Origin of the sequence: Micromonospora sp. NPDC000121 (genome assembly GCF_042899165.1) — a bacterium.
Taxonomy (GTDB): Bacteria; Actinomycetota; Actinomycetes; order Mycobacteriales; family Micromonosporaceae; genus Micromonospora.
The window spans coordinates 1-54,520 of sequence record NZ_JBIAZP010000010.1; the positions used below are offsets into that span (position 1 = coordinate 1).

A 54,520-nucleotide genomic window follows, 5' to 3' on the forward strand; every position below is an offset into this window, starting at 1 on the left:
GCCCGCCCCGCGGCCCCCCGGCCCCCCGGGGGGGGAGCGACGCAACCCCGCCTTTTGCGCCCCCCCGCGCCCCCGGGGGGGGGGGGGGCCGGGGGGCGCGCCCCCCCCGCCCCCGGGGCGCCGATCGGCGCTGCAACCCAGGCTGCCCGCCGTCCGGCAGGCATACGACTCTGTCCTTGGCCCATCTGGAGTGCCATCGGTCACCCGATCACCAACGCCTACGCCATGCGCGTTGCCCGGTAGCGGAACGATGATCTCGGGCGTAGCGTCCCTGGTCCCGGCTGGGAAGGATGCAGGAAAGCCGCACTTCCGTCCGGTCCGTGGCGGCCGTTTCGGCGAGTCGCCGTCATGAGTGAGCGTCCACGTCCACGTCAGCGGCCTCGAGCGGCTGCCCACGCTCGGCAGCCGGTGGCGGCTGTCCTCGTTCCGATTGCTGTCAACGTTGCTGTCAGCGCTGCTGCCGCACACGGTTTAGCGTGACCGCGTGAGCGAGCTTCGGCTGGCGGCAAGCGAGGAAATCCAGGAGATGCTTGGCCTCTCACGAACGCGCGCATGCCAGATCACCAACTCGAAGTCCTTCCCCGATCCCACAGCAGTCCTGTCCGTCGGGCGTATCTGGCGCGCGGACGATGCGGAACGGTGGGTCAAGGCTCATTGGCGAGACCTGCAGGACACGGAGGAGTAGCAACGTCGTCTCCGAGCACGCCGGTCCTCAGAGACGCTCACTTGAGCCGGGATCGAATGGCTTCGTGAACTCCGCAGCTGTTGCCGTGACGGGCAGATCGTCACCGGTATTCGCGTACGCCTCGGTGAGTTCCTCGTACGCCTGCAGCAGCGCGAGGGTGTGATTCGCCAACTCGTCCGCCATGCCTAGCCTGCCGCCATTCGCTGAAGTGCCCGCGTCGGCAAGCCTCTCCTGCGCGCGTCGGGTTACCTGACGGTTCTTCTGCTCCCGGATGAACTCGTCACCGGCGTCCGCCAGCGCCTCTAGCCTGGTGCGTAGTTCGTCAAGCTGTGATTCGATCTCCCCTCGTAGTGCCATGGTCCGCTCGCGCTCGGCCGACTGCTGGCGAAGCTCCACGCTGCCTGGCGGCAGCCTTGTGGTGTTCTGTCTGCTTAGCTCGACGATTGCCGCTCGGACGTTCTGGTGCCAGGCCACCAACCGAGCCCCTTCCCACAGCGCGTGCACCAACGTGTAGTTGGCGTCCTCCCGAGGAATGATCCGCTGCAGCAGCGGGGTGTTCCTGTCGATCCGCCGGCCCAGATCCTCGATCATGTTGAATCTGGCCCGACCATGTCGATCATGGAGGATGACGTGCTCGTCCGGAAAACGTTCCAGCCGCTTCAAGGTCACGCCGCTCGAGGTGGAGGTCCCCAGCATGACGAGGCAGACGATCGCGAGCACGAGAAGCCCGATCCAGACCGGCCAGGCCGCCCCACCGAGGCAGGAGACGAATGCTCCGGTGATGGCAAGCAGCAGCAGGGCCGCCATGGCCGTCCCTCTGCCTGTCGCGAGCTTGGTGTCGGCGGGAATCACCTTTCGGAAAGGTCCGCCGGGCTTGCTCGGCTCGCCATTTCTGCTGCCAGGCACGATCATGGGGCGTAGCGCCACCACCGTCTGCGCTTCCAGCCGTCCGATCCACAACGCAAACGGCTGTTCCGTCCGAGACAAGCCCTTCCCTCTCACATCCATCTTGGCCCGGCGTGGCAAGTGCTCCCACGCCGGTAGCTTTCTTTCTCTCAGGCGATCTACTTACGGTGGCGGAACATCCCCCGTCCGCCTCGGCTCCGAACCGGCTGCTGCTGCGGCAACCTGTAAGGCTCCACATCATCGTCGGGCACCGCTCACAGGGATTCGCCAAGCATGCGCGCGACGGATGCCAAGGCATTGCCGCGGAGGGGGGCCTTGACTAGTCCGTCCTTGTCCCACCTCTCCAGCGACCAGCCTCCCTTGTCGCGACGCACCGTGACCTCCACTCGCTCGCCCGCGCCGTGCCACACGGTGCCCCGCATCGACACGCCGAACTTCCCCCGCTCAAACAACCCGACCTTTCGTAGCTGGGCACACGTCGGGCACCGACCGTCGGGGCTGGCGACACAGCTGCCGCACAGCCGCCCTCCGCACAGGGCACAGGGCCGCACCGCGTCGGGGCACACGGCACACGTTGCGCCCATGCAGGTGCTGCACAACTCCAGGGAGCTGACCAGGTGATACCGCCGGCAGGTGGCCGCCTGCGAAAGTGGATGGCCAGTGGCGACATCGGTGAGGTAGCCGTTGGTCTGTCCCGCCGGCACCTCGTACTTGACACCCAGCATCTCCCCGTTGGGCAGGCGCCACTGCTCCTCCACCCGCAAGCCAACGGTGACATCGACCTGGGCGACACGGTGAGCCGCCACCCGGGCAAGCAGTTCCCGCACCATGAGGTCGGGCAAGCCGGCGACAGGTGCGGGCGCGGCCGGCGCGGTATTCGGTACGGTCGTGGCGACGGCGACGGCGGGTGAGAGCGCCTTGCGTCGTGGCTGCCCGAAGGGCAGCCGCGCCACGAGCGGAGAGGTACGACGCTCCATCAGCCGAGCGCGCGTGATCACTGGTCCATTGAGCTTTTCGATGGGCGTGTGGTCGACAACCGTCACCAGTGCGTGCTCACCGAGCAGTGCCGCGCCGAGCAGCGCCCGGTACAGGTCCTGTTCGGTGTCCTCGCTGAGCCGGTACCAGATCGGCTTTTCGCTGCGGTGGCGTAGCGCGAGCAGAGCGTGCTTGCCGACAGCCGCAATCACCGCCGTCCAACCGTCCAGTGCGGCGGTGGAGACGGTTTGTGGCGTGGGACACCAACCCTCGCCCGTCCACGCCGGCGCGTCGAGAGACGCTTGCCAGTCCGCCCGCTCCTCGAGGATCTTGCTGCCGACAGCTCGGCGTCGCACCAAGCCGCCTGGCGTGAGCGTCAGGCTGGTCTCGACGTGCTGCCGGCAGGCGCTGGCGACCGTGCGGGTCTTGGCGGCCGGGAGAGCAGCGGTCCGCCGGCTGATCGCCTGCCGGCGGGCGGGTGGCGCTGGGGTCGGCACAGGCACGTTCACGGCTGCATGGTGCAGCGCCGTGTCGAAAGCGCGGGTGAGTTCCGCGTCCAGGTCCCCCGCACTTGCCATGCCCGCAAGACCGGAGCCATTGCCGGCATGCCGAACGTCATCCGTCTGCACAATCCATTGGAACGTCGTGTCGTGACTGCTCTGCAGGACCAGCACGTCGGTGGGCCTGGGCGGGGCCTCAGCGGGGACGGCGCGGACGATGACGTCGCCGTGCCCAGCCAGCCGAGCCGCGCCCAGCCGCACCCGAAGGAGCATCTCGTCGTCGCTGGTGACGGTTTCCCAACGTTGCATGCCGGACGACGAAAAGACGGCCACCTCCGAGCGCGTGGCACCATGCAGTACCGCCACTGTGCCGCCGTCGTCCTCACCGATAAGCACGGCCAAGCCGTCCGCGCACAGCTCGGCGGGCAGGCTAGCGATCTGGTTGGCAGCGGCCGGGGCGAGGTGTTCGCAGGTGAGGCAGGCCGGGCCAGGGCTGCAGGTCGGGCATACATCGCGACCGCACAGCTGACAGCTGTGCACGGGCAGGTGACGCGAGCACTCGCCGCAGGAGTGGTCACCGCACCGGCCACACCGGGCCGCCGTCACGATGGACGGGTCGTTCGACCGGCAACTGCCACAAGCGGGCCGCTGGCAGGACGGGCAGTCTGTGATGACTCCGCCGTCACCACAGCACGGCCCGTAGGCGTGCGCGCAGACTGGGCAGTCGCCCACCTCTTGGTTATCGACCAGATGCCCACCGCTGTCCACGTACACCGGTCCGTGGGCCGGGCTGCCGTCTGTGAGGGTCGCCGTGATCGTCCGGCCGGGTGGGACTAGGGTCCGTCCGGCGAGCAACCGCGGGTTCAAGGGGGCGGCGGGAGCGATGAGGTAGTGGCGGGTCGCCGTGCCGTGCGAGGAGTGCCACTGTTCATCGATGGTCAAGCAGTCGGCGACGGAGACTGGCGTCACCGGATGCGCCAGCTGATCGAGAACACCCCGCAGTACGGCGTCATCGGCGAGGACGGCCCTGGCGAACTCCCCTGCGGTGACGTCCGGGCCGAGCAAGCCGATCTCCGGATCGCCGATCTCCTGCTCGACCAAGGTCAAGTGGGTCTGCACCGTGCGCGTCACAGCAACGTCCGCGGCCGCCGTGCTGTAGCGCAGGTCGTCGGCTGGCGGCGCGGTCCAGGGGTGTCGGACGACCACCCGGTTTGCGGGCAGACCCGCGGCCATGACGGTGCGCGCCAGATGTTCCTCTGCCTGCACCGTCGCATCAGGGAGTCCCGGGACGAAAAGGGTGCTGCTGCGGGAGCCGTCGGTGAGCAGGCAGAGGTAGGAGCGGTGCAGCCGATCGACCTCCACGCTGACCGGCCCCACCACGGTCTCCGCGACCGGCCGGCAGAACGGTGCCACGTCGTGGCGGCTGACCTGCAGCGGCTCGCGGTTCTCACGGACAACCTGGGGTTCCCGACCACCGTCGTGCCAGATTTCTCGATAGGAAAACTGCCCATCTTGGATGTCGACCCGCTGCACCACGGCGAACGGCGTCACCGCTAGGGCCGGGGCGGCTGGGATTGCGTGGCGAGCACGCAGATCTGCCAGCAGTACGCTGAATCCGGCCTCGTCCTCGGCGGTCACCGGCGGACCGGCAAGCTCGGGCACCAGTTCGGCAACGTCGCGGTCGACGCCAGCCCCGCTACCGGGCTGCCAGGTCCACCACGCCGACAGGGACACATCCGCCCACGCACTGCCTGCCGTCAGATCGGCCGGCGCGACCCTCGGGGCTGCCGCGATTAGGCCAGCGCCGACGGGTAGCCGCAGCCGGTGGGCCAGACCCCGCATGCGCGCCCGAACCGGGTCTTGGGCGTCCACTGCGGGTACCAGCGTCTGCCGGTCACCGCGTCCGTCGACGAGCACGGCGTGGCGCTCCCCGACCAGCAGGTAGGCCGCGCCACCCAGGCGCCACCCGGTCTCCCACTCGCTGTCCAGCTCCGCTGCGCGCTGTGGCCGGGCGCAGCCAGCGCAGAGCGGGCCACCGGTGCGGCAGGTGGCACAGGATACTCTTTTGCAGCCTTGGCAGGCCTGCACCGCTCGCGTGGGTCCGCAGGCCCCGCACCAGTCGGTCTCGCAGGTCTGGCAGGCCGACAACGCTGACCGGTCGACGGCGTGACCGCCGCCGCACAGGGTCAGGGTCGCGAGTGGCTCGCCGGTCGCCTCGCAGGTCAAACCGTGCTGGGCAAGGTTGCCCGTCCACGGGTACCGCAGTTCGCGAGCGGTGCCGTTGGTGTGTTCCCAGCGTTCCACCACCACCAGCCGGTCCGAGCCGTGCATCTCGAGGGTGAGCAGCTCGGCGCGTAGTTCGGTGTCCACCTTGGTGGGTGTGGGTCGGCGGGCCGCCTCGATCGCGCGGGTCAGCTGGCGTTCCCGCTCCTGCATCTCGTTGTGCGCCTCGTAGGCACCTCGTTTGTGCCAGCTTTCCTGCGCCTTTTGCCAGGCCTTTTCCGCCGCCCTGAGCTGCTTCTCCAGGTTCGCGACGAGCGCCTCCTGCGCCTCCCGCTGCCGGCGCTGCTCGGCTTCACGCGCCTCCCGCAGGGTCTGGCGCAGCTTCACAGCGGCCTGACCGTCGACGCTATCGAGGACGGCCTTCTCCGCCAGTACTGTGGGCATCGGGGCCCCGTCGGACAGCGGTACCCGACGTCGGCCGATGTCGATGGCCGGTCCGACGGCAACACTCACCAGCTGCTGGTTGCCGCTCGTGGCACCCTCCTGCACCCGGTACGTGGCTCGCGCGGCCCACTCCTCCACCGGCTCGATGTAACGTTTGACCAGCTGTATGTCCAGGCTGTGGGCGATCACAGGCCGCTGGTGCAGGTCGGGCAGCTGGGCCACGGACCCGGCGAGGTCGCCGCGCTCGCGCAGCACCTCCAACAGCTCGTCGAAGAGCTCGGATCCGACGACGCAGAGCTGCGCCTCGGGGTGGTGGTCCAGCGCGGCGTTGGTGAAGGCGAGGACGAGCTCCCGACGGCCTCCCAGCGCCTCGGCGAGGTCGTCAGGCAGGGTGGCGACGGTGAGCCCTTCCGAGGGTTGGGTCAATGTCGCTCCGGCCGACGTCAGGAAACGAGCGACAAACCGCTCAAGGTCCTTCTGTCGGCGACGCGGACGCTTCGAGGCCTGCGGCAGCAGTTCTCGGGCCTCTGGTTGCGCGGCGCGCTTGCGCCGCTCTTCCTGCCGCTGGGCGAGCCAGTCGCTTAGGCCGGCGTCGGCGGTCATCATGGTCATGGCCCGACTGCGGGCCTGCTCCAGCTGGTTCCCCAGTTCGTTCAGCCGGCGCTGCATGGTGGCGTCGCTCTTGGCGTAGAGGGCCTCCAACACTCGGTTCTCCATGCTGGAGTCCTGCGTGCCCTCCAGCTCACCGAGGACCGTCACCACCTGACCGAACAGCAGCTCGAACATGGCGAGCTTGTCGTGCAGCAGGCGGTATACGGCCTCGTCGAGGGTGTCCCGGGCGAACAGGTTCGCGATGTGCACGTCTCGGGTCTGAGTTAGTCGGTGCACCCGGCCGATGCGTTGTTCCACCCGCATCGGGTTCCACGGCAGGTCGTAGTTGAGTACGCAGTTGCTCACCTGCAGGTTCTGACCCTCGGCGCCCGCGTCGGTGGAGACCAACACGCGGGCTCGGCCGGAGCGGAAGTCGGCGACCGAGGCGCTGCGGGCGGCATGGGTCATTCCGCCGTGGAACGGCGCGGCGCTGATTCCGGCGCCGTCCAGCAGCGCAAGAATCCCGGTCAGAGTGTCGGTGTGCTGGGTGAACATCAGCACTCGACCGTGTTCGTCGAGCCAGCGCTGGACGACCTTCAGCGCGGTCTGTTCGCGGGACGTGTGTCGGATGTCTCCCGCGAGGTGACCGATTTCGGCGAGAACCTGCCGCAACTGCCGGTCCGGTTCCCGCTCGGCCATCCGCAGGGCACTTCGGGACACCGCCTGCGGGGACGCGGTCAGCCGCAGCGCGAGTTGCCGGCGCCTCATGGTGTCGGCAGGACCGGTCATCCGATGCCGCAGCGTGTGCAGGAGGAGGTCGTAGAGCTGGCGCTCCGGCTGGGTCAACACGACGCCGTGGTCCTGTGGAGGCATCCGGTGGACTCGGTCGACCCCGGCCTGCTGCCGGGTGGTTCGCACCACCACGCTGCTGATCAACTTACGCAGCTCTACGGCGTTCACCGGCCGCCGCGGGTCCGCCCGATCGACGAAGCGGCGTGAGAAGTCGTACTCGGAGTCGAAGGTGCCGGGGCGCAGGAGCTCGACCAGCCGGTACAGCTCCAGCAGGTTGTTCTGGACCGGGGTAGCCGACAGGAACAGTGCGCGGGGTGCCTCCGCGATGAGTCCGCCGACGATCTCACGGGTACGTTTCGCGCCGGCGCCGGACAAGCGGTGGGCTTCGTCGACGATGACCAGGTCGAACCGCTGACGGAACCGCTCCGCGTTGCGGAGCACAAGCTGCAGGGTCATGATGACCCGGTCCTGCTCGAACGCCCTGGCGTCCTGGCCGCTGGCCACGACCGTGAAGTCCTCGTCGAACTTGTCGCGCAGCTCGTCGCGCCACTGGTCGCGCAGAGGCGCCGGGCAGATAACCAGAACCCGTTGAGCGAGCCCGCGCAGCATCAGCTCCTTCAGGACCAGGCCCGCCTCGACGGTCTTACCGAGGCCGACCTCATCGGCGAGGATGCCCCGCCCGCCCATCCTGGTCAGCACGGTCCGGGCCGCCGCCTCCTGATGCGGCATGTGCTCGATGTGCGCCGCGTCGATGGCCAGCAGCTCGTCGAATTGGTCCAGGGTCGCCAGGCGCTCGCCCTCCAGGCGCATCTCGACCGCCTCGGCCGGGTCCCAGCCGCGGTTCTTCAGCGCGCTGACGGCGTGCGAGCGGGCGCTTCTGAGGAAGCCGATTTCCCCCTGCCAGGCGTACTCCTCGCGCTTGCGGAGGCGGTAGCGGCCGCCGGTGCTGGCGCGGCGCTGGGGGCGGGCGGTGGCTCGCGCGGCGGCAGCTCCGCTGGCGACGGGGCTTCCCGGTGTGGAGAGCACCGCGCCGGGAAGCGGGACGGTGGGGGACAGCCGGGCCCCCGGGGCGGAGACGACGAGTCGCAGAGCGGCACCGCCGCGGCGCTCCAGCCGCAGCAGGCCCCCCACCCGGGCGGTGTCCTGCAGATACTCGGCCAGCGCCTCGCCGTGCAGGCGTCGTCGACCGGCAACCCACGCCACCGGCAGCGACTCGTCGTCCACCACGACGGTCAGATCGGCGGAGTGGCTGGGCAATCCGAGGCGGGTCTGTTCCGCCGGCCCCAGGGGGACCTCCCCGTTCTCCAGCATCTCTGCCGTGATGACCCGCTCGACACTGACCAACTCACCCACGCCGGCCCCCTAACCGTTCCCGCCCGGCATCGGTGATCGCCAGACTCATGTAGCTCCTGCTGTCCCTGCTGACCTCGTCACGTACGAGCAGTCCCTCGGCGACTAGGCGAGTTGCGGCCTCGTCCCAGCGCCGGTCGGCCCCCCGGACGTACCGCAGGGCACCGAACTGGGGGCAGCGACGCAGGCCCGCGCCGATCGGTTGGCCCCCGGCCAGCACTTCTGATCCCAGTACTGCCGCCTTCAACCCCACCGCGCCGTAGCGGCCCGTACGTAGCGTCGACGCCCACCCCACTGCCTGCAGCACGGTCAGCTCCACGTTGACCAACTGCTCCGGGTCGGGCACCGCCGAAGCGGGGAGATCGTGCCATGCCGGCTTTCCTCCGCAGGCGTCGCACGACTCATGCGGGCCGCCGCACGCGTAGGCGGGGAACCCGAAGTACCGGACGATGGCGGCCCGCCGGCATCCAGTGCCCCCGACGTAGGAGATGACCGCGTCGAGCTGCTCGCGCTGCCAGGCGTTCCACCGTCGGATCTCCCGCGTTAGCACGGCCGTGTCGACCTGTTGTGCGCGCAGCCGCAGGCGACGGTAGCGCTGGGAGGAGGAGAACGTGATGAGCCGGTCCAGGGACCAGGCGACAAGGTCGCGCTCCAGCTCGTCGGGATCGATGCCGTGTTCCTGTTCGAGGCGGTCGAAGTCGATCCGGCTGCCGACCTGTGGCCGCATCCGCAGCAGCACCGACACGTGTCGGAACCGGCGTCGTTCCTGCTGGTCCTCCGGTTCCCTGACCCCGACGTGCACAGTGCCACGCGCGGAGCAGTCCGGAAGTTGCTCCACCGCTCCGGCGCGTTCCAACCAGCCCAGCAGCACGTTGAGCTCGTCCGTCTCGACGCCCGCCGCCTCGGCCAGCTCCTCCTGGTGAAACACCACGTCTCCGCCGCGCCTGCGCTGGCCGCCGAGCAGGGTCAACACCCGCTGCGTCTGGGCCCGCCGGTCGGCGTCCGTCGCGTCGGCCACCTGGGCGCGCCGGCGGGCGATGTCGCCGCCGCCGTACAGCAGGACGCACTCGCCGCGCAGGTGGACGGCGCGTGCCGCCCGTCCGGCCTCCTGCACGTACGCGTCCAGCGATTCCGGCAGATCGTAGTGCACCACCCAGCCCACGTCTGGTTTGTTGACGCCCATGCCGAACGCCTTGGTCGCCACGATGATCTGCGTGGTTCCGGCGAGGAAGTCGTCCTGGACGGCTTCGCGCTGCTCGGGCACCATGCCGGCGTGGTAGTGGCGGGCCGCGAGCCCGGCACGTCGCAGCAGCGCGGCGATCTCCTCGGTGACCGCCCGCCGCGACGCGTACACGATGCCCGGTGCGGAGCCCATGGCGGTGGCGATGCGCAGCAGTTCCCGGGCGCGTTCCCGTTCGTCGGCCACCTTGGTGACCTGGAATCGGAGGTTCGGACGGTCGGAGGGCCGGGTGACCGTCACCGGGTCGCGCATCTCCAGGGTGGCGACGATGTCGCGCACCACCGGCGCGGTTGCGGTGGCGGTCAACGCCATGCGTGGCGCGCGGTCGAGGTGGGCTACGGCCCGAGAGACCTGGCGGAACTCTGGCCGGAAGTCATGGCCCCAGTCGCTGACGCAGTGCGCCTCGTCGACCACGAGGCCGGCCAGGTCCTGCCGTTCCAGTGCCACCCGGAGCACCGGATCCCGCACCAGCCGTTCCGGCGACACGTACAGCAACCGCACCTTTCCTGCGGCGAGGTCCCGCAGGATCTCATTGCGGACGCTCGCCGGGGTGCTACCGGTGATGCCTTGCACACCGCGCAGGCCCCGGCGGCCCCGGAGGTCGTCGAGCTGGTCCTTGATGAGCGCGACGAGGGGGCTGACGACTACCGTCGCGCGGTCCTGGGGACGCAGCAGGGCCGGTAGCTGGAAACACAGGGATTTTCCGGTGCCCGTGGGCAGGACGCCGACCGTGTCCGCGCCGGCGAGGTGAGCCAGCATCAGCTGCACCTGTGGCTCCCGCAGCTCCTCTACCCCGAACAGCAGGCGCGCACCTTCACGAAGCTTGGGCTCCGGGTCCTCCCCCGGCTCCAGCCGCAGCCGCTGCACGATCGCGTCGACCTCGTTACCCGCCAACGCCAACGCGGCGCTCAGGTCCGGTTCCTCGCCGGTGACGAAGCGCAGCGCGTAGCGCCACGCGTCGTCGCGGTCGGCGGCGTGGTAGAGGCCCGGGCCGGGAAGCGTGGACAGCAGCAGCCGGTTGGCGCTGCTCGGCGACTGCATCCGTCGATCGCAGATCAGCGCCACGCCCCGGTCGGTTTCGCTGCGGATCAGCCGTCCGAATCCCTGCGCCAGCAGCACGGCGGTCTTGGGCACCACATAGTCGAGGAACGGGTCCCCGCCGCGGTCGGCGATGGCACGGACCCGGGCGCTGACCACGGCGTCGTCGGGATGGGGGTAGGGCGGTTTCTCGATGATCAGGTAGCTGAGGGTGTCGCCGGGGGCGTCGAAACCCTGCCAGTACGACCGCAACCCGTACACCACGGTGCCGGGCTCGGCCCGGAACCGGTCAGAAATTTCGGTTCGGCCGGCCTCGCCCTGTACGAGCAGTCGCACCCCCCGGTCGACGAGGGCGTCGTTCTGCTGCCGCACGAGGTGCGCGACGGCCTCCATGCGCCGGCGGGCCGCGAACAACGTCATGGACCGGCCGCCGGTGAGGGACAGCAGCCCCACCTGGTCCCGGGCGAACTCTTCGACGAACTCCCGTTCCTGGCTCGGAACGGGGACCGGCAGGTGGTTGGTGAGCACCACCGCGGACTGTGCGGCGTAATCGAAGGGGCTGCCCAGCTGACGGCCGTCGAACACCCCGGGTTCGCTGCTGCCTCGCTGGACGCGGATGCCGAGCCGGGAGGCGACGTAGTCGAACGTGTCGCCGGTGGTGAGGGTGGCGCTGGTCAGGGTGACGCTTCGGGCGGGCCGCACGACGGCGTCCGAGAAGGCGGGACCGATGTCGATGGGGATGCATTCAAACGTCCAGTCCGGCTGCGCGTCGGTGTCTTCAGCGTCGGACGGCGTGTCGGCGGACAGGCGGTACGCCCACAGGTGTTCGTCAGGGAGGTCCCGCAGCCGCCCGAGCACCTGCCCGGCGTCGGTGACGGTGTGGATCAGCCCGGCGAGGCGGGACACCACACTTCGCAGCAGCGGGTGGATGTTGTCGGCCTCCGCCGTGCGCGCCCGTGCGGCGGTCTCCACCGCAGTCAGTTCGCTCCGCAGCTCCCGCAGCCCGCGGCCGGTCTGACGGACGGCTTCGACGAGCTGACGGTATTCCGGGCGGGAGAGCACGACGCCACTGCGGGGAACCGCGGAACGGCTCGGCCCACCGTATTCGTGTAGGTAGCGGAGCACGGCGGAGGTAAGGCTGTCGCAGTCGCGGCGCAACTGCCGGGCCATGGTCGGCAGGGCACGGCCCGTGCGCAGGTCGGTGCCGGCGGCAGCCAGGCGGCGCAGCTGCCGGTCGAGCCCGCTTCGCCCGTCCAGCCGCGCGGCGAGGCCCAGCAGTTCGCGGCGGCCGATGGTTTGCGTCCATGCGCCCGTTAGCGAATCCTCGAGGTCGTGGGCTTCGTCGAACACCAGGTCGCCGGCGCCGTCGGCAAGCACGTCGCCCGGGCTTCGCAGTCCCTGCTGCGCGAGCTGGGCCCAAGCGGCGATCAGGGCGTGGTTGACGACCAGTACGCCGGGACGCTCCCGTATGCCGGCAAGCCGCTGGAACAGCGGGCAGGTCGCCACCCACGCACACTGTTGCCGTTCGCAGGAGCGGGCGTCGGTTCGTAGCGTGTCACGCGCCGTCCGGTAGGCCGGTCGGTGGTGGAGGTCGGTGTCGGCGATGTCGTCCCACACCCCGGTCTCGCTGACGGCGAGGCCACGGATCGCGACCGCCAGCGCTAGCCACTGATCGGGATCCACGTCCTCGTCCGTGCCGTCGAGCGCTGCACCGATTTCTCGAGGGCAGATGTAGTTTTGCACGCCGAAGAGTTGGCGGAGCGGGGCCGTGAAGAGCCCCTCGTCGCGCAGCCGTGTCACATCGCGGCGAAGCTGTTGCTGCAGGACCTTCGTGGCGGTGGCGACCACGACGGGGCTGCGCTCGCCGCTGGCGCGTCCGGCGGCCGGCGTGAGGTAGGCCAGGGACTTGCCGGTGCCCGTGGGTGCCTCGACGGCGAGCAGCCCGCCGTGGTCGAGCACCTCGGCGACCGCCGTGGACATCTCATGCTGCGACGGTCGCGCGGCATAGCCGCGGTCGGTGAGGCGACCGAACACCTGACGGACCGCCTCGGAGGCCGACCGGTACCCGTCGCCCACCGGCTTGAGCAACGGATCCTGCGCGCAGGTCACGGCGTCGCGGGCATGCTCGGGCAGCGAGCCGTGCGGTAGCAGGCGGGCCACCGGTAACTGTGCCGCCGCCAGGCACGCGCGAGTGAGCTGCCAGGACGGCTCCGATCCGTCGATGCGGCCGATCAGGTCACGTAGACAGTCCGCCGTCGCCCGGGCCTCGCCCGCCAAGTCGCCACCAGTAGGGGTAACGCCGAGTGCCGCGCACAGCTCTCTAAGTCGTACGCCGGGTCGCGTGGGTTCCTGCAGCAACGCCAACAGCCTCAGGTCGATACGCACGTCGGGCAACTGTTCGACGACGTCCTGCGGCACCTGCGACCAGTCGACGTCGTGGGCGACGACGCATGCCGCCCCGGCGACGAACGTGCCCAGCTCAGCGGCACCATCCGCCGTCCTGGGAAAGACCCGGCATTGCCCGTCGCCCATCCGCACCGCGGCCACGTCAGCCTTAGCCACGGTGTCTGACGCATACGCAACGGCGATGACGACGCAGTCAGCGAGTCGGATTGTCGTCGGGGACGTCGCACACCGCCACGCCGGCGCCGGGGCCTGGCGCCTCGGCTCCGGCCGCTCGTCGGAGGCGGGAGCGGCCTGGGCCGGGACACCGAGACGGCCCTGGTCGTCGAGGACGAACGCGTCGGGAAACCGTTGCGGCAGCTTCGCCAACCGGGCGGCGGCGACCACGATCCCGTCGGCTCGGAGAAGGGTGGCAACCTCCTCCGGCGGCAGTGGACCCCGCTGCATCAGCAGATCGCTCGCCGCCGTGAGATTCGGCGGCATCACCGGCGACACCATGTGCTTCCCCAGACCCCGTACTGCCCTGCGCTCGGCAGCTGAGGGTCGAAACGTCGGCTGGCACGCCGGAGCAGGCCTCACCGTAACGTTTCGGCCCTTGTCCGAACCCACCATCTGCTCTGGACTCTGCCTGTTTCGCGAGACAGGGGCCGCGAGCAGCCTCAACTTAGCCAAACGGCCGCCTGGCCCAAAACCCTCCGGACGGCCCTTGTTCACGTCCTCCGTCCTTCCAGCGTCACACGTGGGCAGGTCGAGAGCCGAGGGCTCCCAGGCCGCCGGTCTATCCGGCTGGTGATCGGCGGAACCGGGCAGGCAGCAGTGGACGAAACGCCGGTGTCCTGTGCCGCAGTGGCGCCAGTCAGTTGGGCCAGTCGTGGACGGAATCGCCGCAGCTGATACCGCGGCGTGCACAGGATGCTTAACGCTCCGGCTCGGTCATTCGTCCGAATCGGCGCCAGCCAGCATGCCGCGCACGGGGGCAGTTGCTTCGGCTGCCCGCCGCTCACGCCGCACCAATACCCAGGTTCATGAACCGGCACAACGCTTCACCTGGGCTGGCCCAGGGAGGCGAACGACAGAAACGGGCTGGGCGTCCCGCTCCACGACACGTACAGCTCCTCCCGTGCCCGCGTGCTCGCCACGAAGAGCAGGCAGCGTTCCCGAAGCATGTCGCTCTCGTGCTGCAACTGGTCCACCTCTGGTGGTGTGATCTCTTTCGCGAACGGAACCGCTTTGGCCGTGGTCCCCACCATCGCGACGCAGCGAAACTCCAGGCCCTTCATCGCATGCATGGTGGCGAGCCGCACCCCGTCGATGTCCGCACCCGGCTGATCCCGTACCCACACGGCGGGGGTTCCAGCCGTGGTCAGCTTGTCGTGCACGCTGCTGAGAACCGTGTTGAACCGCGCGCAGATGGCTATCTCGCTCGGTTGGACGCCATGCGCGAGCCACTCCCCCACCCGCTCGACCAGCGCCGCCACCTCGGCCTGGGGCGTCGGATACCCCTGCGCGTGCGGTCGCTTGCCGTGCAGCAGCGACCGGTAGCCCGTGAGGCTATCCTCGCCCTCACCGCCGAGGTCCTCGACTTGCGACCCGACGAGCACGCCGGCAGACCAGGAGAGGATTTCTTCGGTGCTGCGGTAGTTGATACGCAGCCGGCTGCTACGCCCCGTGACGGAGATACCGAGCGAGCTGAGAGAGACGCGAGAGTCGTAGATCCGCTGATGTGGATCTCCGGTGATGAAGAGGTCGTCAGGGCCGGGAGCCACGGCGGCGCGCAGGACCCGCCACTGCGCCGGGTGCAGGTCTTGCGCCTCGTCCACCACCACGTGGTCGAAGCCGTGGATGCTGAGGTCGGCCTGCCCGAGCAGTTGGGCAGCGCGGGCGCAGACCTGGAGGTGGGTGATGGCGCCGGCCGCCGCCAGTTCGGCGGTGAACATCTCCACTGCCTCCCACACCCGGTCGCGCTGTCGCGGGCCGAGCGCCGTACCTCTTCCCCGCCGGTTCACCTCCCGGTACGCCTCGCGGCTGCGTACGTCTTGGGCGAGAACGACGTGCCGGTACTCCTGGGCGAGGAACTGCTCGGTCCAGGGCAGCGTCAGCCGCCGGCACACCCGCCGCCAGACCTGTCGCTCGTCGGTGTCCCCGATCGGGGCGGGCATCCGCCCGGCGACGGCTCGGACGGTGCGGTTGGCGAAGGAGTTGACCGTGGTGACCTCCACACGCGCCAACTGCTTCTCGTTGAGGAGCAGCGCCAGGTTCTCCCGCAGGGCGGCGGCCAGGGCATTCGTGTACGTGGTGAGCAGTACCCGGCTGTCGGCCGAGCGGGACAGCAGATGCTTGACCCGATGCAGGGCGACCACCGTCTTGCCGGTGCCTGGTCCGCCGCTCACCTGTGCCGGTCCCTTGTACGACACCCGGTACGCGACCCGCCGCTGCGACGGATGTAGGAATACCCGCCAGGCCGCGAACGGCTTGTCTAGGATCTCGGCCAGTTCGTCGGGCCGGGTCACCAGCATGATGCGGCTGGTGGTGTTGACGATCGCCGCTGCCAGACTCTCGCTCGGCTCCGGCGTCGCGGCAGCCGGCCGGCGTTCAGCGACGAGGTCGCGGTAGACCTCGTCTGGAGAGAAGCCCTCGGCGAGGTACTGCAGAACTTCGAACTGGTCCTCGGGCAGGAGCGTGCCGAATGCCTCGAGCTGTGGCTTGTCGATGATTGTCCGGACGGCCCGCAGCACCTGGTCGTCGACGCCGAGATCACGCAGCACTGTGTCCGAATGACGAGCGAAGAGCAGCGTCGGTGCATGCGCCGCCGCTTTCTCCAACGCCGGCGTGAGCTGTTCGATGGCGACGACGTTGCGGACCTCCAGGGCTCTCGTCGCCGTGTTGATCGTGTAGAGGCGTTTCGCCGCCCAGGTGTACGCGCTGTCGTGCGGCACGACGCTGATCAGGAGGAAGGTGTCGCTGCCGTCGTCCGGCGCCAGCACAACTCCGCGCCAGAAGTCGTTGATGCGGATGGTCCTCATCCTCGGGTCGCGGGCGTTGTTCACCGACTCCAGGTGCAGGCCCTTGTCGGCGTGCAACTCGGCGATGCTGAGCTGCTGGAACTTCGCCATCGCCTTGCGTACGCCGGCCTTGACCGGCTTTTCCAGGACGTCAAAGCTCTCCCAGAAGGTGTTGGCGAAGGCAAGCTGGGGCACGGGCGGACCTCCGATGGGAAAGGGTCGACGACAGCGGAGCGCCACTACCGACCACGGCAGGGTGGGTGGCCCCCGCAGCGCCCGGCTCTGGGCGCTGCGGGAAGGCAGGGCGTCGGACTCGGAACCTAGAACATGACCAGTTCGTCCGAGGTGGGCAGCTGCGCTTGGTCGTAGAACCAGCGGAGATGGTCGAGTAGAGCCTCGCGGGCGTCTGCGTCGACGAGGACCGCTAGCGGGAATCCGGGACGAAGAGCGATCTTGGCCACGGCGATGTCGACGCCCGGCAACTGGTTAAACCGTTGTCGGAGCTCCTCCCGCAGGGTGACGTCGTCGAACGGTGCCCGGACGCTCAGGTGCTGGAAGACGACCTCGAACTTCCCGCTCGGATAGATCGCCGCTGGCCAAATGTTGCCGAGTTCGTGCGCCTTTCCGCGCGCCATGAGAAAACAGGAGGTCTCGCCGCCACTGCCGTAAAGAACGGTGCCGCCCATCGTGGTCCAGGCGTCGAGAACGACGTGCGTCGCGGTAGCGACCTGGGGGCCTTGCAGGGTGGTGAGCTGCTCCATGAACCGTGCAGCGAGGTCGGTCTCGTGACCCGGTCGAGGTCGGGGCAGGCGGTCGGGCAGGTCCTCCGGCGTCACCCCGGCCAGTTGTGCCAGCTCTTCGATGCCGATGCGCTGGGCCTTGTCGGCCCGTCCGTACTCGTCAAACGTCACGCCCTCGGCGCGCAGCAGGTCACGTGGGTCGTCGGTCCGGTGGGGGTCGAGCCAGCGAAAGCCGGGCGAGGGCGTGCCCTCGGCCTGCAACACCCGGTGCGCGTTCGGGGTTGGATGGTTGGCGAGGCGGGCACCGACCGGCACCGGAGCGGTGCCGATGAGGGCGGCCAGGTCGCCGTAGGTGGTCCAGGAGCCGGCAGGCAGCTCGGCGAGGGCCTTGTTCATGACGTCCCAGGGCACCTCCGACTGCTCACCCGCCTGCTCGGTGGGGCCCGGCCAGATGGAGACGATGCGGTCGGCGAGGGCATCGGCGCGAGCGTGGATTTCGGGACGTCCCCAGCGGTCCTGCTCGGCGATTTCCTGGTTTAGCAGGATCCCACTCTTGGCAAGCTGGACACGCTTGACTGGGAAGGAGCTGTTACTCAGTTCGGAGTTGTAGCCGGTGAGGGTGAGGTTCCCCAGGGTGTGAACCAGGGCCTCGTGCGCCTCGCCGAGTTTCTCCTCGGGCCCAAGGTCCGCGGCCAGCACTTGCCGCCATTCGGCCGTGGGGGTCTGCGGCAGCACGTGCTCGATGGTCAGGGAGTCCAGCGCCACCGGCTCCTTGCTGCCGTACGACTCCTCGAGCCAGCGGAGCACCAGGTTGCGCTGGTGCGGACGACCGTTGAGGTAATACGGGATCGACCGGACGGCGGCTCGCACGCTAGCGTCGGTGGCGTAGTACTTGCGGCCGACCGACAGGTAGGCCCGCATCGCCTCATCCACCGGCAGGTCCCGATCCATCTCGGTGACGACGGAGAGCAGAATCCGGTTGATGTTGGCGGTGGCCCGGCCGATGAGCAGGCGACGGACGAAGAAGCTCTCCACGTACAGCATTGCCGACGCGACCTGCTCGGAGGTCGCCGTACCGTGCTCCCGGCGGTCGAGCAGGTGCAGCAACAGCGGGTAGACGGTGGTCGTGCCCCAGGCGCTGAGCCGCTCCAGCCGCCGCCGTACCCCCGGGTCCTGCTCCTCCTCGGGGTGCAGAATGACCCGGAGCAGGGCACCGAGCTGGCTGAACCGCTGCACCTCCGTTTCGATGTCCTGCTCCGACCGGAACCGTTCGAGCCGGTTCTGCTGAGCCGCGTAGATGTCGGTCTGCTTGACCCGCGGGTCGCGGTGCACCAGGTCGAGCCAGAAAAGCAACTCCAACTGAGCCGCGGTCAGCCGCTCCTGCAGTGGCAGCCAGAGAGACTGATAGACCGCCTCACCCCTGGTCGGCAGCCGCATGAACAGGTAGTTGCGCAGCAGGTCGGCCTGGGTCAGCCGGAGGCCGGTGTTGTTCAGCGATTCGAAGATTCGATAGACGTTGTCCCCTGGCTGCGCGGTGACCGACACCAGTGCCAGTCCTGTGATGACGGCGCTCTCGATACGTTCGATGTCCAGCGGGTCGTCCGGGTCGTCGGCCGCGGCAAGCTGGGAGGCGAAGAACTGGTACGCCACACCGACCGGATCAGTGCCACCAGCCTGAGGCGTCGAGTCCAGGCAGGCCAGGTAGGCGGTGCGGTCGGCCTGCGTGGGTACCAGCTTCAATCGGCGCTGCCCCAGCTCCCAGGGATTGGTCAGATACTGCTGGTTGAGCCGGTCGCGATGCTTGGGGTCCTCATGCGCCGCCCGGTGGTCCCGAATGGCGCAGAGCAGGATGGTGAGGCTGGTGAGCCGCTGCTGGCCGTCCACCACCAGGTATTCGGCGACGCCTGCCGGGCCGTTGGTGGGACTGGGCGCGAGCACCACCGAACCGATGAAGTGCGTAGCGCTCGGATTGTCCACCCGGTCGTCGGCGAGCTTGCGGACGTCCTCCCAGAGCCGCGCCAACTGGGACTTGGTCCACGAATAGGTGCGCTGGTAGAGCGGTACCTGATACTGCTTCGACCCCTCCAACAGACCTTGCAGTGTGGTTTCGGCCGCCGCGACCATCCCGACTCCCCTATTTCGGGCCTGCCTCTGAACCCGGCAAGACAAACAGACCAACCATGTCCGGAGCAACCGACGTGAAGCCCCAGAACGCCCTCGAACGGCTCAATACCTTGTCGGATTTCTGACATGTCACGGCTTGCTCCGCCGCTCCGGGTTCGGCGGGCGGCGGCTGAGCCCACCTGTCCGTAGCGCCGTCGGGCGGCCCTCGCAGGAAGCGCACGGCGGTGCCCGGCCTGTAGTTGCGGCCGGGCACCGCAGCCCGCCATGTCAAAGTCCGAAGATCTTCTGGGCAAGATTTCGCCAGGCAGGGAAGTCCACCCCGCGCCGGTCATCCGTCACGACCAACACTCCCTGGTCGCCGACGCCGTCCTCCGCCGGCAGCACCCCGTTGCGGGCGTACCAGTTCTTCTTGAGTTCCCACTTCCGGGCGTACCGGGGGTCCGAGAGCATGCCCAGGTGCTCCCAGATCACCGTCTCCCCCAGGTCGGTGACAACGGTGAAGTCTGGCCGCACCGTTCTGCCGTCGCTGCCCGTGAACGGAGCCTCGTAGTCGTAGGAGAGGCCCAACTCGTGCAGCAGGTTGGCGATCAGCACCTCGCTCTTGCTGCGCACCAGTTCACCGCGGTCCGTGCGGTGGACCAGGCCGCGGTCGACGACGGCGTCGCCGACCTGGATCGGCTCGGACGGCACGAAGAGGTTGGTCAGACGACCGGCGGTATCGGAGTAGATGGCGGAGCCCCGCTGGGCGACCTCGTCGAGGTCCGCCTCGTGCAGCAGGATCACCTTGCCCTTCTGACGGGTCAGGGCGGTGTACAGCAGTTCCCGGCTCAACCCGGCACCATCTGCTGGCAGCACGACGACCGTTACACCGAATTCGCTGCCTTGCGACTTGTGAATGGTGATCGCCCAGGCGAGTTCCAGCATCGGCGCACGGGCGTCGTCGGACCAGTCGTAGAAGTCGTACTTGACTTTCTCGCGACCGCTGAACTCGATCTCGGTCTTGTTCGGCGGCCAGGTGACCCACTTCGAGCGGGTCTGGCCGACCACCACACCGAGCTCACCGTTGGCGACGAAACGCTCGGCGTCCTTCGGGTAGATCTGGGACTGCTTGAACTGGTGGTTGCGGATGTTGATCACTTTGTCGCCGACAACGATCCGCTCCGGGCCGATGGGCTTGGCGTTCCACCGCTTCGGCCCGACCGCCTGCTCGAGGGCACGCGTTCCGAAGGCATCCTTGAGGGCGCGGTTGATCTCGATCGTGCCCCAGCCGCGGCTGCGGACCGGAGACAGGATCTGCCAGGCGTCGGCACGGCTTCCCGCGCCGGGCGGGAAGTAGAGGTTGCCCTTGGCGGAGACGACACCGCCGTAGCTGCGGCCGAACGCCGCCGCCAGTTCCTCGTCGCTGGCCGTCTTCAGCTCATCGACCTCCTCCCGCAGGACGGCGAGCAGGGTCGGGAACAGGTCCGCGCGGGCGTACCGGACGGCGCGCAGGGTCGGCAGTTGCTCACCTGCGCGCAGCCGCTCCCAGATCAGGTCGGCGGCCGGTGACAGCTCGCCGTCCGCGAACCAGCTGGCCAGGACCAGGTCGTCGCGCTCCTGGCCGACCTGACGGCGCGGAATGGTGAGTTCGGCGTAGCCGGGCGCGCAGCGCGGCGTCCGCGTGGCGATGTCATCGGGTGCGAGCCGGCGCACGATGTCGACGAACGGACGGCCGGCGCCGATCGGTGGCAGTTGTCGGGGATCGCCGACCAGCACCAGCCGTTGCACCCCGGTGACCGCGTCGAGCAGGGCGGCGAGCTGCTCTTCGGTGAGCATCGACGCTTCGTCGACCACGACCGTCTTGAAGTTCTTGGCGCGGCTCTGCACGTCTCCCGTCACCAGGTACCGCTCGGTGCGGGGGTCGTACCGCTTGGTCGAAATCAGGAACTGCGCCAGGGTGACTGCGGGCGCGTCGACCGCCTGTGCCAGCTGAACGCGGGCCTTTCCCGTCGGGGCGACCAGAAGCACTCCCCCGGCGGCCACCGACTCGGTGTGCCGTAGCACACGGAGGAGGGTGGTCTTGCCCGTTCCCGCCGGTCCGATCAGGACGCTGATCCGCGACGCGTAGAGCGTGTTGAGAGCGGCGACCTTCTCCGCTCGGGCGCGCTTCTCGGCGTCCATCTCGTCCTCGGGAAGCGTTGCGTCGATGGCCCGCAGCAGGGCGTCGAGGCGTACCGCGAAGTCGGGCGCGCCGACGATGGGAGCCGCCTTCAGCCGCCGTTCGACCTGGTCACGGATGACGCTCCCGACGCGGGTCAGGTCGGCGAGCTGCAGCGCTGGCGCACCGTTGGGCAGGGTCACCCCGGTCAGCGGGGCGTCGGCGGGCAGGGTCCCCGCCGACAGGTGGTGGGCGTCGAGGACATCGGTGGTGACCGGGCACGGCATGCTGAGCGTCCGGCTCCGGATGTTGTTGACCACGTCGGCTTGGGGTTGGAGCGTGTGCCCGGTCGCCTTCGCCCGCTGCAGTTCCTCGATGATGAGGGCGCGTACCCGGCGGGCGTCGAGGCCGTCGTCCATGGCGCTGGGTTTGGGGAGCGGGAACGCCGAGGCGATGGTGGCGTCCGGGAAGCAGCCACGGTCGATGATGGAGAAGGGGACGGCGTCCGGCTGGTCGCGGTCGGACTCGTACAGACGGTACGGGTTGGCGATGATGTCGTCGTCGCTCAGCGTGGGGTCGCGCTGCTCGACGACGAAGAACCGTTCGGCTTGTTCCCGGGTGAGTGAGAAGCGGCTGAGCAGTTGCAGCAGCTGCCGTCGCTCGGGCCTCAGGGCCTTCCAGGTAGTGCGCAGGCTGGGTGTCAGGTGCGTCTTGGCGGTCAGGCCGAGTCGGTCCGGATCCGTCATCGCCTCTTCGAGGGTCTGCCACGGGTCGGTGCCGGGGCCGGCCGCCGCCGCAACCATGTGCGCGAACGTCACGTACTGCGGGACGCCCAGGGCCGCCAGTACGCTGGCCAGGCCGGGGCGGGGGCCGCGCAGCTTCCAGAGCCGGTTGAGCTGCCCTTCGAGCCAGTCGAATCCCAGCGGGCCCGCGTCGTCACCCAGGATGCGCCGGGCGGCGCGTCCCGCCGCGAGCAGGGCGAGCAGTCCGTCGATGGCGAGGTCGTGGCTGACGTGTTCGGTGACGTACGAGAACGCCTCCCAGCCGCCCTCGGGTGCGAAGGCCAATGCGTCGTCGATGTTCACGCCCTTGCGGTCGCGGGCCTCCAGCAGTGCCTGGTACGGCATCAGGAAGCCCTGCTGCTGGTCGGGGCGCAGCGAGTGGCCGATGGTCGTTTCCCACATCTGCGCGGGGAACTGCTCCCCGCCGCTGCTGCGGTAGGCGCCGGTGGGGGTGACGTCGGTGACCATGGCGGCGCCGACGAGCAGGCGGCGCGGGTCGTCGCTGAGAGGGCTGTGCTTGGCGTAGAAGAAGACGATGCTGCGCGCCGGCTGGACGGTGCTGAAGAAGGCGTCCAGCAGGGCCCGCTGGTTGTCACCGTGCATTACCCAGGCGGAGTTGCCCCAGCCGGTGATGGCGTCCACCTGCTCCTCCAGGTCGGGCAGCAGGCCCAGCCGGCGTTCCTCGTTGACCGACTTCGCGCCGTCGCGGGACATCCAGCGGAAGGGCACCGCCTGGGCGGAGTACGGGGGCATCGTCTGCGGGGTGGGCTGGAACGTGGCGAAGGCGGGGGACTTCTGCGAGAAGGGGTGCCTGCGCTGGAAGGGGATCACCCGCGGGGACATGAACGTTGCGCGTTCCGCGACGCAGGGCGGAGCGTCGGTGAGCGGCAGGTCGGCGATGTCCCGGCCGGCGTGGCGCTGCTCGTGCTCGTCACGGCGGTTCTGGCCGATGTTCTTCAGCAGCACGCAGGTGCCGTTGCCGTGCGGGTCGGCGCATACCGTTCCCCGCCAGCCGCTGTCGTGCCACGGGACGCGGATGGAGATGTGCTCGATCGGTGCGGCGGTCTCACCCATGACGCTCTCCTCGGTCGGCGCCGCGCCCGGCGGCGATCAGCTTGGTCAGTGCTGCGGTGCGGTCCGCCTGTCGGCGGGTCGGATCATCGGGAGCCGGGACGGCGTAGCCCGGAGAGCAGGTCGGCGATCTCTCTAGCGCTGGGGTGGGTGGCGCTGTGCAGCCGGGTCAGATCCGCCAGGAGATCGGTCAGGGTCTTATCCGCGGCACGCCGCTGCCCGGCACCGAGCTGAAGCAAGCCGATCTGGCGGCGCAGCTCCAACGTGCGCGGGTCGTCCGCACCGAACGCCTCAACCTCGTCGCGCACCAGCGCTTGCAGCTGCCGCAACGCCTCGCTCGTCTCGCCGAACAACGCCCGGCAGGTCGCCCCCCGCAGCCGGCAGTGCAGCGCGAGGTCCGCCTCCGGCCCCTGCTTCCGGGCGACGTCCTCGCCCAGTTCCTCGTAGGCGGGCGCGGCACGCCGGTAGTCACCCTCTTCGAAGAGCGCGTCCGCGAGTTCGAGCCGGACGCGCATCACGTCCTCGTCGGTCCTACCGAGGGCGGTGATCGCCGGCGCGACCGCAGCTGCGAGCACTTCGGCCGCCTGGCCGTAGCGGGACGACCCCACCAGCCGAGTGGCTTCCGCTCGTGCCCGTCGTAGGTCCGACCGGTCCACCGCCGACGTCTCAACGGGCCGGCGCTGGGACGGCGCTGGAGGCTGCTCCGGTGCAGCGGGCTGCGGCTGGTCGAGCCCAGTGGCCGGTGCTGCGGGGGCTGCGGGGGCTGCGGCCAATACGCGCCCCAGCATCGAGCCGTACATCCGCGTGGGGCTCACCCCTGTTCGGAGAATCCCCGGCAGCGGGCCGAGGCTGACGGCGAAGGGCAAGAGGCGGTCGTAGACCGTCTGGGCGCTCTCCGGCCGGTCCTCGGGCTTCTTCTGCAGCAGGTGCAGCAGCAGATCCTCCAGGCCGGCGGGCACGTCGTCCCGCACGTTGCGCACCGGCGGCGGCTGGTGGGTGACCTGCTTGCTCCACACGTCGTAAGAGGTGGAGCCGGTGAAGAGCCGTTCGCCGGTGAGCATCTCGTGGAGCGTGCAGCCCAAGGCGTACAGGTCGGTGGCGGGGCCGCTGATGTTGGTTTCGATCTGCTCCGGCGCCATGTACGCAGGTGTGCCGGGCGGCAGCCCGGTCGCCGTGATCTTCGAGAAGTCCGAAAGGGTGGGCGCTGCGGCGAGTCCGAAGTCGAGCACCTTGACCGCCCCGTCGGGCTGGAGCATGAGGTTGCTCGGCTTGAGATCGCGGTGCACGAGCGAGGCCTGGTGGGCGGCGGCGAGGACCGCGCAGACCTGGGCGGCAATTCCGGCTGCCCAGCCGATGGGCAGCGCGCCCTGCTCCGCTACCAGGTCAGCGACGCTGATCCCTTGGATCCGCTGCATGACCAGGTACGGTCGGCCCTCGTGCGACCCGACGTCGTAGACGGCCGGCACGCCGGGGTGCTCCAGCCGGGCGGTTATTCGGGACTCGCGGACGAACCGGCGGACGTAGTCCTTGTCGTGCTCTCCATCGGGAAAGCGGATGAACTTGACGGCTACCGGGCGATCCAGCTTCACGTCATGCCCGAGCCAGACTTCGCCCATGCCGCCCCGGCCGACGGGCAGGTCGTCCAGCTCGTACCGGCTGTTGATCAGTGTCCCCACCGCGACAGGCCTTTCCGTCCTCGATCCCTCAGCATGGGCAGGCTAGTCCGCTTTCGCCGGGTGTAGGGTCCCGTCGGAGAGGCCGAGGAACCCGTGCTCGATGAGTTCCTCCCCCAGCGCACCCGCCTCCCGCAGTCGCGCCTCGAAGCCCATCAGTCGCCGGAACGCCTCGCCGATGGTGCGCTGCTCGCGTAGGGGCAACCGGGGCAGGCGGGTCCGCCGGATATCGATCCTTCCACCGAGCGACGATCCGCTTGAGCCGGCGCGCTGTGCGGTCCGCAGGAAGCCGGCCAGGAAGTACGGATCCACCTGCTCCGGGTCGACTCGGACCAGATAGAGCCGCGGGCCGAGCAGCGGGCCGCCGTCAGTGACGACGCGCACGGCGGGCGCGCGCGGCGTCAGCGGGATCACCACGTCGCCTGCCCGTACGGTCACGGCGCCGGGCAGGGCCTTCGCTGTCCCGGAGGCGGGGTCCCCTAGGCGTACGTCCCGAGCGGTGAGCACGGGCATTGGTCCGTCTTCGTCGGCCCCCATCTTGATCGGGGCCTGCCGGATGGTGACCGCGCCTGTCCTGACCAACTCGCCGACGGTGGTCATCGCCGGAGCGTCCGGTGACTCAATGCTGGTCAGGTCCGGCAGGGTCGCGACGAGAGCATCGACGGCGGCGTTCAGCGACGCCAGAGCGGAGGGAAAGGCCGACGAGGGCGGGGCGACGGTCAGGTGGCTGGCCGGGGCGAAATCCACGTCGTCATCCAACAGGTCGATGATCGGGACCGCCCGACTCCCTGCGGGCAGCTCCGACCCAGCGGCGAATGCGCCCCAGGCCGCTATCGCATGCGCGGGTTCGGAACTGGCATCGACCAGCAGGACCTCGCCGGGGCGCGGCGCTCCGTCGGGACGCCGCATCAGCCACAGGTCCGGTGCCACTGCCCCGGTCGGTCCGGTCGTCGCCAGAGAGATCACCGCCCGCAGCGCTCCGGCGCGGAGGAGGTTACCCCGGATGCGGCGGCCGGCACGCCTGCTGGCGGCGGCCCTCGGCATGAGGATGGCCACCAGCCCCCCGGGCTTGACGTGCTGAAGGCAGTGCTGCACCCAGGCGAGTTCCGGCTCCCCTCGGGGCGGCAGGCCGAACTCCCAGCGCGCGTCGCCGGCCAGCTCGTCATGGCCCCAGGACCGGTCACCGAAGGGCGGGTTGCACACCACCGCGTCGAACAGGTCGCCGGTGTACGCATCGGATCGCAGCGAGTCCGACACGGTAACTCGGGCGTCCCCGCCGTGCAGCAGAAGCCGCGCACTCGCGATGCGGGCTGCCGTCGGGTTCACATCCTGACCGCAGAACCTCTGGGCTTTGCTCCCTGCGGCAGCGAGCAGCAGGGTCCCAATCCCGCAGGCCGGGTCGAGCACGGTGTCGGCCTCTGACGCGGCCAGCGCGACCATGAGAGCGCCGAGGGGGGCTGGTGTGACGGTGTGACGGCGGGAGTGGACCTCCAGATACCGCTCGCAGAGGAAGTCGAAGACGGCCCGCGGTCCCTCTCCGTCTGCCGCCGCGGCGGCCAACCGGACGATGGTCACCGTGTCCGGGCGCGGCGCGTCGGTGATGAGGTGCGCGAACTCCGGGACACCCGTTCGCAACGTCTCGGCCAGCCGTTCCGCCACCACGGCGTCCGGCTGGCTGGCGAGTCTCCTCCACGCTGCCGGGTTCCGCTCGAGGAAGGCCAGGAAGCCACCGAGGTTGCCGATCCTGTCCCCCAGTTCCAGCTCGGCGGCGGCACCTCGGAGGAGCTGCCACACCCGGTCAGCGGGGGTGAGCCGGAACGGCTTGTCGTGTCGACTCAGCCATGCCTCGACCTCGGCGAAGGCGAACAGCGGGCTCGCCGAGCTGCCGCCGACGGGCTGCGGAAAGTCGGGGAAGCGCCGCCGCCAGTTGCTGACCGCCGCCCGCCCGACGCCAGCCAGCCGAGCGATGTCGCCAGCGGCGACGGTCGCGCCGTCCGAACCCGGCACTGTCACCACCCCTGCCCGGACGTCTGGAGCCGGGCCAGCACCCCCCGGCTCTGGAGCTCGGCGATGTGCTCGGCCGCCCGCTGCGGTGCCGGGCCGCCGCGTATCAGCAGCCCCGCCTCGATGTTCCGGTTGACCCCGGACTGGGTCAGATTGGCGCTGGACACCAGTAACACCCGGCGATCGGCGACTGCGATCTTTGCGTGCATCTTGGCGTGATCCTCGGCCCGCCGCTCCACCGGCCAGTGCCACAACCGCACCCCGGGCAGATTCGCGAAGGCTGCCGCCGGTTCCGCACCCTGTAACGCTCTACCCGCCCCAGCCAGTGTCTCGACCACCACATTCACCGCCACCCCGCGGGTGACCGCCGCCGTCAGAGCCGCCAGAAGCGGCGGATAGGGCTTGGCGGAGTACGTCATCAGCAGCAGCTCGGTCTGGGCCTCCGCGACTAGGTCGACCAGCACCTGTGCGGTCGAGCGGACCGGCACCGGATGGGTGCTCGGCCCGCTCCACACCGACTCGATCCGCACGGCCGCCGACCGCTGCGCGTGCCCCGCCGCCAAGCCCCGCAGGTAGGACGCCGCCTCAGCGCTCCTCAACCCGGAGGCGCGCTGCGCGGCGAGCACCGCCCCGGCCGCCTCCGCGAAACCGGGCACCGGCACGGCGTGCCGGACGGCCTGCTCCGGCGAGCCGTCGCCGAGGCGGTCGGCCAGCACCCGCAGGTGTCCCGGGCCGAGCCGGTTCACCGTGGCCTCGGCCGCCGCCTCGAACGCCGGGTGCCACGTCATGGCAGCTCGGGGAAGAGCGCCAGGTCCGGCTTGTCGATCGGTACGACGAACCGCCGGTCCAGGAACCGGTTGCCACGCTCGCAGGTCGTCTCGGAGACGAACAGACAGACGTGACAGGCGGCACCGTGCAGGAACTCCTCCGGATGGTGCGGCAGCCGCTCGGCGCAGAGCGGGTCGGACGAGCAATGCATGGCGTCACTCAGCGCTCGGCGGGTGAGGCGGACCAGCGCGTCGTGCTCCGCGAGCGACACCAGGCCGCCGAGCGTCCCTTCAGCGTCCGGCACGGCCGTGTAGATGAGGATGCCGGCCCGCTGCGGGTCCTCTGGTGTACCGGTGTAGATGCGTTCCGACAGGCTGGCCGAGCTGTAGCCGCATTCCAGCGCGATGGTGCGGATCAGCAGGTGCGACAGGGTGTGCAGGGCGAAGTACCGCTCCCCCGGCCAGTGCCGCATCCGGTCGAAGCCGCCCCTGATGCGCCCGGAGAAGCGGCTCTCCCGGAACCGCCCGTACGCCTCCCGGTGCGTCTCCATGGTCTCGGTGTCGGTGACCCGGCGTTCCCACTCGACAAGGAGGTCCTCGGGAAGCCGCAGGAAGATTCCCTCGCCGCGCACCTCGCTCGCCGGTACCCAGGTCGGCGTGGCCTTGCTCAGGGGTGCTCGCAGGACGAGATCGGGGTCCATCGGGTCGGGGGCGTCCAGGCGGGTGAAGCCGACCAGCGCGCGGACCTCGCGCAGCCGCTCGGCCTGGATGACGTCGGCGTAGATCTCCTTGAGCTGGCCGGGCACGCCGTTCGGGTCCCGCCGCAATGTGAAATCAGGCGTGGCAGGCGGCAGCTCACCGGCGGAGAAGATCTCCCACTCCGGGGTGTGCAGGTCCGGGTCGCCCTTCTCGTCGTCGTCACTCTTGGGGCCGCTGCGCTGCCGCTCGATGGCCGCCCAAATCTGCTCGTCGGTCCATCGGTCGAATTCCCGCAGGGCCGGCACGACGGTCCTCAGGTAGGGCAGCATGTCGACGCCGGGAACGCCTTCCAGTGAGGGCTTCCAATGCTGCTCGACCTTGGTCTGCAGCTCGCTCGCCCCGGTGCGGGGCACTGCCAACGCGGAGAGCGTCTGCGCGAACCACTGGTTGGACGCGCCAACCACCAGGAGCTTCAGGTCTCCCTTGCACTCCCCCGGCTCGAAGTCGCCCAGGTGCGCCCGCCGGCCCCGGCAGCGGGGCAGTTTGTACGCGCCGCGCTGACCGAGCACCTCCTTCATGTTGCGGCGCGCGCCGCACGGCACGCACCGAATCTCGACGTTGGCGCCGAGGTTGCCACCCCGGTCGTCCATCCGCAGCTTCGGGTGGCTGGCGTTGGGACAGCTGCCGCCCTGATGCACGTACTGGGCATACGGGAAGTCGTCTAGGTGCCCGGCCGTGCAGGCCAGCACGAAGCGGGCCGCCACCGCCATCGGCCGCCGGCCGGATTTCTTCCGCCCGCAGACCGTGTGGAAAAACCGCGCCTCGTGGGGCTTGCGAGCCTTCGAGTTCTCGAAGCCGAAGACTCCGCCCTCGATCGGGGCCAGTTCGTCACACGCCGTGCAGCGCAGCCAACCGGGGAAGGGTGTGATCGGCACGCCGACCTTGGCCGCCAGGCCGTTGGGCTGCTGATCGGCGCCGTCCATCCAGGGCGCTGGCCGCAACTCCTTGATGGACTTCTGCTTGAGCAGCTTGCGGACAGCGGCGAGGAGCCGGGGCTCGGCGATCGGCTCCCAGTCAGGCACCGCGTCGTGGTTCCAGTCGTCGAGGCCGCGTACCAGCACGGAGAAGTTCGGCAGGTCGACGATCGCGCCGACGCCAGTGGTGAACATCAGGTGGCTGGGCCGGACGGAGCCAACCCGCCGGAAGTGCTTGCTCGCCATCAGTTCCCCTTCCCCGCCAGGGTCGACTCGCCCAGCTCGTCACCGTCGGGCAGATCCTCGTCCCGCACGTCGTCGCTCGGCGGCCCGAACGACCACTCCGGCGCCCCGTACTGCGCGTCGCAGATCTTCTCCCCGGCCGGCAGCACGAGGTTGATCTCGTTCTCCGTCTCGCGCATCGACTGCCCGACAGTCCGTTCGGTCCACCGCTCGCCACCGGCCACGGTGAGCAGGCCGTCGAGCTTCTGCTGCTTGAAGGTCCCGTCGGCATAGCCGAGCCGGGTGGCGCCGGTCTTCCGCTCGTTCCACACGTCCCGCAGCCGGTTGATCCGCTCAAGGAGGTAGTCCCGGCCGCGGTCACCAGCGATGTCCTCGGCCCGCTGAAGGAACCGGCTGACGACCCGCTGCACCTCGGGGCCGTCGAGCGGCACATCGTGGGCGTCCGTGTTACGCGAGAAGGCCTCCTCCGCGTTTCGCACGGCCGCGACCAGGGTCGCGGTGGTCTGCCGGTCCAGGGCTCGCCGGGTGTACGGGGTGACCGACAGCGCCTCCACCTGCCGGTAGAAGGTGGCGTGGTAGTACTCGAAGTCTTCGTAGTGCGCGAGGTCCCGGGGGCGGGTCCAGTTGTAGAGGGTGAGCACCAGACCCGGGCGGCGGGCGTCACGGCCGACGCGGGAGGACGCCTGGATGTATTCGGCGGTGTTCTTCGGCTGGCCGGTGACCACCATAAGACCGAACCGGGACACGTCCACACCGACCTGGAGCATCGAGGTGGCGAGCACCGCGTCGACCGGGAGCTGGCCCTCGTTCTGCCGCTTGTAGAAGCGGTCGGTCACCGGGTGCAGCTTGAGCCGCGGGTTGGAGGCCGTCTTGGCCTTCATGGCCTCCCGCATGTCCTCGAAGATCGCCTTCCGCCGGGCGGTCGTGTCGATCTCCGAGTCGAAGCCGATCTCCAGCCGCTTCAGCACGTCGCTGATGTCGCCGGACGAGATCCGGGATGTCAGCTCCTGCACGTTCAGCATGCTCGGCCCGACGAGCCGGTCGGAGAGGTCCTTGCGTCGGCCGTGGGTGCGGACGCGCGTGGTCACGTCGTCGTCCAGGAGGCGACGCATGCCGGCCAGCTCGCGGGTGGCGCTGAAGTAGCCGACCGTCGTCATGTACGGGTCGGCGGGCACTCCGTACTTGTCGAACAGGGTCTGCCCGGCGAGTAGCAGGATCTCCGCGACCCGGATCTCGGCGGACTTCATACGTACGCCGTGGGCGCAGACGCCGAGGTAGCGGCGGCCCGGATCGGCGATGGTGACCGGCACCTGCTGGCTGAAGAAGGTGTCGGTGATGTCGATGACCGGCGGCGGGAACACTGCCAGGTCCCGGCCGAAGACTCCGAGCACCTGCTCCCGGGCCCGCTTGGTAGTGGCCGTGGAGGCGACGATCTTCGGTCCGGCCTCGCCGCCGCCGGGCAGCGGCCACGTGCAGAGCTGGTCGACGGCCGCTTCGAAGAGACCGACCACGGTGCCGAGCGCGCCGGAGATGAGGTGCAGCTCGTCCTGGATGATCAGGTCCGGTGGGCGCAGCCGGACCACCGGCTGGCTGGTGACCGCCTCCAGGCTGCCCTTCTTGTTGTGCCGGGCACCGCAGCTTGTCCGTGCGTCGAGGTCGTCGTGCCGGTAGCCGTGCCGGGGGCAGCGCTCGCGCACCCGCCCGAAGAGCAGACCGGCGTAGCCGCGCCACGGGAGCTGGGCGAGCTTGTCGACGGTGGCGATGACCAGGCTGGGGGCGTACCGGTAGATCTCCTCGTCAACCGTGAGGATCGGCAGGCCCTCGCTGCTGCGGGTGCGGGAGAACGGGCAGGCGTCCACGCCTTCGGCCTCGGAGCAGAAGAGCAGGACGCGGCGCAGGTCTTCCTTCGGCTCCAGGTCCCGCTCGGCGCGCAGCTTCGACCCGCACCACGGGCAGCTCAGCGTCTGGAGGACGTTGGTGAACTTGCCGTGACCCGCCTCGCGCGCCTCGGCGATCTGCTCGGCCGCCTCGTCGAACCAGTTCGGCGAGACGCCCCCGCCGACCCAGAGCCCGATGCGGAACGGTTCCTTGCCCCAGGCGCGCTCGTCGCGCCGGCGCAGCACCTCGGCCGCGCAGATCAGCGCGGCGGCCCGCTGGAACTGCTGGGCGGTGAGCAGCCGCAGCGTGTAGCGCATAAGCACCGCGACACCGGCCTCGCCGCTGCGGGCGTCCGCTCCCGTGCCGACCACGCCCTGAAGCCGGCGGATGGCGAAGGTGAACGCGGTCAGGCCCAGGTATGCCTCGGTCTTGCCACCACCGGTAGGAAAGAAGAGCAGATCGACGGTGGCGTCCCGGTTGGCAGCTCGCTCGGGATGCGCCGGATCGGTCAGCGACGGCAGGTTGAGCAGCACGAACGCGAGCTGGAAGGGCCGCCAGGAAGCGGCTGCGGCGCCACGCGCGTCGACGTCGGCCTTCGCCTTCGCGTACGACAGGCCCTTCTCCTCCCGAAGCCGCGCGACCTCGCTGTGGCGGCGCTGCAACGCCATGGCCGCGTTGGCGAAGCGAAACGCGGCCAGCGCGTCGGCGTGCTTGTCCGCCTCCGGGTTGGTGAGCAACGCGATCCCGGCGCGGATGCGCTTCGCCGCCTTCTCGGCGTTCATGAGGGCGGTCTGGGCGGCCTCGCGGAGCGCCTCGGGCAGGTCGGCAATCTTTGCGGCTTCGTCGTCGAGCCAGGCCTCGTACCCGTCGGCGAGCGGCGCCAGCTTGGTGCGGAGTCGGTCGATGTCGGCGGTGGCGAGGGCGTCCATGGACAGCTCGACACCGGCCAGCGGCGTGCCCTTACCGACCGGGGCGACGGTGGCGGGGACATTGTAGGTGGGCAGCCAGGTGGTGAAGAGCTTGTGGGCGCAGCGTTCGCCGTCGCGCACCCAGGGGTGGACGGCGACGTTGCGGCCGGAGGCGTAGCGGCGCTGCAACCGGTAGAGCAGGCGCAGGTGCGCCTCCTCCAGGTCGTCGCCGGCGCCCTTCACCCCGTCGAGCGGGTCGTCGATGGGGAGGAAGACGGCGGCGTGTCCGTCCAGTGCGGTCACCGTGAGCGCGGACTGGAAGAGCCACGCGGTGTCGGCGTTGCTCTCCGGTTCGAGCTGCGTGTTGATCAGCGCGAGCTGCACCACACGCCGGCCGTCGCGCGGCCGGACCTCGACGGAGAGGTGCACCCCCGGCTCATCCTGGTTGGGAACAGTGAGCGGGATCCGGTACGAGGTCTCCCCGTCGAGCCGCACCTCCTTCGCGTAGGAGACCGGCTCGCGGTACCAGACGCGGCGCTTCTTGCCCTTCTCGTCCTCCGACTCGCGCAGGTCATAGCGGCCCCACTCGGCGGTCACCGCCAGCACGTCGGTGTCCTCGGCGACGGCGAACGACAGCCCCATCGAGGAGGCCCACATCTTGCCGAGGTTCTGCGGGGTGACCACCTCGGGCAACTCGGCCTCACTGCCGTCGCCCTGGACGGCGGCGTCCACGTCGTGCACCTCAGACGAGTCACGCCGCTCGGTACGCGGCCGCTGCTTCGGGCCGAGCATGCCGACGAGGTACCGCTCGCGCGGCCCCATAGCGCCGGGGCGGAACTCCTCGTGCTCACCGCCCCACGGCCCGAGCAGGTCCCGCCCGATCAGCTCCTCCAGCTCGTCGCGGACCTGATAGGACGTGGCCTCGGGGAAGGCCTGCGACACGTCGAGCGCCGAAATCAACGCGGACTGGTCCTGGCCCGAGTCCTCCGCCCCGGACAGGGACAGCGCCTGCTGCTCGCCGCGGGGATGCGGGAAGAGCCCGCCCTGCACGTCAACCGTCACGAGAGCCTCCTCAGCTTGGGAATGTGCACTGCGTCGGGCCGGAGTTCACAGCGCCTCATGCGACTACCTGCCGGACAAGTTCGGCAACACCGACCACGATCGCGCCGCCGACGGCGATGACAGCCGCGCACCCGCTCTTCTTGGCGGCAGTCGGCATCACTGGCTGCCTGTTGTGCGTGGCGGGCACGGTAATTCGAATCGTGTGGATCTCGTCCCAGTCCTCGTGTCGCTCGACGAACATCGCGTGGTACTCGGCGGCAGTCAGCTCACGTGGGCGCCAGAACTCGTGCCACTCGGGACGAGCGGGCCGGGTTGCGGCAGCCTGCTCGGCGGCGAGCCGGTTGGCGACCTGCTCACCGCGTGGATCGGTGAACAGCCCGCCGGGAACCGTCGCCACCTCGACCTCCAAGCGCTTCCGCGCCTGATCCGGCGACACCACGTCGACACCGGCAGCGAGGGCCTTGGCGATCCGCGGATCGTTCTCCGCGGCACGGTCACAGATGACCAGCCGGACCGTCTTAGTGAGGTTGACCGCGACCTTTGCCCCGTGCTCGACGGCGAAGTCGACCACGTCTGTGACGGCGGCCGAATCGCCGACCGGCATGATCCGCCAGCTCTTCAGCGGTCCGTTGCTTCTGGCGCGGTTCGCCGAGGCGGCCTCCTCCAGGTCGCTGATGAGATGCGACGCCGCAAGCTCCTTCGCCGCGCGCTGCAACTCTCTCAGCTCCGCCGTCGTCACTACGCCGTCGGCCTCGGCGCGGGCCCGAGCCCCGGCCAGGAACTCCTCATGGACCTGACGTGCCGTCGTCTGGGTCAGTCCGGCGCGGGCGGCGAGGACCGCAAGCTGGTTTGCCTCCTCGCCGACGATCCGGCCATCAGCGAGCGCGTGGGCGAGCAGCGCCCGGTAGTCACGCAGGCCGTCCGGTCGTGGCTGCGGGGAGTACGCCATGCGCGGCAGCCGTGCCGTCAGGGTGGCGAGCCACCCTTCGCTGCCCTTGCGGAGCCCAACGGCTCGCGGAGCGATGGTACCGCTGCGCGGCAGCTGAGGCAGCGGCGCCGGCGGCGGACCCAGCCAGTACAGCGGCTGCGGCGCTTGCGCGATGAGCTTCGCGAGCATTGCGGCGAGGGCTCTCGCGTTGCCGAGCGCGGAGTGCAGCGCCGCCGGCCACTCGTCGGTGATGAGGTTGGCGATGTTCTCCAGCTTGTAGCCCCACCGGTCGAGTTGGACCCGGGAGGTGACAAGCGAACAGAGCCCCGGAACCTGCGCGAGGGTGACGTTCAAGCGGCCGAACTCGGCGACCAGGAACTTCTCCTCGAAGTCCAGGTTGTGGCCCACCACGACGGAGTCGCTCAGGTAGGCCAGCACATCCCCCGCGACGTCCTGGAACCTCGGGGCATGCTGAACATCCGCGTTCGCGATCCCGTGAAACTCGTCGTTGCTGATCCGCAGGCCAGGGTTGACCAGCGTTGAGTACTCATCGAGGACGACCCCGTCGCCGCGCATCCGGACGATCCCAACCTCGCAGACGCGAGAACCCTGCTTGGGATGCAGACCGGTGGTTTGCAGATCAAGAACGGCGAACGTTAGGGCACGCGGGTCGACGCCGCGCTGGCGGGTGAGTTGACCGCGGACGAACACGGGGAGCTACCTCCGGACGAGGGGCGAGAGTTAGAACAGGCCTGCCTGGGTGGACTTGGCCTTGCGGCCGGTCTTCTTCTTGTCGTGCAGCCCTCGCGCCACTTCCTCGGCATAGCGCTGGTGGTTCAGCTCCAGCAGCCGGTCAAGGATCTCGCGCTGAACGGCGGGCCCAATGGTGTAGCGGGTGTAGGCGCCGGCCTTGTGGAAACCGTGGTCAAGGCCCTGTCCGACGAGGTCATCCCACCCGTAGGCACGGCAGACCGCCTCGTCGATGTCGCGGTGGATTCGACGCAACTCCACGATGTCGTCGTCCTGACAGGCCGGGTCGAACACCAGGTTGTACGTCGCCGTCAGCCCAGCCTGGCGGCTGCGCATTACGTCCCGGCGGCACTTGTCCAGCCGGTCCCCCAGCGCCCGCAGCTCAGGCTTCAACTCCGGTAGCGCAAGCGTCTCAAACACATCCGACGGGGTGTAGCGTAGGTCTGCCTTCATGGACGACGCGCGGCTGACCGCCCACCAGTAGTGCGGCGCGCTCGACAGCAGCGCCAGCATGGCAGTGTCCTCCGCCGCAAAGACCACGGTGGCATCGCTGTACACCTGCCCCGTCGGAACCATTACCGGCATGACGGTCTTCGTGTGCCTCGTTATCACAATGACCCGCTTTAGACTGCCGATAGCTGCCACCATTCCTGGGCGCTTTTCGGCGTAATGCCAGTACCTTTCAGGGAGTGGCCTTCGGAGAACAAAAGACCCATCGGGGTTCCGCCGTTGCCGCTCCGGCCTCACCTTCATCTCGACAATATGGAAAGCATCGGCATACGTCCTTGCTCTCTCCTCCGTCCAGTCGTGAAAGTTGACGACCCAGCGGCTCGCCGAGCAGTCGGAACGAGAGTTAATGTCCTGCCCGTTCAGGTAGGGAAAGAGGACGTCTTGGTTGCGACCGTCCTTGGCAATCAGCGCAGCCGCTTCGTCCGGCTCCACCGTGAAGCCGAGCCCCAGCACGATCGATCCCTGGAAGGAGATTCCGCCGTTGCTCTGTAGGCGATGCGGATTACCGGTCACCCGCGACTCTGCACCCAGCGAAGGCGTGATGGCGGAAACCACCACCCCGTCGATGCGCCGTTCGACGGTGTCACCGAGTTCGGCCCGGCTGGTCCAGACGGCGCAGAACTCCAGCGCGGCGGATTGCGACGGCCAGGGCCGGCTCTTGATTGCCTGGCGAATGGTGGCTCCACCGGTGACAACCTGATCGAGACCCACCTCGCGGGTGTCGCCCTGGGCCAGCGTGTTGGTGGCTATCAGACCGGTCTGCCCGGCCCGGTTGAGCAGATCATGCGCCCGGAGTAGGAAGTAGGCGACTAAGTCGGCGCTGCCCCGGGCGCGCCGGCCGATCCCGCTGATCAGCAGCTCCCGGTAGGCCGGACCCAGCGCACCCGTGAGCTTTTGACCGCCAAGGAACGGCGGGTTGCCGATGACGGCGTCGAAGCCGCCCTGCTCGAACACCTCGGGGAACTCCAACGGCCAGTGCAGCGGGTTTCGATCAAACGCACCATCAGGCTGGTCGAGAGCCAGCCACGACCGGGCCTGCTCGACAAGCAATTCTGGCTCGCCACCCTGAGCAAGATGTTGGGCCAGCTTGCCTACTCGCTCGGCGATGACAATCGGATCCTGGCCGCGCTTGACCGAGGCGAGCGACGCTCCGACGACGAGGTCGGCGTACGCGTCAGCCCGCTCCCGAACGGCGTGCACGTCGACAAGAAGCCGCCGCTTCTCAACCAAGGTGTCCTGTTGGTCGGGTAGCTTAGCGAGTCGGCGCCGTAGCTCCAGGGCCTGGGAAATGTCCCGGTCGAGCCGCAGGTCTCGTCCCGCTCGCCCGGGTAGCGTCGCCTCGTTTCCGACACCGAGCAGCGAGTCGCCGGCGACGAGACGGTCGTCGAGGAAGGTAAAGGGGCGCTGCGGGTCCATGGACACCAGCCAGAGGGACAGCTTCGCCATCTCCACGGCCATCGGGTTGATGTCCACCCCGTACAGGCAGTGTTCGATGATTTGCCGTCGCGCCTCAATGACCAGCGGATCGTCGTCGCCGTCCACCGCATGGTCGACGTCGCGTTGCTGGTGGGCGAGCGCCCGCTCGTCGCCCTCCCGCGACCACGCCTCGATCAGGTGCCCGGCCAGGTAGCGGGCCGCCGCGACGAGGAACGCCGCCGACCCCATGGCGATGTCGGCGACCTTGAGAGCGATAATCTCCTTGCTGGACTTGGGCTTCCACTGCGACTTGTCCGCCGTCTGCAACGGCCCCGGCTCATACACCAGCGGCTCAAGCGCGCCCTCGACCACCTCCTCCGCGAGGAAGCGCGGCGTGTAGTGGGTGCCGGTGTTGCGACGCAGCGCCGACTCGGTGACGAAGAGCGCCCCCGGCAGGATCACCACGGGCAGGCCCCGCAGGTCCTCACGAAGGAGGCCGAAGAACGGCAGGAGCCGCTCGGAGAGCTGGTAGTCCCCGCCAGTCACAGCAAGCAGCTTCTTGCGGGCCTCCTCGCGCTCCATTCCGTCCAACGGTGCCAGCTTCTTCGTCAGCGCCGCCACCGACCCGATCTTCGAGTCCTTGTACTTCTCCGCGAGCGCCTTGGCCAGCGCTGGCACGTCGGCGTGCCGCTCGCGCAGCGCCTCCAGGTCGGGAAGCGCGACCTCTTCTTCCAGCCCTTCCTTGCCGATCAGGCCAACGGTCACGTCCTGAGCCCGGAAGCCCTCGAAGGAGAGCAGACCCTCGTAGACGTACCCGATCTGCTCGACGTCGAGGGTGCGGAAGCTGACCGTGCGGCGCTCCCGCGACCGGCCGGTGCCGACCTCGACGTACTGCACCGACCGCAGCATGTGCAGCACGGTCCGGTCGTCGATGGTGAGCGGCAGCCACGCGTGCTGCTTCGGGTCGAAAAGCGAGCCGTCGTGGCCGTGGAGCTTGAGGCGGAGGTGGTCGATGCCGTGGTATACGGCGTTAAAAAGGGCGAGCAGCCGGTGCCAGGCGGCGGAGCTGTGCTCCAGGTCCTCCTCGGTGCCCTCGGTGACCCGCTGTTCCAGCTCGGCGCAGAGCCGGCCGGCCGAGTACGCCGTCGCGTACAACTCGTTGTCGGCGGGGAGCAGCTTGCGCTCCTCGGCGAAGAGCAGGAAGACGATCCGCATCATCACCGAGACCGCGCCGCGGTAGACCTCGTGCGCCTCCTGGTCGGCCAGGCCACGCCCGCCGGACTCCCGCTCGCGTACGTCGATGCGGCCGATCGCGGCAACGAGCAGCTCGACGGCCCGGCGGACCTGGACGCCGAGCGCCTCGGTGATCTCCTCCTGGCTGCCCAGGCTGTCCCGCAGCAGCGGCACCAGCCGCTCGCCGTCGGGCACGCTGAAGAACCGGCGACGGGACAACAGCGAGACGAAGGCCCGGACCACGTCCCGCTCGGCCGCCTCGGGCCACGAGACGGTGTCGAAGGTGGCGGTGGTGGTGACACCGCCGCGGGGCGCCCAGATAAGCGTCCACCAGCGACCGTCGGTGGCGAGGCCCAGCTCGATGTTGTGGTGGCGGCAGAGGTGGGCGAGCCGGTCGCCCGGGGTTGCGGCCCAGGTCGAATCCTTGATGCGCGCGGTCGGCTGCTGGCCGGGCGGACAAATGAGGCCGAGCAGCCGTACGCTGTCCGGCTTGACCTCCTCCCCCGGCTCAACCAGGACGAACGACGGCCGCAGCTCGGTGTCGTGCTCCGCCACGGTGTAGGCGAGCGTGTCCAGGCCGTCCTCGTGCAGCGTGTCGCCCCAGCCGAGCAACTCGCCCAGCACGTACCCAGTCCAGGCCCGCTGGCCCGCAGCGGTGTCGGCCTGCCAGGTGGTGTGCTCCTGGCGCAGCCGCTCGCGGGCCTTTTTGTCGAGGGCGTCAAGGGTGGGCCAGGTGCGGCGCAGCACCGGCAGGCTGAGGAACGGGCCGCTGACGTCGACCAGGCTCAGCCAGTTGCGGTGCTGCTCGGCACCGTCGGGGGCCGGGCGGCGGAAGGTGCGGCTCATCGGGTGGCCTCCCGCTTCGGTACGACGAAGACCACAGCGACCGGGAACCGGTGGGGCTTCGGGTCGCGGTAGCGGGCGTCGACGGCGGCGAGTTCGCGGTCGCGCTCGGCTCCGAGGGCCAACAAGCGTTCCTCCCAGGATTGGCGGTCCTTGCGGTACTGGGCGAGTTCTTCCTTGCTCTTGCTCATCGCCACGAGTTGCTCGGCTGTGAACAGTGAGTCCTGGCCGCCGCCGCTCTCCTCGGGCGTGGCGAGGGCGCCGCGCAGGGTGGCGGCGAACTGGTCAAGGTTGTGCCTGATGCGCTGCTGCTCGGCTTCAAGCCGCTGCTTGAGCTTGCGGTCGAGCGCCTCATGCCGCGTGTTGGTCCGCCAGTCGATTGCGGCGAGCAGGCCGTCGGCGACCCGGGGCCAGCGTTCGGCGAGCCGCCTCTGCACAATCGGCGAGGCGGGGGTGCCGGTGGTGAGAGCGCGGTCGAGGGTGCCGCCAAGCGTGCCCAGGTTCTCCAGGCGGCGGAAGCGGCCCTGCTCGGGCGCCCAGCCGCCGGCGTAGAGGACCTCCTCGTGCAGCCGGACGCCGTCCGCGCCGACCAGCACAAACCGGGAGTACGCCCCGACGAGCACGTCCTCCAGCGCCGGGTCGTCGCTAACGACGGCGCTGACTCGGTGCAGGCCGATGTCGGGGTTGGAGACGGCGGCGCGCAGCAGCCGGGTCGACATCGCCACGAGGGGGTGATTGAGGTGGGCGAGGACGATGCCGTCACGGTCCTCCTTGGCCACCTGCGGGTCGAAGGTGACCGGGAGTTGGCGAGGCGGCTCGTCGTCGTCCTGGAGCTTGGCGGTAAGGCCGGCGCCAGCGCGCTGCCAGGAGCCGGTCAGCGGCGGCACCAGGTAAAGGCCGTCGAGCAGGTGTTTGTCGTCGGTGTGCCGCTCGAGTCGCTGCTGGCGGGCCAGTTCCAGAGCGGTGTCGACGACCCGCTTGACGGCCGACGGGGTGATGCCGAGTTCCTCGACGGTCTTGTCGAGGTCGGCGCGGAGCCGGCGGACCTGCTCGCGCAGGTTCGACTCGATCGGGAGGCTGCCGCCGGTCTTGCCCTTGCCGGCCTTGTCGATGTCGACGCCGACCTGCTCGCCGAGCATTCGGCGCTGCACGGCGTCGGAGAGGACGGCGTTGACGGAGCCGAGGTCCTCCTCCATCCGGGCGACCTTCGTGGCGACACGGGACAGGAACTCCAGGTCGGCTTCGAAGGAGTCGACCGGCTTGCCGAAGCCGGTGCCGACGAAGTGCTGGATCTCCGGGTTGACCGTCTGCCCGTACCGGTCGATCCGGCCGATCCGCTGCTCCAGCTTGTTGGGGTTGAACGGGATGTCGTAGTTGACCAGCCGATGGCAGTGGTTCTGCAGGTCGATGCCCTCGCTGGCGGCGTCGGTGGCGAGCAGGATGCGTACCGGGCGGTCAGTGGGGTGGGCCTGGAAGGCGAGGCGGGTCTGTTCCCGCTCGTCGGCGGGGGTGCCGCCGTGCAGGAGCGCGAGCCCGTCACCGCCGAGGCCCTCCTGCCGGAGCAGGTCCGCGAGCCACAGCTGGGTGTCGCGGTACTCGGTGAACACGACGACGCGCTCGTTGGTCCAGTGCCGGCCGTCGGGCCTACAGATCGCGGTCAGATAGTTGATCAGCTCGCGGGCCTTGGCGTCGGGCTGCGCCTCCTTGGCCTCCGCCCAGTCGAGCATCTTCTCCAGCAGGGCGGTCTCGTCGGAGGTCGGGTCGGGTTGCATGGGCCGGACCCGGTTCAGGGCGTCGTCCTCGGCCTCGGCGAGCTGCTCGTCGTCGTAGGTGGCGAGGTCGTCCATGAACTCGTCCATCCACTCCGGCACGTCGTCACCGGCGATCAGGGCCGGTGAGCCCTTCTTCGTGGCCAGCGTGTCGAGGTAGACGCGGACCGTGTGGGCAAATGCGGCCGGGCTGGAGAAGAGCCGCTTCTTGAGCAGCAGCGTCACCAGGTCGGTGGCCTTGCGGCCGCGCTGCGAGTTGAGCCGCTTGCGGCGCAGCTCGGCGAACTGGGTGAGCAGGGCGTGGATCTGCCGCTCGTCCTCTGGGTAGGCGACCGGGATCGACATGGCCTTCCGCTCGACGAAGCGGGGGGTGCCGTCCGGGTTCTCGATGTCGCGCTTCAACCGGCGTACGACCGTGTCCTTCACCGCGGCCTGGTCCGGCTTGACGCCGCGGGCGAACCGCTGGTTGTCGAGGATTTCCAGCAGTGCGGTGAAGGACGCCTGGTAGCCGTTGTGCGGGGTGGCCGAGAGGAACAGCCGGTGGGTGAAGTGCGGGGCGATCCGCCTGATCAGCTTGGTCTGCTGCGAGTCGACCGCGTAGACCTGCTTTGGCGCGGCCGGGGCGACGTGGTGCGCCTCATCGAGAATGAGGAGGTCGAAGGTGCGGGGGTAGGTCGGTCCGTCGGCGGGCAGCACCTCGTCGAGGAGGCGCTGAGCCTTCTGCCCGCGCAGCCAGGGCAGGCTGACGATGCTCTGCGGGTAGACCTCGAACGGGTTCGCGGCCGAGCCGTGGCTGCGGCGTACGGCGGCGCAGCGCTCGGAGTCAATGACGGTGAAGTCGAGGCCGAATTTCTCGGCCATCTCGTCCCGCCACTTGATCGTCAGGCCCGCCGGGCAGACGATCATGATGCGGCGAGCGCGGTGGCGGAGCAGCAACTCCTGGGCGACCAGGCCGGCCTCGATGGTCTTGCCAAGTCCGACATCGTCGGCGAGCAGGAGATTGACGCGGGGCGCGTCGACCGCGCGGGCGACCGGTTCGAGCTGGTAGTCCTCGATCGCGACACCGGAGCGGAACGGCGCTTGGAGGGTTTTCACGTCGGCCGAGGTGACCGCCGACCAGCGGACGGCGTCCAGGAAGGCGGCCAGCCGCTGGGGCGAGTCGAACTTCGCTTCGACGACCTCGGGCAGCGAGCCGCTGGGCAGCACCTGCCGGCCGGGCTCGATCTCCCAGATGACGTCGAGGGTGTGGCCGTAGCGGCCGTCCTCGACGCTCTGCAGGCTGACCAAGCTGCTGTGCTCGCCGTCCTGGACGTCGCTGACCACCCACCGCTGGCCTCGCACCGAGACCAGTGCGCCGATCGCCGGCTTTGCCGTCGTCACGCTCGGCATCGTCCCCCCATGCTTCCCACACCCCTTTTAGTCCGCCAGGCACCGTACGCCGGCCATGACGTGGCCGGAGCCATCCGAAAGGCTTGTTTGTTCAGTTCACACGTCAATGACGGACAGCAAGAAGACCACCACCTCAGAAGCCGGTCAATCCGACCGGTCAGTCAAATTGGCGACAGTGCTGGTCCAGTGCCTCGCCCGGGTCGTTCCGAAAGAGCAGCAGCTCCACCAGCTCGGGCGTCCAACGCCGCCCTGACTCGGACAGTTGAGCTGCGGCCCGACACATGAAGGCCCCGTAAACCTGGTAGCGATAGGCCGACCACCTGGGGCCCCGCCAGAGCCATTCGGCGGGTCGGCCGTTCGCCGCGTACGGCTGGTCGGCACGTCGCTCCCAGAAGCCGCGCATCTGCCGCGCCAGCCGGGCATCCAGGATCAGCGCCCGGCACTGCTCGGTGCTGGCGCGGCTCGCGAAGTAGAGGAACTTGGTGAAGAAGGCGGGGCCGAGCCCCCTGATGCGCCCATTCCGCAGCAACAGGTCGTAGGCTGCCACTGCGCCCTCGCGATCCAGCATCTCCACGGCTGCGGACAGCCGATTATCGATGTCATCGCGGAAGGTTTCCGAGGCCGTCTGATCCGCGTTCATGATCCGGTCAAGTCGTCTGGACCCGTAGCCGGTTTTACCCCAGCCCCAGGCGAACGAGGTGACCAGCAGTGGCAGCCAGGGTCGCCGGCTGCGGCAATCCCCAGCCGTGTCCGTCACGTCGCCCCTGGTCAGGAGCTGCGGATCGTCGGTGTCCGTGTCGAACGGCAGATCCTCGGCGTAGTCCGCCCACCACGCGGGCACGACCTCGATCGCGTGGTCGTTCACCAGGTCCTCAGGCTCGCGGGACCTGTCGCCACGCCCAGCTTCCAGCGCACGCCGCAGCTCCTCGAGCCAGGTCCGCTCGGCGGCACACAGGCCGCCCTCGACCACTCCCGCGTCGCACTCCGAGGCGTTGTCCGGCAGCTTCATCCGATTCTCCTTGCGTGCGCTGGGGGTAGGAGACGGTTCACTTCGCCCGGGTGTCGGGGCGCAAGGTGCCCGCCACCAGGCCGTCCGCCGTCAGGCGGACCAGTTCCGCGGCAAGCGACCCCACGTCCTTGAACGCCGACTCGAAGGCGCTGAGCCTCTGGAAGGTGTCGCCGTAGGCTTGCTGTTCGTCAAGCGGCAGGCGCCGAACCTGCGCTCGCCGGATGTCGATCCGCGTACGCGCCAAGCTCGTCGTCTGCTTGTCGTTGGCCGAGCTGCGCAACTGCCCGGCTAGGAACCAGGAGTCGAGCGCGGCGGGGTTGGGCCGCAGCAAATAGAGATTGGCGCCCAGGAGCAGCCCGTTCGACGGGATCACCCGCGCGATCAGGTGACGCGCCGCCGCCGGTACGACGACGTCTCCGCTCATCAGGGGAACGCGTTCCGCCAGCCTTTCCTCCTGCCCGGATGCCCCCCGGCCTTCGATGACGTCCAGCCCGGTAAGAACCAGCCCGCCCACCGGCTCCTCTGCCAGGCGGCTCTCGTCTTGGCCTGACAGCAGGCGGATTGGGCCGATGAGTTGCAGGGCGCCTGTGCGGGCCAATTCTGCGATTGAGAGTGTGAGCGGCGCAGTGGCTTGGTCCGGTGCTGGCGCGACCTGGGGCATCATCTTCGGCAGGTCGCCGATGACAGCGGCGAGCCGCTTCCTGGTCCGCGCCAGATGCTGCCCTGCCGGCTCCGCTTCCGCCGCAGATTGCCGGCGGGCGGGAGTGAGGTCGACCTCTTCGTCGAGCAGCTCGATCACCGGGACCGTACGAGCGAAGCCCGCCTCCTCGATCTCCGCGTCCGGCGCCTCGGCAAACCGCCGCCATGTGGCCAGGACCCGGGGGAACGCCACCGCCAGGTCCTCGCCGGCGGCGTCGACCAGCAGCACCCGCGCCGGTGCCGGGGCGTCGACCGCAGCCCGCCGCAGCACCCACACGTGCAGCGGTACGCCGTGCGGTGGGGCCGCCCCTGCGGGAAGCGCGATGACCGCGCGGAGGTGGCCTCTACGCAGCAGCTCATGGCGGATCCGCTTGCCGGCTCGCCGGCCGGCGACTGTGGGTGGCATCAGCAGAACGGCATGCCCGCCGATTCGCAGGCGGGCCAGGGCGTGCTGTACCCAGGCCAGCTCCGGCTCGGTACGGGGCGTGGAGCCGACGATCCAGCGCGGGTCGTGTCCCAACTCCTCGTCGCCCCAGTTGGTGGCACCGAACGGCGGGTGACAGACGACGGCGTCGACGGTGCGGTCGGCGAAGGCGTCGGCGCGGAGTGAATCCCCGGGGCAGACCTCTCCAGGCACGCCCCGTAGGGCGAGCCAGATCCCGGCGAGCCTGGCGAGGTCGCGGTCGAGTTCCTGCCCGTAGGCGGAATTGCAGCCGGCGCGGACGGCGGCCCGCAGTGTGGCGCCGGAACCGGCGGCCGGGTCGAGGACGGACCCGCCAGCCACACCGGCGAGCTCGGCCATGAGGTCGGCCAGCTCGTCGGGGGTCGCGAAGGGTCGGCCGGGGCCGGGCGCGGAAAAGCGTCGCCACAGTTCGTCGAAGGTGGCCTGGGGGCCCATCTCGTCGACGAGGGCGTCGATGTCTGGCAGGAGAGCGGCCATCTCGGCATCGGCCCGATCGAGGACCGGGCGTTCGCCGCGTTGACGGGCGAGCAGGACGGCACCGACGGTGGCGAGCGCGGAGGCCGGGGCCTCCTCGGACACGGCGAGGTGTTGCCAGAGCCGGTCGACCCGGGACAGCTCGGGAAGCTTGCCTTGGCCGCGCAACCACTGCTCGACCTCCATGAGGTCGAACTCTGGGCTGGCCGTGGTGCCGCCCACCGGGGCCGGGAAGTCGGGATGCCGCTTGCGCCAGTTGCTGACGGCTGCGCGACCGACCCCGGCGAGCCGGGCGATCTCCGCAGCGGTGACGGTCGGTGTCTTCACGTCAGCAGTCTCGCACACCCGTCAAGGTTCGTAACGTCTGTTGACACCGTTCTCGAACGATGCTGTTATTGACGCCGCCACGGTTCACACCAGGAGGACAACGATGCGCAAGACCACGACCCTCGCCCTGATCGCTACCGCCCTCGTCGCGCTGGGCTGCGGCGCTGGCTCCACCGACGAGGCCAGCAGCTCGGGTGACAGCGCCGCCCCGAAGGGCGAGGAGAAGGCGGCGAAGACCGCGAAGATCGGCCAGCCGGCCCGGGACGGGAAGTTCGAGTTCACGGTGAAGTCGTCCAAGTGCGGCGTCACCAAGGTCGGCACCTCGATGCTCGGCGACAAGGCTCAGGGCCAGTTCTGCCTGGTCACGGTCAACGTCAAGAACATCGGCAAGGAGGCGCAGTTGCTGGACGGCGGCAGCCAGAAGGCCTACGCCGCGGACGGCACCGAGTACTCGTCCGACACCGAGGCCGGCCTCTACGCCAACGAGGACCAGAGCACCTTCTTCGAGGAGATCAACCCCGGCAACCAGGTGACCGGCGTCTTCGTCTTCGACATTCCGAAGAACGTCAAGCTCACCAAGCTCGAGCTGCACGACTCAATGTTCTCCGGCGGCGTCACTGTCGCGCTGAGCTGACCTCTCGCATTCGGTCGGGGCGGGCGATCCGCCCGCCCCACTGCTTCCGACGCAACCCCCACCCGTCAGCCAACAGCGGAGACCACCATGACCGACCAGACCAACCCGATGCCGGCGCACCATTCCCAGGAGCCGTGCGAGTCTTCACAACCCGGGATGCCGTTCATCCCCGAGACCTGGCCCACGCAGCCTCGACGGAGGCGCCGCCGTGTGCTGATCGTGGTAGCCGCGGTGGCCCTCGCACTCCTGGCGACTGGCATCGCTTTCACACTCGTCAACCGGCAGTCCCCGCTCGAGGCGGCTCGCCAGACGTGCGGGGCCGCGTCGGACGACTACGCGAGGTTGGGTGACGACGGCAGCACGTTGACCCTGCGCAGCCTCGGCAAGGAAACCAGCGGCCTGAGCCTCGACCAGCTTGAGTGCTACTGGTCCGCATTGGAGATGCCGGACTCCGTGCGAGCGGAGGTCGAAGCGACCAGGGCGCTGGACGGACGGCGGTCCGGCGAGTGGGACGAAATCCGCGCCTCGTGGAGCTACCACCCGGATAGCGGCGTCCAGATGGTCTTCACGCTCGCGGACTGATCACCACCTACCCACTCCCACGTCAAGGAGGCGTCGTGCGTCGTGACGAGTTCATCCGCTCCCTGGACCTGCTGCCCGATCCGCTGCGCGAGCGCGCCTTCGCGCTGCGCACCTACGTACGGCTGAGCCGCTGCCCGGACTGCCAGCGGATCGCCGACGCGGTGACGCTGTCCCTCACTGCGGCCCACTACGACGCGTTCGCCTCGGCCGGCGAGCTGCTCGATTCCGCCGAGCGGCTGGCCGCCGGGCACGGCACGGCCTGCCGGCCGCAGCCGCAGCAGCGGGGCCGCGGCCGGGTGGGCCGCTGGGCGGGTGCGTCCGCGACCCTGGTCGCCGCGACCGACGCGAGCTGGAAGGGCCACGCCGGCGGCATCGGGTACGTCGTCAGCGACGGCCACTACGGCCTGCGCGGCCGGCGTGCGGGCCGGATGGACCCGACCGGCGCCTCGCGGGTGCTGGTTGACGAGTTGCGGGCGGTCGAGTTCCTGCTGTCCGGGTACGACGAGGTGCCGGCCGGTATGACGGTGCTGCTGGACAGCCTGAGCGCCCTGCGGTACCTGCACCGCTGGCAGGGCGGCGACACCGCCGCCATGCCGGCCGGCTACAGCCTGCGGCCGCGCCGGTGGTCCGACCAGCCGACCCTCGTACGGCTCGCCGAGCTGGTGGGTCGGCGGTCGGACCTGTCGTTCGCGCACGTGCGGGGGCACAGCGGGCACGCCCTCAACGAGGCCGCCGATGGCCTGTCGCACATGGCGCGCCGCCGGGTCGGCGAGCCGTTCGACGTGGGCCCGCGGGCGCACGCCCTGGTCGACGCGTTCCTGCGCGACTGGCATGCCGCCGTCGCGCCTTGATACTCCCACTCTCACGCCTGGAGATGGTCATGCTCCTGCCCCGCCATGCCGCCGTCGTTCAGTCGCCGGCCTCCTCGCTCCTTCGTCGGGCCGGGTCGCACCCGCTCACCCGCCGGGTCGGCGTCCCGCTGGCCACCGCCGCGCTGACGGCCGTCGTCCTGACGGGCTGCGGCGACGAGCAGACGGCCACGGGTAGCGCGTCCACGCCCTCGGCCGGTCCGTCCGCTACTGCGGGCCCGTCCCCGACGCCCAGTCCGACGCCGCCGTCTGACCGGGACGGCGACGGGATGCCCGACGGGCTCGACCCGTACCCGGACGACCCGAAGAACGTCCCCCAGCAGGGGCCGATCACCGTCTCGTGCGACACCGGTCAGGACTGGGATTCCGTGCTCACGATCTCCCCCGGCGCGGACGGGCGTCCTGACTTCAGCCAGGTCTGGCTGGCGAAGCCGAGCTCGTGCGAGGTGGAGGGGACGGTCGCCATTGTCACCGTCACCGAGCAGGTCGCCTACAAGACGTCCGGCTACGACGGCCAGGACATCTCGACGCTGTACGAGATCTGCGCGGCGGTCGACCCGGACGACGTCTACGCCGAGCCGGGGTTCGCCGCCAGCCGTGGGCAGATTGCTGAGAGAAACGGTGCGCTGACGCTCTGCCCGAAGCACCCGTATGCGAAGAAGTGGCGCGAGGCGGTCAGGCGCGGCCAGGCCGACGTCACGCTCGAGGCGGAGGGCCGACTGTTCGGGCCGGGCACCTTCCGGGTCGGCAAGGAGATCAAGCCGGGCACGTACGTTGCCACCGACGTCGAGGGCTGCTACTGGGAGCGGCAGAACAGCTCCGGCCGGATCATCGACAACTACTTCACCAACAGCGCCCGACGGGTGCAGGTCACCATCCGTTCCTCGGACTACGCGTTCAGCTCGGAGAGGTGCGGCGAGTGGCGCCCCGCCGGCTGAGCCGCTGGCTGCCCCAGCGAAGCAACTCCGACTCCAGGGCACCCGCGCCGCACATCCGTTCACCCAGACAGGAGTCACCGTGACCCACCAGTCCGGCTACGACCCGTACCAGTCTTCGCCGCCGGTGCCGGCCCTCGCCCCGCCCCCGCCGTACGGCTACCCGGCGACGGTTGTCGTACAGGTGTCGCCGACCTCTGGCGTCGCCGTGGCGTCGATGGTGCTCGGGATTCTCGGTGTCCTCGGTGGGTGGTGCCTGTTCGGGCTGCCGTGCCTGCTCGCCGTCATTCTTGGCCACGTCGGCCTGCACGAGACCCGCAACAACGCGAAGTCGGGGCGAGGCATGGCCGTCGCGGGCCTGGTCCTCGGCTATGTCTTCGTCGCCCCGATGGTCCTGCTGACGGTCATGGTCTTCTTCGGCGGGCTGATCGGCGCGGCCACTCCCTCGACCACCCCCACCCCCTGAGTAGAGGACGGATCGCCATGCCGAGCGACCAGAACGGCCACCCGGAGCCGGACGACGACGTCGTGCTTGGCGTGAACGCGTTCCAGATCATGGCGCGTCGGTACGTGGAAGGGCGGATCGCCGAACTTTCCCCCCGGCCCGAGGACGTAGACGCCCGCCTGCGCGGGCTGCTCGCCATCTACGAGGACCTCACGGGCAAGGGCCACCCGGATCCGCTGACGTTGCTCGCGAGCGTGCTGGGCATTCCTGTGGACACGCTGGTTGTCCATTTGCGTGCGGCCGGCCGCGACCTGCGGCCGTCGTAGGTTAAGCGGCTCGCTGGCGGGCTCCGCCGCCCACGTCTTGTTCCGCTGGGCGTTGAGGCGAGCACGCACGGTGAGTCCCCGCACCGAAGATCACGTCCGACGATGCGAGGATGAACGCCATGCCCCTCGGGACCGGTTCTCCGGCGCAACCGTTCGCCCACCTCCAGGCGCAGAACTCGACGCTGTATCGGCAGATCCTGGACGCATTCGTTTCGGCGAAGCAGCGCTTCACTGTGCACCTGCGGCCCGAGGACGTCCTGATCGACATCGGGGCGGGGCCGTCGCTGGAGACCGTTCGCGCCGCTCTGGATCAGCTCGCCGAGTGGGGAAATCTGCGCGCCGACCCCGACACCGGCCGGGTGACAACGGTTGAGGACTTCCACCGGGCCCGCTACCTCTACCAGCTCACCCGGGAGGGGCACGCGGCGGAGGAGGCGATCGCCAGGTACGAGGAGGCGGTTGGGCGGCGGGGTGCCCTGCAGTCGGTGGCCCTGTCCGACATCGCGGAACAGCTGCGCGGGCTGCTGGCCGTCGCCGAAGCGGCGGCAGCTGGCGAGCCGCCGGACGCGGCGAAGACGCACCTGCTGTTGCTGAGCCTCGTCGACCGGTTCACCGGCCTGGCCGACAACGCGCAGGCCTTCATGGCGTCACTGCGCCGGACGATCGACTTCTCCGACGCCGACGTCGCGGCGTTCCTGGCGTACAAGGAGCAGCTGATCGCCTACCTGGAGCGGTTCATCGCCGACCTGGCCAACCGGGGCGCCGAGATCGCGGCGCTCACCCGCCAGATCGAGGCGGTCGGCGTGACGCCGCTGCTCGAGGTGGCGGCGCGCCGCGAGGCCGCCGACACCGCTCCCACCGAGGAGCACGGCGGCGCGGACGCCCCGGATGGCCTGGACGGGGACGGGTGGGGTGGGCACGACGCTGCCATGCGGCAGGCCCTGGAGACCTGGCGCCTGCGCTGGGTGGGGCTGCGCGACTGGTTCGTCAGCGGCGACAGCAGCCGCCCTGCACAGGCGCGGCTGCTGCGTACAGCGGCGATCGGTGGGATCCGGCAGTTGCTGAGCACGGTCGCGGCGATCAACGAGCGGCGGGCCGGGCGGTCGGACCGCTCGGCGGACTTCCGCCGGCTCGCCCTCTGGTTCGCCGAAGCGCCGGACGACGAGGCGGCGCACCGGCTCTGGCACACCGCGTTCGGGCTCTCCCCCGCCCGGCACCTCACCACCACCGCCGAGACGCTCGCCGCCACCGAGGAGCGGCCCGTGCCGACGGCCACGCCGTGGGCGCAGGCGCCCCGCCTGGATATCAGCCCTCGGCTGCGCCGTACCGGCTCCTACGAGCGGCGGGGCGCGCCGAACCGGGTGATCGACCGGTCGGAGCAGCGTCGCGTGCTCGCCGAGCGGGTGCGCCTGGAGGCGGAACAGACCGCCCGCGCCCGGGCCGCGCTGGCCACCCCGGGCCCGATCCGCCTCTCCGAGCTGGCGGAGCTGGACTCCGCCGAGTTCCGGCTGTTCCTCCAGCTGCTCGGTGACGCCCTGGCCACCCGCCGGCCGGACCAGTCGGAGGTGACCACCACGACGTCGGACGGCACGATGGTGGTCCGGCTGCGACGGGTCGACGCGGCCCCACCGGTGCGGGTCGTCACCGAGGATGGGGTGCTGACCGGGCCGGAGCATCTCATCGAGATCATCGACCTTATCGGGGCGGCCAGGTGAGAGGGCGCGCCGTCGCCGACGACGTCCCGGAGGCGCGGCGGCGCAGGGCCGCGCGGCTGCTGCTGGCCCGCCCGCTGCTGGTGGCCGGGCTCACCGACGCGGAGACCTACCGGCTGGTCCGGGCGTACGCGGCGGAGCTGCGGGAGTGGTTCGACCGGGAGACCGGCTGGCAGGTGGTGGCCGACGCCCACACGGTACGGCTGGTGAAGCTGACCGCCGACCCGCACGACGGCACGCATCCGGCGCGGGATCCGCGCTCGCGGACCCCGTTCTCCCGGCAGCGGTACGTGCTGACCTGCCTGGCGCTGGCGGCTTTGGAGCGCGCCGACGGGCAGATCACGCTGGGCCGGCTGGCCGAGGAGGTGCTGACGGGGGCCGCCGAGCCGGCGCTGGCGGCGGCAGGGTTCTCGTTCGCGCTGGACCGGCGGGAGCGGCGGGCCGACATGGTGGCCGTGGTTCGGTTGCTGCTGCACTGGGGGGTGCTTCGCCGGGTGGCCGGGGACGAGGAGGCGTACCTGGGCGCTGGCGGAGACGTCCTGTACGACGTGGACCCGGCACGTGATCGCCGGCCTGCTCGCTGCGTCCCGGGGGCCGTCGATGATCGACGAGTCGACCGGGCCGGGCCGGCTCGCGGCGTTGACGGTGGAGGTCGTACCGGATGTGGACGACGCCCGGAACCGGGCGCTGCGGCACCGGCTGACCCGGCTGCTGCTGGAGCAGCCGGTGGTCTACCACGACGAGCTCTCCGAGGCCGAGCGCGCCTACCTGACCAGCCAGCGGCACGCGCTGCTGACCCGGATCACCCAGTTCACCGGCTTGGCGCCGAGGTGCGCGCGGAGGGGATCGCGATGGTCGATCCCGAGGACGAGCTCACCGACGTGCGGATGCCGGCCGAGGGGATGCAGAGCCACCTGACCCTGCTGTTGGCGGAGCACATCGCCGCCGGTGACGGCGGGGTACGGGTCAGCGAGCTGCAACGGCGCACCCGGGAGCTCGCCGTCGAGCACCGGTCGTACTGGCGTAAGCACGCCACCGACCCAGGTGCCGAGGTGGACCTCGTCGCCACGGCGCTGGAGGCGCTGCGCGCGCTGAAGCTGATCCGAGTCGAGCCGGGAGCAGACCCGCTCGTGCTGCCCCGACCGGCGATCGCCCGGTACGCCCTGGCCGCGCCGACGATTCGCGAGCCGGCCGCCCGACCGGTGGGCACCGACAAGTCCGAACGATCGAGGGAAACAGCGCGATGACCGTACCGCTGGCCGACCATCTGCCGCTCCCGGCGAAGGAGCGCTGGCAGCCGCTGCGCGCCGGGCTGGTCGACATCTTCTACTACGACCAGGAGGAGTTCTACTTCCACGGCGGGAGCCTGCTGCTGCGGGGCAACAATGGCACCGGCAAGTCGAAGGTGCTGGCGCTGATGCTGCCGTTCCTGCTCGACGGGGACCTGGCACCGTACCGGGTGGAGCCCGACGGTGACCCGCACAAGCGGATGGAGTGGAACCTGCTACTCGGCGGCAGGTATCCACACCAGGAGCGGCTCGGCTACACCTGGTTGGAGTTCGGCCGCCGCGACCGCGACGGGGACCGCTTTCTCACCATCGGGTGCGGGCTGAAGGCGGTCGCCGGGCGGGGCATCGCCCGGCACTGGTTCTTCGTCACCAGCCAGCGGGTCGGCGTCGACCTGACGCTGGTGGGTGCGACCGGCACGACGTTGACCCGGGAGCGGCTGCGCGACGCGGTCGGGCCCGCCGGAATGGTCTACGACCGGGCGGCGGACTACCGGCGGGCCGTGGACGAGGCGCTGTTCGGGCTTGGCAGCCGATACGACGCGTTGGTCTCTCTGCTGATCCGGCTGCGCCAGCCGCAGCTGTCAAAGCGGCCGGACGAGAAGAGCCTGTCCCGGGCGCTCACCGACGCGCTGCCGCCGCTGGACGAGAACCTGATCACCCAGGTCGCGGAGGCGTTCCGCAGCCTGGACGACGAGCGGATGACGCTGCGGGAGCTGGCCGAGACGAAACGGGCCGCCGACGACTTCCTCACCCGCTACCGGCAGTACGCGCGGGTCGCGACGCGCCGCCGGGCCGGGTTGCTGCGCCAGCAGCACAGCCGCTACGAACAGCTCGGCAGGGAACTCGCCGAGGCGCAGCGGGCCTACGAGCAGGCCGACGCCGACCTGACCCGGGCGTTGGCGCGCATCGGCGGGCTGACGGAGCGGTCCCGGGAGCTGACCACGCGGCTGCAGGCGCTGCGGGACAGCCCGGAGGCACGTACCGCCGAGCATCTGCGCCGGCTGCGGGGCATCGCCGACGAGCGGGACCGGTTCGCCCTCCAACAGGAGGGACGGCTGGGCGACCTGGAGGCCGACGTGGCCCGCGCCGGCCGGTCGGCGGAGGACACGACCCGGGAGCTGCGGCAGGCGCAGGACGCCGAGGACGCGGCGCGCGCGCAGGTCGAGCGGGACGCCGCGGCGGCGCGACTGGCCGCCCGGCACGCGGCGCGGGTGGTGGCTGCGCTGCCGGTCGGGCTGGCCGAGGCGACCCGCGCCGCGGACGAACTGGTCGCCTCGCGGTCGAGTTCGCTGCGGACGCTGGACCGGCTCCGCGACGCCGCCGGCGCGGCCCGGGGTCGGGCGGACCGGGCCCGCGAGGAGGTGGACCGGTTCGACGCCGAGATGGCCGCTGCGGACCTGCGGATCGCGGAAGCCGAGTCGGCCGCGACCGGGGCGGGTGAGCTGCTGCTCCGGCGGATCCGAGAGCACCTCGGCGGCGTGGTCGAACTGCCGGTCGGCGACCTCGACGGCGTCCTCGCGGAACTGGAGCAGTGGGTCGGCGCGCTGGCGGGAGAAAGCCCGGCGGCGCGGGAGACGACGCGCGCCGCCACGGCCGCGACGGAGGCCCTCACCCGCGCCGACGCCGCGTGGGAGGCCGACGAACGCGAGGTCCGCGACGGTCTGCAACGGGCCGAGGCGGAGCTACGCCGGCTGGAGGCAGGAACGCATCAGCCGCCGCCGTTGGGTACCCGCTCTACCTAAAGTGAGCCCCTGAGACCGGACATGTCCGGCCGAAAGGGGTCACTCACACCAGACGGCCGAGCCGATAGGCGCTCTCACCATTCACGCCGGCCCGTTCACCGAAACGCTGATGGCTGGCCGATCCCGACAGCGATCTCCTGCAGCCGTGCCGGGTACCGTGCTGGCGCCGCGGCGCAGATAGAACTCGGGCCGCTTCGGGTTGTACGCGTACCAGCGGCCGCCGGCGCTCACCTCGATCAGCAGGACGGTCTTACCGTCCAGCGGCACCGGGCGCACCGTGACCGGAGGGTCAGGGTCGATGCTGTCGCGGATCATGCTACGCAGGGTGCGCATCTGCTCGTCGAGCTCTGTCGCGTCGACGCCGGCGATCTGTTTGCGGGCGTGCGGATCGACTCGGTGGTGATGTTGCCGAGATGGGCCGGGACGCGGCACGTCGCTGGGGCACTGGCGGCCGGGGCCCAATCCTGCTGGTCCGCCGTACGGTTGGCGGCGCGCTCGTGGCGGTCGGCTGCTCGGGTGTGAGCGATCGCGAGTAGCCGGTCGATCTGGGCAGCGTCTGCGGGCCGGACGCCGCGTAGGTCGCCCTGTCGCCCACTCCGCCAACAAGATCGAGTACGCCCGGCTACTCAGAGCCCAAGGCTCCGGCCTCGGCAGCATCGCCACCATGACCGGCATGCCGAAGGCCTCGCTGCACCGTCACGTAGCCGACGTCGAACCGACGGCCGTACAGGAGACGTAGCACGAGGATCACTACCCGAAGGCCGGGCCGGCTGGTGAGCCATCGTCGTCAAGACCGAATTTCCGTATCTCATCGGCGCTGGCGTAGTCGCCAGCCTGCTCCCGCAGATAAGCCAAGCACCGCAGCGCACCGCCGACGCCGTGGTCGGCGGCCTGCACAACGGCGACCTCGGCGCCGGCATGGTCGCCAGCCTGCTCCCGCAGATATGCCAAGTACCGCAGCGCGT

27 protein-coding genes and 2 pseudogenes are annotated in these 54,520 nt (G+C 70.0%); 11 read left to right on the forward strand and 18 right to left on the reverse strand.

The features are described 5' to 3' along the window. The first annotated feature begins 484 nt into the window (after positions 1–484). The gene (locus ACFY23_RS24615) at positions 485–685 is read left to right on the forward strand and encodes a DNA-binding protein (RefSeq protein ID WP_350677110.1); all 201 of its coding nucleotides are present in this window, start codon (positions 485–487) and stop codon (positions 683–685) included. A gap of 27 nt (positions 686–712) precedes the next feature. Here the strand turns inward: ACFY23_RS24615 and ACFY23_RS24620 are convergent, their stop codons facing one another. From ACFY23_RS24620 to ACFY23_RS24695, 16 genes are all read right to left on the reverse strand, one after another. Then, positions 713–1,645 (reverse strand): hypothetical protein, encoded by a 933-nt coding sequence (locus tag ACFY23_RS24620; RefSeq protein ID WP_350677107.1) that lies wholly within the window; start codon positions 1,643–1,645, stop codon positions 713–715. 200 nt (positions 1,646–1,845) lie between these two features. After that, positions 1,846–8,469: an SNF2-related protein gene (locus ACFY23_RS24625; protein WP_350677105.1), complete on the reverse strand. Its 6,624-nt coding sequence runs from the start codon at positions 8,467–8,469 to the stop codon at positions 1,846–1,848. After that, positions 8,462–13,861 carry a RecQ family ATP-dependent DNA helicase gene (locus ACFY23_RS24630; RefSeq protein WP_350819255.1) on the reverse strand — a complete coding sequence of 1,800 codons (5,400 nt, stop codon included), beginning with the start codon at positions 13,859–13,861 and terminating at the stop codon, positions 8,462–8,464. The genes ACFY23_RS24625 and ACFY23_RS24630 overlap by 8 nt, the downstream gene beginning before the upstream one ends. Before the next feature lie 329 nt (positions 13,862–14,190). After that, positions 14,191–16,344 (reverse strand): UvrD-helicase domain-containing protein, encoded by a 2,154-nt coding sequence (locus tag ACFY23_RS24635; protein WP_350677100.1) that lies wholly within the window; start codon positions 16,342–16,344, stop codon positions 14,191–14,193. Positions 16,345–16,469: 125 nt separating this feature from the next. Continuing rightward, positions 16,470–19,013, reverse strand: coding sequence for a DUF262 domain-containing protein (locus ACFY23_RS24640; RefSeq protein WP_350677098.1), 2,544 nt, complete (start codon positions 19,011–19,013; stop codon positions 16,470–16,472). Between the two features lie 267 nt (positions 19,014–19,280). Continuing rightward, complete coding sequence (locus ACFY23_RS24645) at positions 19,281–23,006, reverse strand: AAA family ATPase (RefSeq protein ID WP_350677095.1); 3,726 nt, start codon at positions 23,004–23,006, stop codon at positions 19,281–19,283. An 83-nt stretch (positions 23,007–23,089) separates the two neighbouring features. Beyond that, positions 23,090–24,679, reverse strand: coding sequence for a serine/threonine-protein kinase (locus ACFY23_RS24650; RefSeq protein WP_350677093.1), 1,590 nt, complete (start codon positions 24,677–24,679; stop codon positions 23,090–23,092). Between the two features lie 42 nt (positions 24,680–24,721). Then, positions 24,722–26,683, reverse strand: a complete 1,962-nt coding sequence (locus ACFY23_RS24655) for an N-6 DNA methylase (RefSeq protein ID WP_350677090.1) — start codon at positions 26,681–26,683, stop codon at positions 24,722–24,724. A 2-nt stretch (positions 26,684–26,685) separates the two neighbouring features. Further along, a complete protein-coding gene (gene drmC / locus ACFY23_RS24660) occupies positions 26,686–27,468 on the reverse strand; it encodes a DISARM system phospholipase D-like protein DrmC (protein ID WP_350677087.1) in 783 nt (260 codons plus the stop codon). Continuing rightward, positions 27,465–29,366: a DUF1998 domain-containing protein gene (locus tag ACFY23_RS24665; RefSeq protein WP_350819257.1), complete on the reverse strand. Its 1,902-nt coding sequence runs from the start codon at positions 29,364–29,366 to the stop codon at positions 27,465–27,467. Before ACFY23_RS24665 ends, drmC begins: the two co-directional genes overlap by 4 nt. Beyond that, on the reverse strand, positions 29,366–33,211 hold the full coding sequence (gene drmA / locus ACFY23_RS24670) for a DISARM system helicase DrmA (RefSeq protein ID WP_350677083.1): 3,846 nt from the start codon (positions 33,209–33,211) through the stop codon (positions 29,366–29,368). The genes ACFY23_RS24665 and drmA overlap by 1 nt, the downstream gene beginning before the upstream one ends. A gap of 55 nt (positions 33,212–33,266) precedes the next feature. Then, entirely contained in the window at positions 33,267–34,850 is a 1,584-nt protein-coding gene (locus tag ACFY23_RS24675; protein ID WP_350677080.1) for an exonuclease domain-containing protein, read from the reverse strand. Positions 34,851–34,880: 30 nt separating this feature from the next. After that, positions 34,881–38,894, reverse strand: a complete 4,014-nt coding sequence (locus ACFY23_RS24680; protein ID WP_350677077.1) for an Eco57I restriction-modification methylase domain-containing protein — start codon at positions 38,892–38,894, stop codon at positions 34,881–34,883. Next, positions 38,891–42,040, reverse strand: a complete 3,150-nt coding sequence (gene drmD / locus ACFY23_RS24685) for a DISARM system SNF2-like helicase DrmD (protein WP_350677075.1) — start codon at positions 42,038–42,040, stop codon at positions 38,891–38,893. The genes ACFY23_RS24680 and drmD overlap by 4 nt, the downstream gene beginning before the upstream one ends. Positions 42,041–42,206: 166 nt before the next feature. Further along, a complete protein-coding gene (locus ACFY23_RS24690) occupies positions 42,207–43,058 on the reverse strand; it encodes a hypothetical protein (RefSeq protein ID WP_350677073.1) in 852 nt (283 codons plus the stop codon). A gap of 37 nt (positions 43,059–43,095) precedes the next feature. Next, complete coding sequence (locus ACFY23_RS24695; RefSeq protein ID WP_350677071.1) at positions 43,096–45,021, reverse strand: N-6 DNA methylase; 1,926 nt, start codon at positions 45,019–45,021, stop codon at positions 43,096–43,098. 103 nt (positions 45,022–45,124) lie between these two features. On the opposite strand from ACFY23_RS24695, the gene ACFY23_RS24700 reads away from it, so the two are divergent. The 10 genes and pseudogenes from ACFY23_RS24700 to ACFY23_RS24745 all read left to right on the forward strand — a co-directional run bounded on the left by ACFY23_RS24700 (position 45,125) and on the right by ACFY23_RS24745 (position 53,555). Then, positions 45,125–45,655 (forward strand): DUF4352 domain-containing protein, encoded by a 531-nt coding sequence (locus ACFY23_RS24700; RefSeq protein ID WP_350677068.1) that lies wholly within the window; start codon positions 45,125–45,127, stop codon positions 45,653–45,655. A gap of 87 nt (positions 45,656–45,742) precedes the next feature. Beyond that, positions 45,743–46,237 carry a hypothetical protein gene (locus ACFY23_RS24705; RefSeq protein WP_350677066.1) on the forward strand — a complete coding sequence of 165 codons (495 nt, stop codon included), beginning with the start codon at positions 45,743–45,745 and terminating at the stop codon, positions 46,235–46,237. Between the two features lie 35 nt (positions 46,238–46,272). Then, the gene (locus ACFY23_RS24710) at positions 46,273–47,088 is read left to right on the forward strand and encodes an RNase H family protein (protein WP_350677065.1); all 816 of its coding nucleotides are present in this window, start codon (positions 46,273–46,275) and stop codon (positions 47,086–47,088) included. A 287-nt stretch (positions 47,089–47,375) separates the two neighbouring features. After that, entirely contained in the window at positions 47,376–48,044 is a 669-nt protein-coding gene (locus ACFY23_RS24715; protein ID WP_350819258.1) for a hypothetical protein, read from the forward strand. A gap of 79 nt (positions 48,045–48,123) precedes the next feature. After that, positions 48,124–48,507, forward strand: a complete 384-nt coding sequence (locus ACFY23_RS24720) for a DUF4190 domain-containing protein (protein WP_350677060.1) — start codon at positions 48,124–48,126, stop codon at positions 48,505–48,507. A 17-nt stretch (positions 48,508–48,524) separates the two neighbouring features. Beyond that, positions 48,525–48,812, forward strand: coding sequence for a hypothetical protein (locus ACFY23_RS24725; RefSeq protein WP_350677059.1), 288 nt, complete (start codon positions 48,525–48,527; stop codon positions 48,810–48,812). Positions 48,813–48,922: 110 nt separating this feature from the next. Beyond that, on the forward strand, positions 48,923–50,527 hold the full coding sequence (locus ACFY23_RS24730) for a TIGR02677 family protein (protein WP_350677056.1): 1,605 nt from the start codon (positions 48,923–48,925) through the stop codon (positions 50,525–50,527). Beyond that, positions 50,524–51,069: pseudogene (locus ACFY23_RS24735) on the forward strand (TIGR02678 family protein); the annotation flags it as partial. The gene ACFY23_RS24730 and the pseudogene ACFY23_RS24735, both read left to right, overlap by 4 nt. A 55-nt stretch (positions 51,070–51,124) precedes the next feature. Beyond that, positions 51,125–51,771 (forward strand): annotated as a pseudogene (locus tag ACFY23_RS24740) (TIGR02678 family protein). Beyond that, entirely contained in the window at positions 51,768–53,555 is a 1,788-nt protein-coding gene (locus tag ACFY23_RS24745; RefSeq protein WP_350677054.1) for a TIGR02680 family protein, read from the forward strand. The pseudogene ACFY23_RS24740 and the gene ACFY23_RS24745 overlap by 4 nt, the downstream one beginning before the upstream one ends. A gap of 81 nt (positions 53,556–53,636) precedes the next feature. On the opposite strand, the gene ACFY23_RS24750 is transcribed toward ACFY23_RS24745, so the two are convergent. Next, the gene (locus ACFY23_RS24750; RefSeq protein WP_350819260.1) at positions 53,637–54,230 is read right to left on the reverse strand and encodes an ATP-binding protein; all 594 of its coding nucleotides are present in this window, start codon (positions 54,228–54,230) and stop codon (positions 53,637–53,639) included. A gap of 75 nt (positions 54,231–54,305) precedes the next feature. Continuing rightward, the coding region (locus ACFY23_RS24755) for a hypothetical protein (RefSeq protein ID WP_387051281.1) at positions 54,306–54,520 on the reverse strand (215 nt) is incomplete at its 5' end.

What these genes read in the sequence shown, in the direction of transcription:
- ACFY23_RS24640 (WP_350677098.1), bottom strand. Translation starts at nt 19,013, where the DNA reads ATGGTCGCGGCGGCCGAAACCACACTGCAAGGTCTGTTGGAGGGGTCG.
- ACFY23_RS24645 (WP_350677095.1), bottom strand. Translation starts at nt 23,006, where the DNA reads ATGGGTGAGACCGCCGCACCGATCGAGCACATCTCCATCCGCGTCCCG.
- drmC (WP_350677087.1), bottom strand. Translation starts at nt 27,468, where the DNA reads ATGACGTGGCACCCGGCGTTCGAGGCGGCGGCCGAGGCCACGGTGAAC.
- ACFY23_RS24665 (WP_350819257.1), bottom strand. Translation starts at nt 29,366, where the DNA reads ATGGCGAGCAAGCACTTCCGGCGGGTTGGCTCCGTCCGGCCCAGCCAC.
- ACFY23_RS24680 (WP_350677077.1), bottom strand. Translation starts at nt 38,894, where the DNA reads ATGAGCCGCACCTTCCGCCGCCCGGCCCCCGACGGTGCCGAGCAGCAC.
- ACFY23_RS24690 (WP_350677073.1), bottom strand. Translation starts at nt 43,058, where the DNA reads ATGAAGCTGCCGGACAACGCCTCGGAGTGCGACGCGGGAGTGGTCGAG.
- ACFY23_RS24700 (WP_350677068.1), top strand. Translation starts at nt 45,125, where the DNA reads ATGCGCAAGACCACGACCCTCGCCCTGATCGCTACCGCCCTCGTCGCG.
- ACFY23_RS24705 (WP_350677066.1), top strand. Translation starts at nt 45,743, where the DNA reads ATGACCGACCAGACCAACCCGATGCCGGCGCACCATTCCCAGGAGCCG.
- ACFY23_RS24715 (WP_350819258.1), top strand. Translation starts at nt 47,376, where the DNA reads ATGCCCGACGGGCTCGACCCGTACCCGGACGACCCGAAGAACGTCCCC.
- ACFY23_RS24725 (WP_350677059.1), top strand. Translation starts at nt 48,525, where the DNA reads ATGCCGAGCGACCAGAACGGCCACCCGGAGCCGGACGACGACGTCGTG.
- ACFY23_RS24730 (WP_350677056.1), top strand. Translation starts at nt 48,923, where the DNA reads ATGAACGCCATGCCCCTCGGGACCGGTTCTCCGGCGCAACCGTTCGCC.
- ACFY23_RS24745 (WP_350677054.1), top strand. Translation starts at nt 51,768, where the DNA reads ATGACCGTACCGCTGGCCGACCATCTGCCGCTCCCGGCGAAGGAGCGC.
- ACFY23_RS24750 (WP_350819260.1), bottom strand. Translation starts at nt 54,230, where the DNA reads ATGCCGGTCATGGTGGCGATGCTGCCGAGGCCGGAGCCTTGGGCTCTG.